The sequence below is a fragment of the Rahnella sp. ATs2 genome (assembly GCF_051851855.1).
GTDB classification, from domain to species: Bacteria; Pseudomonadota; Gammaproteobacteria; order Enterobacterales; family Enterobacteriaceae; genus Rahnella; species Rahnella variigena.
In genome coordinates this window covers 114,203-171,873 of sequence record NZ_JBLYPL010000002.1, presented here as the reverse complement: position 1 = coordinate 171,873, position 57,671 = coordinate 114,203, and the positions used below count along the sequence as shown (strand labels likewise).

The window sequence follows — 57,671 nt, the reverse complement described above, 5'->3', positions numbered from 1 at the left end:
CTTTGTGTTGCCGGCAGACCTGCATATAACTTAACTCCCGGGCGACCAATAATGAGTACCTCATTATGTGATTCTATAGAGCGTGTTTTTTTATCTTCTGACAGAAGCGCCTGAGGTGTCAGCAGCCGTTGATATCCACCTTCACAATGGTAATCTTCTTTGCCTTCTCCCCGGAATATCGCCCGACTCAGGGCTGAAGCATCGATAATTCTTCCCGCTGCATAGTCATTTTCACGCCCGATATGATTAGGAAACCAGACGTCAGTCGGATGCGTCCCAAGAATATTTTGCACCGGGACATCCAGAATTAAGGCTGTGGTGCAATACATCCCGGTATAGCGTTTAATTTTGTTTAAGGGGTTAATATCTTTTAAGTCAACCAACGAGGTGCTGATAATATCCCAACTGCTTAAAATAGACTCTGCGCGGTGCTGGCAAAAAGGACTTTCTTCACCCTCAAAGGCATCAACCAGCACATAATTTTCCGGCAGAGAACGCCAGCTGCTGAGTATTTTTTCCTTCCCACCGGATAACTTATTAATATCCTGTTTTTTAATAAATTCAATTCCTGATTTTTTACGGGAAAACATAATGATCTCACGAATAAATAGAGCATGGTCACTGAAATATAACATGTGATTTTCGTGTATTTTCTTAATTAGTCATTAAGAAATCCATGGTTGAAAAATGTTTATATGAGAGATTCAGCGATCCACAATTTCTGTGTGCAGGCCTTACTGGCAGATTCTGATCAGGCGATGTACAGCCATAAGCAGCTCAGTAAAAAGGTTGTGATCAACCACTGACAGCCAGATGTCATAAAATGACGACAATGGAGGTTATTGTTGTCTCTTTTTGGCGACATTTAATTTTATGATATTTAAAGGATATTTTTTTATTTCTCAATTGTGTTGTTTTTTGGCGACGCAAAGGTTGTTTATTCATCAACTTAACCGTGCTTTTGCCAGTGCCTGAAAATGATTTAACTATAAATATCCTTTAAATACAGGTATATGATAATTTTTATTAAATATTGGCACGGAACGTGCTAGATTAGCGCAGTTGCTCATTCACCTGATTATGATTGGCTCACGCGAAAGCGTTGATATGCTCATAATGTCCGAATGACGCCAAAGAAACGGTGCCTATCGTTCACCCGACCGATAATCGTTGCGCAAGCACGTTATCAAACATCGAACGACACGTTGAGTGAGGCACCACCTCTTCCAGTTTGCTGAACATCCGTCTGGATGTTCAGCAATACCAACCCTTCATACTTCTCATACTTCTCATACTTCACCCATTTAAACACTTTTCGTATCTTCTCAGACACTGGCTGTTTAAACCGTTGTCCGCTAGCATGACTTTATCTGTGATAAATGAGATGAATGCGTTGAAAAGAGGACGTTTATTCCCCGGTTCGCTACGTCAGCTGGTACTGATGGCTTTTCTGCTGGTGCTGCTGCCCTTGCTGGTGCTGGCCTATCAGGCGTACGACAGCCTTGATCAACTGAGTCGTCAGGCGGCGCGAATCAACCGGACTACGCTCAGTGACGCCCGCCGCAGCGAATCGATGTCCAGTATTGCGCTGGAAATGGAGCGCAGTTATCGACAGTATTGCGTTCTCGACGATCCGACGCTTTCCCGCCTTTATCAGAATCAGCACAAACAATATTCCCAGCTGCTGGATGCGCATGCCTCAGTGCTGCCGGATTTACGTTATTATCAGACACTCCGCACCTTGCTGACGCAGCTTACACAGCCGACCTGCCAGAATAACTCCCCGGATAAAGATGCTTCTGCGCGTCTTGAGAATTTCTCGCGCACTAATGCCGAAATGGTACAGGCGACGCGGGAAGTCGTATTCTCACGCGGACAACAACTTCAGCGCGCGATTGCCGAACGCGGTCAGTTCTTTGGCTGGCAGGCGCTGGTGCTTTTCCTGCTCAGTGGCGCGCTGGTGCTGTTGTTCACCCGCATGATAATCGGGCCGGTAAAAGGCGTCGAACGGATGATTAACCGGCTGGGGGAAGGGCGTAATCTGGGCGATGTGACGCGTTTTAAAGGGCCACGCGAAATCCGTTCTCTGGTGCAGCGCATCGTCTGGCTGAGCGAGCGCCTGGCATGGCTGGAATCGCAGCGTCACGAATTCCTGCGCCATATTTCCCACGAACTTAAAACCCCGCTCGCCAGCATGCGTGAAGGGACTGAACTGCTGGCGGATGAAGTCGCCGGTCCGCTGACGTCAGATCAAAAAGAAGTGGTGGCTATCCTCAACAACAGCAGCCGCCATTTGCAGACGCTTATCGAACAACTGCTTGATTACAATCGCCAACTGGCTGATGTGCCGACGCTCAGTGTGGCCGTTGATCTGAAATCGCTGGTTGATGATGTCGTGACGGCTAACAGCCTGCCGGCACGCGCCAAGAAGATCCGCAGTGAGGTCAAGATTGATGCGCCGACCTGTCTGGCTGAGCCGACGTTATTGCGGCGCGTGGTGGATAATCTCTATTCCAATGCGGTGCACTACGGGGCTGAATCCGGTACTATTTGGGTCCGCAGCCGGGAATTACACGGACGGGTTATTATCGAGGTGGCAAACACCGGAACCCCGATCCCGCAGGCCGAGCGCGCGATGATATTTGAACCTTTTTACCAGGGTAGCCAGCAACGAAAAGGGGCTGTGAAAGGCAGCGGTCTGGGGTTGAGTATCGCCCAGGACTGTATTCGCCGCATGCATGGAGAGCTGCAACTGGTTGCCGTTGAAGATGCGGACGTTTGTTTCCGTATTGAATTACCCCTGACGGCTGAGAAGAAATAATAATGATGCTATTTGCTGACTGGTGCGTCTGATGAGCGCATTGTCTTTTATCACCCATATCACTACCCGTCTGGTGCGCACCTTACTGCGCAGCCGGGCGTTTTTACTCAGTGCGCCACTGGCGCTGGCGGGCTGTGTCCCGCATTCTGCCGACAACCGTTATTTCCAGCAGGTGTCTGATCAGGTCGTCCCTGACAGCAAAGTGATCGACTTTCGTATCGCTCCTTGTGAAACCCTCTGGACACTCGATGACAATGACGCCGTAACGAACTCACTGTACTGGTTACGGGCGATGGACTGTGCCGATCGTATGAGTGATGCGCAGGCGCGCTATCAGGCGCAGCAGATACAAGCGACGAACTGGGATCAGGTATTTAAACAAAGTATTCTGCTCTCCGGTGCGGATCCCGATCAGCAGCAGCGCCGTGCGTTACTGGCAAAAGTCAGCGCGTATCGTGGCCAGATGCCGGGACAAATTCGCCCGCTGGTACAGTTATGGCGAGAACGTCAGAATTTACAGGTCGTGCTGGGCGATGAAAAAGCCCGTAATGCCCGCCAGCTGGCAGTGAATGAAGAAAAACTTCAGGCGATGACTGAACAGCAGCAGGTTCTGGAACATAATCTCGCCGATACCCGCCGTAAGCTGGAAAACCTGACGGACATTGAGCGACAGCTCTCTTCGCGCAAACAGATCCAGGGCGATTTGCCGGATAATGAGGCGACTGCGCCTGCTAAGGCGGCTTCGGATAATCCGGTAAAACCGGCCGAGACTTACACGCCACCGGCTAAGGATTCGAACGTAAAATGACGTTACGTAAAGCAGCCAGTTTATTGCTGGTCGATGACGATCCGAGCTTACTGAAGCTTTTGGGAATGCGTCTGACCAGTGAAGGTTTTCGTGTCACCACCGCCGAAAGCGGAGCAGAAGCGCTGCGTGTGCTGCACCGTGAACGTATCGATCTGGTGCTGAGTGATTTGCGTATGGATGAAATGGATGGCATGGCGCTGTTCGCTGAAATCCAGAAATTCCAGCCCGGAATGCCGGTGATTATTCTGACCGCTCACGGTTCCATTCCTGATGCGGTGGCCGCGACCCAACAGGGTGTGTTTAGTTTTCTCACCAAGCCGGTCGATCGCGATGCGCTGTATAAGGCCATCGATGAAGCGCTGGCACAGTCCAGCCCGTCGGCCGATGAGAGCTGGCGCGAATCGATTGTTACCCGCAGCCCGATCATGCTGCGGTTGCTTGAACAGGCCAATATGGTCGCGCAGTCTGACGTCAGCGTGCTGATTAACGGGCAGAGCGGCACCGGTAAAGAAGTGCTGGCGCAGGCCATTCACGGGGCGAGCCCGCGTGGCAAGAAAGCCTTTATTGCTATTAACTGCGGTGCGTTGCCGGAACAGTTACTGGAATCCGAATTATTTGGTCATGCTAAAGGCGCGTTTACCGGCGCGGTAAGCAGCCGTGAAGGGTTGTTCCAGGCGGCGACCGGCGGCACGTTGTTCCTCGATGAAATCGGCGATATGCCGTTGTCGTTGCAGGTGAAATTGCTGCGCGTGTTACAGGAGCGCAAAGTGCGTCCGCTGGGCAGCAATCAGGATGTGGATGTTGATGTGCGTATTATTTCTGCGACACACCGTGATTTGCCGAAAGCGATGGAGAAGGGCGAGTTCCGCGAAGATCTGTTCTATCGTCTTAACGTTGTCGGCCTGAAACTGCCGACCCTGAGCGAACGCTCTGAAGATATTCCGCTGCTGGCTAATCATCTGCTGCGCGTGGCGGCGCAGCGGCATAAACCTTTCGTTCGCAGCTTTTCAACCGATGCCCTTAAACGTCTGATGGCCGCCAGCTGGCCGGGCAATGTGCGCCAGTTAGTGAACGTGATCGAGCAATGCGTGGCGCTGACGTCTGCACCGGTGATCAGCGAAGCCCTGGTTCAGCAGGCGCTGGAAGGTGAAAACACCGCGCTGCCGACATTTGCCGATGCGCGTAATCAGTTCGAATTGAATTATCTGCGTAAATTGCTGCAAATTACCAAAGGCAACGTCACGCAGGCGGCACGTATCGCCGGGCGTAACCGCACTGAGTTTTACAAGTTGCTGTCACGCCATGAGCTGGAAGCGACCGATTTTAAAGAGTAACGGGAATTTACTTTCAGAGGCTGGAGGTACATTCCTGCGGCTGAACTATGATACCTTTAGCGCCTTCGCATGCCTCTGGCATCCGAAACCAGATTGTGAACCATGCTGCCGCTCAGGAAGGCGGAGAGCAAACGAATGATTATAAGGGTCCGCCATGAAAAAGATTGATGCGATTATCAAGCCATTCAAACTCGACGATGTCCGTGAAGCACTGGCAGAAGTTGGGATTACCGGGATGACCGTGACCGAAGTGAAAGGCTTTGGCCGTCAGAAAGGTCACACAGAACTGTACCGTGGTGCGGAATACATGGTCGATTTCCTGCCAAAAGTAAAAATCGAAATCGTAGTGGCGGATGACATCGTGGATACCTGCGTGGAAACCATTATGACCACTGCGCAGACAGGTAAAATCGGCGACGGTAAAATCTTCGTGTTCGATGTGGCGCGCGTAGTGCGTATCCGTACCGGCGAGCAGGACGAAGAAGCGATTTAATGTTTCATCAGGGCGGGTAATGTCATGTTACCGGCCCTGAGTATTGCCTCTGTTATTCTCCCTTTCCCTCCGATCTTGTTATACCAATCGTTTTTTACCCAATCACTTCTCAACTCATTGTTTATCCGGTTTTTAGCCGTTATTTCTGCTCATCAGCACCCAAAGTTCCTCTCCGCCGGTAATCACAAAAAATGCTATTTGTTAGTTTTATGTGAAGTTTGTGGGGTTTTTATTGTGACTTCATTGAAAAAGTGCGAGTAAAATCACGTTTGTTGTTATACCAGTTCGATAAACCTGTCAGATACGTTGTAATCACCGACTAAAACAATTCAGGGTGAAAGTATCTGGCTGCCGGAACTGGTGTGGATTGATCTCCGTTGATCGTGGTTTTCACACCCATTCAAAAGGCTTTGCAATGTCACAACCAGAAAAACCCATACGCATTTCCCGTCGCGTATTTTTAGGGGGCGCACTGGCGGCGCTTTCCGTTCCGCTGATGAACAAGCTTCTGCTCAGCCCGGTTTATGCCGCGCCGGTAGCGGGTTTGTCGCAGGCAAAACAGGATTTCACCCAACTCTCACTGTATCTGACCGGTCATGACCAGCTGGATCCGGCCCTTTCTGAACGTTATTACCAGACTATGTTGCAGCTGTACCCGGACTTCACCGCGCAGGTTCAGGCGTTGCAGGCGTTTATTACGGCCAGTCACATTGATGCCGCTGACCTGCAAAAAGCGCTCGATGTACAGCAGCCCGCGCTGGCGAAATTGCCGCGCAGCATCCTTCAGGCCTGGTATCTGGGCGTAGTCGGCGATGGTAAGCAGGCGGTTTGTCTGGCGTATGAAAACGCGCTGATGAATGTCGCGGTACGCGACCACCTCAATCCACCGAGCTATGCCTACGGCGCTTACGGTACCTGGGCAAAACAGCCTGTCTGAAAATAACGTTCAAAAAGGGTTAAGCAATGAGTGAACAACTTTCCGCTGACGTCGTCGTCATCGGCTCGGGGATCTGCGGCTCGCTGGTCGCACAGCGTCTGGCAAAACAGGGTATCTCCGTCATTATTCTCGAATCCGGCCCGCGTATTGATCGCGGTACGCTGACCGAAAACTTCCGTAATTCACCGCGCAAAAAAGACTTTATGTCGCCGTATCCGTACTCGGACTGGTCGCCGCATCCGGTGTATAAACCGGAAGATAATGATTATCTGCAACAGCAGGGGCCGTACCCGTTCCCGGCGGAATATATCCGCATTATGGGCGGCACCACCTGGCACTGGGCGGCGCAGGCGTGGCGCGTTTTGCCCAACGATATGAAAATCAAAACGCTGTACGGCGTCGGGCGTGACTGGCCGTTATCGTACGACGAGCTGGAACCGTTTTATTACGAAGCCGAAGTGAAAATGGGCGTGTCCGGCGCACCCAATAACGGTTCACCGCGTAACCAGCCGTTCCCGATGGAACCGGTCGCTGAATCCTGGCTGCAACAGCGTTTTCGCGAGCGTCTGGCGCCGGGCGGTTATGACGTGATCGTGAACACCACCGCACGTAACAGCCGTAACTACGACGGACGTCCGGCCTGTTGTGGCAACAACAACTGCATGCCGATCTGCCCGATTGACGCGCAATATCACGGCGGTATCGCTGCGCAGGCCGCCGAAGCGGCGGGTGCAAAATTGATCACCAGCGCGGTGGTGTATCGCCTCGAGCATGACGAAAAGGGGCGTATTGTCGCCGCACATTATTACGATCCCGATAAAGGTGAGCATAAAGTTACGGCGAAAAACTTCGTTCTGGCTGCCAACGGCATCGAAAGCCCGAAACTGCTGCTGATTTCCGCCAGCGATAAATACCCGGACGGACTGGCAAACAGTTCCGGCACTGTCGGGCGTCACCTGATGGATCACCCAAGTAACTCGCTGACGTTTGAAACTGAAGAACCTCTGTGGGCGGGGCGCGGCCCAATGAGTCCGGCGTCCATCAACAGCCTGCGCGACGGTGATTTCCGCAAAGATTACGCCTCGTTCCGTATCGATATCGCCAACTCTTCACAAGTGCAGTCAGTGACGCAGGATTTGCTGGCGGAAGGCGTTTACGGCATCAGCCTGGATAACGAAATCCGTCGCCGTGCGTCGCACCAGACCAGCCTGAAAAACGTGATGGAACAGCTGCCAAACTACGATAACCGCATCATTCTCAGCGACAAAAAAGACAAACTGGGTATCCCGAAACCGGCAGCGATTTATCACATGGACGATTACGTGCATCGGGGTATGGCGCGAGCCGTGAAGGAATATACCGAGATCGCCAGACTGATGGGCGGCACCAATTTGCGTTTCAGTAAGCCGGGCGTTTACGGCAACAACCAGCACATTACCGGCACGATGAGCATGGGGCATGACCCGAAAGACTCCGTGGTGGATGCGTTCGGACGCACTCATGATCACGAAAATCTGTTCATCACCAGTACCGGCGTGATGCCGACGTCGGCCACGGTCAACTCCACGCTGACCGCCGTCGCACTGGCGTTACGTACAGCTGATCATCTTGCCAAAACTGCGCTATAGGCTGACTGAAATGACTCTGAATCGTTTATCTCAAAAACGTCTGACGGGCGCATTGCTGGCCTTTGGCCTGAGCCTGATGGCAGGCACGGCTTACGCCGCGCTATCGCCGGAACAGGATGCGCTGATTAAGAAAGGTGAATATGTCGCGATAGCCGGTGACTGCGTGGCCTGCCATTCCACCGAAGGTGGCAAACCGTTTGCCGGTGGCCTCGGGCTGGCAACGCCGCTGGGCACTATTTACTCGAGCAACATCACGCCATCTAAAAAAGGCGGTATCGGCAATTACACGCTGGAGCAGTTTGAACACGCGGTGCGTGACGGTGTGCGCAGCGACGGCGCGAATCTGTATCCGGCGATGCCATACACTTCTTATGCCAAAATCAGCGATGACGACATGAAAGCGCTGTACGCTTATTTTATGCAGGGCGTGCAACCGGTGGATACCCCGTCAACGCCGACCGCACTGCCGTTCCCGTTCAACGTGCGTTTGTCGATGGCTGGCTGGAATCTGCTGTTCCTCGAGAAAGGCGCGTTTAAAGCCGATCCGTCGAAAAGCGATCAGGTTAACCGTGGCGCGTATCTTGGCGAAGCGCTGGCGCACTGCGGCACCTGCCATACGCCGCGTAATGCGCTGATGGCGGAGCAGGGCGATAAAGCGCTGGGCGGCAGCAGTCTGGGCACCTGGTTTGCTCCGAACATTACGTCGGACGCGGTCAGCGGAACAGGCAACTGGAGCACCGATGAAATCGCCGCTTACCTGAAAACCGGTCATGCGCCGGGCAAGGCGCAGGCGGCAGGGCCGATGGCAGAAGCGATCGACCACAGCCTCAGCCATCTGAGCGACAGTGATTTGCAGGCGATTGCCGTGTGGCTGAAACAAACCACGCCGGTCAGTCAGCAAGGGCAGGCGAGGGCTGCGGACCAGTTCGGCTCACCGGCGAATTATGTCGATACTTTGCGTGGCGTTCCGCGTCCTGCTGATGCTGACAAGATGACCGGCTGGCAGGTGTATGACGGCTATTGCGCCAGTTGCCATCAGCCGGACGGTCGTGGCAGCAAGGACGGCGGCTTACCGTCGCTCATCAACAACACTGCGCTGGGGCATCTGAACAGCGACAATCTGGTGATGGCGATTTTGCATGGCGTGCAGCGCGGCGCGGAAAGTAAAGATGTGGCGATGCCGGCGTTTGATCATTTGCTGTCAGATACGCAGGTGGCCACGCTGAGTAATCAGTTATTGCAGCAATTTGGTAACGATCAGGCGAGTGTGACGCCACAGCGGGTGAAAGAACTGCGCGCTGGCGGTAAACCTTCGCCGTTGCTGGAGCTGGCGCATTGGGGAATGGGCATTGCAGGACTGCTCGTTATCCTGCTGATTGCACTGCTGTTTATTCGTCGTCGCCGTCGTCATTAATCCCTGCTGACGCAGCAATAAAAAAGGCTGACATTATGTGTCAGCCTTTTTCTTTTCAGGGCAGGAATTAAATGACTTTATGCGGACCGAAGCATTCGTAGTGAATATTCGCTTCGCTGATGTTCATCGCCAGCAACTGTTTGGCCGCGAACTGCATAAAGCCGACGGGACCGCACAGGTAGAAATGCATGGCTGGATCATTCAGCTGTTCGCTGACTTTGCTCAGATCCATCAGACCCTGATACTGAAAGTCCTCTCCCGGTAAATCATTTGCCTGTGGCTGGTTATACCAGACATGGCTTTCCAGCTGCGGCAGGTTTTTCTGCGCGCTTTTCACTTCACCGGCAAATGCATGAACCGCGCCGTTTTCCGCCGCGTGCAGCCATTGTACCGGCGCATGATGTCCGCGTTCTGCCAGCGTATTGAGCATACCTAACATCGGCGTCTGGCCGACACCGGCAGAAATCAGCGCGACCGGCGTGGTATCGCTGATATCCATAAAGAAATCGCCGTGCGGGGCTGCAAGATGAATGATGTCGCCCGGCTGCGCAAAGTGATGCAGGAAGTTGGATACCGCGCCCTGGCCTTCGCGTTTTACGGCAATGCGGTAGGTTTTACCGTTCGGTGCCTGGGTCAGGGAATACTGACGGATTTCCTGATTTTCCAGCGACGCATCGCGGATATATACCGCCAGATATTGTCCCGGCTGGAAATCCACCACCGGCAATCCATCGACAGGTTCCAGCAGGAAAGAGGTGATCAGTTCACTTTGCGCTTGTTTTTCGGCGATGCGGAATTCACGCGTACCGCGCCAGCCACCGGTTTTTTCTGCGCTGTCCTGATAAATCTCTGCTTCACGGTTGATAAACACATTCGCCAGCACGCCGTAGGCTTTGCCCCACGCATCCAGCACTTCCTGACCCGGGCTTAACATTTCATCCAGCGTTGCCAGCAGGTGTTCACCGACAATGTTGTATTGATCCGGCTGAATGGTGAAGCTGGTGTGCTTTTGCGCGATGCGCTCCACCGCAGGTAATAATGCCGCCAGATTTTCGATATTGGCGGCGTAAGCACAGATGGCATCAAACAGCGCCTGACGCTGATCTCCGTTGCGCTGATTGCTCATATTGAAGATGTCTTTGAGCTCGGGATTGTGCTCGAACATGCGGTCGTAGAAGTGCGCGGTCAGTTTCGGACCGGTCGCTGCAAGCAAAGGAATAGTGGATTTAACGGTAGCGATAGTGGCTGAATCAAGCATAGTGAACTCCGTGTCTTTGTCGATTTCATTAAACATGCATTTTAAATGCATCTTATATAAACCCACAATTTCTGTAAACACCCCTAAAGGGGTAAGGGCTTTTTAAGGAAAGGAGTGCGGTGGGGGCTGAGTCACAAAGCTGAAATTTGTACATGTTCAGATGAATATTTATCCCTTGATTACGGGCAGATGTTCGCAGATCAAAGCCTTGCTGTATCTGGAGCCAATCGTTTGCCTAAAAACCTCAAACTGACCCTATCCGAAGGGCGCTTAAACATTTACACTGTTGCGCAGAACCCGGAAGGGGCTTTTATTTTTAGTTTGTTGAGTCAGGAGATGCGGATGTTAAAGCGTGAAATGAACATTGCCGATTATGATGCTGAGCTGTGGGCAGCAATGGAAAAAGAAGTTGTTCGTCAGGAAGAACATATCGAGCTGATTGCGTCAGAAAACTATACCAGCCCGCGTGTTATGCAGGCTCAGGGTTCGCAGCTGACCAACAAATATGCCGAAGGCTACCCGGGCAAACGTTACTACGGTGGTTGTGAGTACGTTGACATCGTTGAACAACTGGCTATCGACCGTGCAAAAGAATTGTTCGGTGCAGATTTCGCTAACGTTCAGCCACACTCCGGCTCACAGGCAAACTTCGCGGTTTACACCGCACTGCTGCAACCGGGCGACACCATTCTGGGGATGAACCTCGGCCATGGCGGTCACCTGACGCACGGTTCACCGGTTAACCTGTCCGGTAAACTGTACAACGTCGTACCTTACGGCATCGACGAAAGCGGCGACATCGATTATGACGACGTAAAACGTCAGGCCGAAGCGCACAAACCAAAAATGATCATCGGCGGCTTCTCCGCGTTCTCCGGTATCGTTGACTGGGCAAAAATGCGTGAAATCGCCGACAGCGTTGGCGCTTACTTCTTCGTCGACATGGCACACGTTGCCGGTCTGATTGCTGCGGGCGTTTATCCGAACCCGGTTCCGCACGCGCACATCGTGACCACCACCACGCACAAAACGCTGGCTGGCCCACGCGGCGGTCTGATTCTGGCGAAAGGCGGTGACGAAGAGTTCTATAAAAAACTGAACTCCGCTGTCTTCCCTGGTGGCCAGGGCGGCCCGCTGATGCACGTGATTGCCGGTAAAGCGGTAGCACTGAAAGAAGCGATGGAACCTGAGTTCAAAACCTACCAGCAGCAAGTGGCTAAAAATGCTCAGGCAATGGTCGCTGTGGTTCTGGAACGTGGCTACAAAGTGGTTTCCGGCGGTACGCACAATCACCTGTTCCTGATGGATCTGGTTGATAAAAACCTGACCGGTAAAGAAGCCGATGCCGCACTGGGTCGCGCTAACATTACTGTGAACAAAAACAGCGTGCCTAACGATCCGAAAAGCCCGTTCGTGACTTCCGGCGTGCGTATCGGTACTCCGGCTATCACCCGTCGCGGCTTTAAAGAAGCTGAAGCGCGTGAACTGGCTGGCTGGATCTGCGACGTGCTGGACAACGTGAACGACGAAGGCACTATCGAACGCGTTAAACAGAAAGTTCTCGACATCTGTGCACGCTTCCCGGTTTACGCGTAATATTTGCGAAGCCGTAAAGCTGCTAAAACCCGCTCCGGCGGGTTTTTTTATGGGCATCTATCAGAATTTGTGAGCTGGCAGACATTACTGGAGTATGAAAGCGTCTGCGGATTGCTAGCGATTGTGAGCTTTGTCAAAGTATTGGCCTCACACCGGAGGATTTATGGAATTGCGTTCCACGCGCTGGCTTGCACTCAGTTATTTCACCTATTTTTTCAGTTACGGTATTTTTCTTCCCTTCTGGGGCTTATGGCTTAAAGGTGAAGGTATTTCCTCCGAAAGCATTGGCCTGTTGCTCGGCGCCGGTTTAGTCGCCCGTTTTCTTGGCACGTTAATCATTTCGCCCTCCATCAAAGATCCTTCACATCTCATCACCGGTTTACGCATCCTCGCGTTACTCACGCTGGCGTTTGCCGTCGGGTTCTGGTTCGGCAATGGCTGGGCGTGGCTGATGATCAACATTGCCGGTTTCAGCCTGTTCTTTGGTCCGCTGGTTCCACTGACCGATGCGCTGGCCGGTACGCTGCAACGCCAGATCAATATGGATTACGGCAAAGTACGCGTCTGGGGCTCGATTGCCTTTGTGATTGGCTCGGCGGTCACCGGTAAACTGGTGGAGGTCTACGGACACAACGCGATCCTCTATACGCTGACCGCAGGCGTGGCAGCCATGTTGCTTGGCATGTTACTGCGCCCAAGCGTAAAACCGGTGGGAGAACCGCGAACCAGCGGTGCGCCGGCCATTTCGTGGAAAGCATTACTCGGCGAAAAACCGGTCTGGCGGTTCCTGTTATGCGTAACGTTATTACAGGGCGCACACGCCGCATACTACGGTTTCAGCGCGATTTACTGGCAGGACATCGGGTATTCTTCGACCACCATCGGCTATTTATGGTCGCTTGGCGTGGTCGCTGAAGTGCTGGTCTTCACTTTCAGTAAACAGCTGTTCAGCCGCTGGTCGGCGCGCGATATGTTGCTGCTATCCGCCGTGTGTGGCGTGGTGCGCTGGGGCATGATGGGCGCATTTACCGCATTGCCGTGGCTGATTGTGATTCAGATTTTGCACTGCGGTACCTTCACGGTTTGCCATCTGGCGGGGATGCGGTTTATCGCGGCGCGTCCGCGAGATCAGGTTATCCGCCTGCAATCGGTGTATTCCGCGCTGGCAATGGGCGGCGGTGTGGCGGTGATGACCATGGTGTCCGGCTTCCTGTTCGAGCATCTGCACGCGGGATTGTTCTGGGTGATGGCGCTGCTGGTGGTGCCGGCGATTTTCCTGCGTCCGCAGGTCACGCCGTCAGCGCCGGAGGTGTCAGCCAGCTAGGGGGCTTCGAGCAGTGAGCGGATACGTTTTCGCTGCTCTTTTGCCAGCGGCAACTGCGTGTGGATCACCAGCGGATCGGCATCGGTGCTGCGGGTGGCGTAAGGGGTGACAATCATCGCCACGCCGCTCGGGGCACCAAATTTATAGAAATCCGCCAGCGTCTGATATTTAATGTTCAGCGGCAGCAGCGTCGCTTCGCGGATTTGCTGTTCGACCGCTTCTTCCAGTTCAGGATTATCATGCGTCAGCAGCAGAATTTGTTTCTCCTGCAAGGCGTTACCCTGCATCAGCCACGCGCCGAAGGTGATCGCTACTAATCCGATTTCATCCTCTGAAAGCGTAATCAGATATTCGTGCTCAAACCCCGCCAACGCCTCACGGGTGGTGCGCACCAGTCGCGGATACATGCGGTTTACTTCTTCCTGCATCAGATTGTCGATGCCAATGCCGAAATGACAGCGTTCAATCGCCGGACCCAGATGGGCGAAAAGCTGGCCGACCAGCCCTTCGTAGCTGCTGAATTTCATCCCGGCGATGTCCTGAAAACGCGCCACCATATTTTCAATTTCTAACAGCAGGCGCTGATCTTCCGTCGAACCGGAACTCTGATAACTGTGGTTTTTCAGCATTCGTAACATCAGGGTGAAAAACTCACATTCGCAGTCATCGAGCAGGCCGTTACTGAGTTCCTGTAACTGGATAAACAGTTCACGGGCGGCAGTATATTCGGGCTTTTCGCGCAGCCAGCGCCGCTGTTGTTCGGTAAAGCGTAAACCGGTCTGATCATTGTTCTGCCACAGACAGTATTGAAGACAAATCAGCATCAGCTGACGGTCATGACCGCTCAGCGGTTTGGGTAATAACGTGCCGCAGTCTTCGAGCATCATGCCCAGAATATCGGTGCGCAGTGCCGCCTTCGGGCAGGTCTGGCCTTCGAAGGCGATGTGCAGCCAGGGGATAAAATGGCGGGAAACGAAGTCCGGTGAAATGCGTAATGTGCGGCGTAATCCCTGAAATAAACACAGCCGCTGGGCGAGCGTATCACCCTGAATGCGGCATTCTTTTTCGCTGTATTGCAGTACATCAAGCTGATGGATGCGCTGAATTTCGCAGGTCACTTCTGCCAGATCTTCCCAGGTCGTGGTTAATCCGACGCCGTTGATTTCACTGATGATCTCCAGCTGAACTGCCGTCAGCGGCGCGTACAGCATCAGCAACACATGGCAGCGGCGTTGCGTAGCGGAAAGCGCTGGGGAGGGCTGTTTGTCTGGATTCATATCACCTGCCGGAAAGGTATCGCCTGAAATTATTAGTCAAGCATAGCAAAGCGAAAGCCCGCATTATGGCGCGGGTATTGGGTTTTACTCCGGCTTACAACTCAGATCACAGATATTTTTGACGACCGCTTAAATGCACAGCAAAATAGTGTTACTTAGTAACAATATATGGCGCTGATATGGAAATGACGTTACCCCAGGCCCGGAACCGGCCTTTCTCCCGTTACGGCAAATGGCTGGGTGTTGCGCTGTTATGCCTGCCCGCCACGGTCATGGCGCACCCGCACAGTTTCATTGATATGCAGACGACGCTGGTGGCGAATGACACCTCGTTGACCGGGCTGAAAATGGTATGGACTATGGACGAAATTACATCCGCAGATTTGCTGTACGACGCGCAGAACGCCAAACCCGGTTCAGATATCTGGAAAAAACTGGCGGCGGAAGTGATGGCGCGGGTGCTCAGTCAGCATTACTTCACTGACTTTTATCGCGAAGGTAAACCGGTTAAATATCTCGATTTGCCCAGCGAATATCAGCTGTCGCGTAAAGGCGATCAGGCGGTGCTGGAATTCGTGTTGCCGCTGGCGAAGCCTCAGGCACTGGCCGGTAAACCGATGGAATTCTCTACCTTCGATCCTTCGTATTTTGTCGATATGACCTATAAGGATAAAACCGCGCTGCATCTGCCGCCTGAGCTGGAAAAACGTTGCACGCTGGCGCTGTTTACGCCCAAGCCTGATGCCTCGCTGCAAAACTACGCGCTGTCTCTCGATAAGGCTGATGCCCCGCCGGAAGATATGGATCTTGGTCAGCAATTTGCTCAGAAGGTCACGCTGGAATGTCATTAATCTCCACCCCAACGAAAACACTGTCATGGCGCGATCTGTGGCCGCTGGCGATATTTCTGTTGTTGCTGGCAGGCGGCATTTTTCTTCTCATCCATTACTGGCCGAGGATTTTGCTGAGCAGCATTATCTGGCAGCGGGAATTGCATCAGGAACTGGCCGGGCTGTTGCGGCAGGTGAAAGAAAATCCGATGCAGTCGGGCATGACGCTGGCCGGTTTCAGCCTGATTTATGGCGTGATCCACGCCATCGGGCCGGGGCACGGTAAAATTGTCATCACCACGTATCTGGCAACCCATCCTTCGCGACTGAAAAGCAGCCTGAAACTGACGTTTGCCTCGGCGATAGTGCAGGGACTGGTGGCGATATTGCTGGTCAGCGTAGTGCTCGGCGTGCTGCAACTTTCCTCGCGTCAGCTGCATCAGAGCAGTTTCTGGATGGAGCGGGGCAGCTTCATTCTGGTGATGTTGCTTGGGTTATTGCTGTGCTGGCGAGCGCTGAAACAGGTGTGGCAGACGATAAAAAGTTTGCGTCCCGCACCGGCAATGAAAATCCACAGCCTGTCGCCGATGGGCAGTGAAACACATGTCCACGATGAACATTGCGGCTGCGGACATCAGCATGTACCGAGTGATCAGCAACTTCAGGCGGGCGGCGATTTGCGCACACAGATAGCAATAGTGCTGGCGATGGGATTACGCCCGTGCTCCGGTGCGATCATGGTGTTACTGTTTTCCAAAGTGATTGGCGTGTACAGCTGGGGCGTGATTTCAGCCATTACGATGGCCATCGGCACCTCGCTGACCGTCTCGCTGATTGGCGTACTGGTGTTTTACAGCCGTGCGCTGGCGGTGAAACTGAGCGCAACCCGTACGCCTGCGGCCTGGCAGCGGATCACCTGGTCGCTGCTGGCGCTGACCGGTGGGATGGTATTGCTGGTGGCAGGAATATTGCTCTACAGCACCGGCGGCGGAGACGTTTCGCCAATCACCGGCGGGCCTTTCCGGGGATAAGTTCCGGGGCGTAACCTTCATGGGATAAACAGCAGATATAAAAAAACGGACGCCCGAAAGGACGTCCGTTTTTCTTTGTATTTCTTTCTATCAATAACCGGCGAAATTAACGCTTCAGCGCTTCGCTCAGTTCATCACGCATGGTCATCAGAATACCTTTAACGACGCGTGGGTTGCCTGCAACGATGTTGCCAGACGAGAAGTGGTTATGGCCGCCAACGAAGTCAGTCACAACGCCGCCAGATTCACGAACCAGCAGTTCGCCACCGGCGAAATCCCAAGGTTTCAGGGCGATTTCGAAGAAACCGTCAACGCGGCCAGCTGCCACGTAAGCCAGATCCAGCGCAGCAGAACCGGTGCGACGGAAGTCTGCACATTCGGTGAACAGTTTGCCAACCACATTCATGTAGCTGGTCGCGTGTTGTTTTGCTTTGAACGGGAAGCCGGTCGCCAGAATGGTGCCGTCGAGATCTTTCGCGTTAGTACCGCGCAGACGATAACCGTTCAGCTGTGCGCCCTGACCACGGGTTGCGGTGAACAGTTCGTTACGCATTGGGTCGTAAACTACCGCGACTTCAGTGCGGCCTTTGATGCGCACGGCGATAGAAACAGCGAAATGTGGGAAGCGTTTAACGAAGTTGGTGGTGCCATCCAGCGGGTCGATAATCCATTGTACGTCTTTGTCTTCGCCTTCCAGCTCGCCACACTCTTCACTGATGATGGTGTGTTTTGGATAGGATTTGCGAATAACATCGATAATCATGTGTTCTGCATCGCGGTCTACGTTGGTAACAAAATCGTTGGTACCTTTTTGTGTAGATTCTACAGAGTCTGGCGTTTCGTAATGTTTGGCAATCAGGTTACCGGCCTTGCGCGCAGCGCGCACGGCGATGGTGAGCATCGGATGCATGGATATCTTCCAACTAGGATGTTAAAGAACGGGAATACGGGAAACGGCGCGCAGTATAGCAGGGGTTCTGAAAATTAACTACCGTTGTGTTAGGCTGTTGTGATTTTCCGTCTGGCTAAGAGTTCCTATGCTGCCCAATATCCGCATTGTATTAGTAGAAACGTCTCACACTGGCAATATGGGCTCTACCGCCCGTGCCATGAAAACCATGGGTTTATCAAGTCTTTATCTGGTGAATCCGCTGGTAAAACCTGACTCTCAGGCTATCTCTTTGTCGGCCGGTGCCAGTGATGTCATCGGTAATGCGACGATTGTTGATACGCTTGATGAAGCGCTGGCCGGTTGTAGTCTGGTGATCGGCACCAGTGCGCGTTCCCGCACACTGCCGTGGCCGATGCTTGAACCGCGTGAATGCGGTGAGCACAGTGCAAAAGCGGCACAAACCGCGCCGGTTGCGCTGGTGTTTGGCCGCGAACGCGTCGGGCTGACTAATGAAGAACTGCAAAAATGTAACTACCACGTGTGTATTCCGGCGAACCCTGAATACAGTTCGCTGAATCTGGCAATGGCCGTGCAGATTATTGCCTATGAAGTGCGCGTTGCGCATCTGGCGTTGCTGGAAGCGGCAAAACCGCAAATCGAATACGAAGAAACGCCGTATCCGCTGGTGGATGACCTCGAACGTTTCTATCAGCATCTGGAAAAAACCTTGCTGGAAACCGGCTTTATTCGTCAGGCACATCCGGGTCAGGTGATGAGCAAGTTACGCCGTCTGTTTACCCGAGCGCGACCTGAATCTCAGGAATTAAACATCCTGCGCGGCATCCTGACGTCGATTGAAAAGACAAATAGCAACAAAGAATAAGCGAAGGGATTTGTTTATAAAAACAGTATTCAGTTTTTTTATCAAAAGGTTATGCGTTGTTCGTGAATGACAAAATTAGTGCGGAATGGCCGGGTTTGTAATACTTGAGTAAAACAGTAGGTTAAATAGTTGACTGTTTTACTCGGGAATGGCAGACTCGTTTGCATGTTCCGCACTATTGAATTTTTAAGTCATTTTAAACAGGTAACCATGCTATGAGACTGACATCCAAAGGCCGTTATGCCGTGACCGCTATGCTCGACGTTGCACTGCATTCACAGGAAGGACCAGTACCACTGGCTGACATTTCTGAGCGTCAGGGTATTTCCCTTTCTTACCTGGAGCAGCTTTTCTCGCGCTTACGCAAAAATGGTCTGGTTGCCAGTGTTCGCGGTCCGGGCGGTGGTTATCTGTTAGGCAAAGATTCTGGCGATATCGCGGTTGGCGCAGTGATTACTGCCGTTGACGAATCTGTCGATGCGACGCGTTGTCAGGGTAAAGAAGGCTGCCAGAATGGCGAACGTTGCCTGACTCACACGTTGTGGCGTGATCTCAGCGAGCGCATCAGCGGCTTCCTGAACAACATTACACTGGCAGAGCTGGTCAACAACCAGGAAATCCTGGAAGTGGCCGACCGTCAGAACGGTGAAATTCGTCGTCAGCCGAATGGCCGCCAGATGGAAACTATCAACGTCAATCTTCGAGCCTAATCCCCGTCATCCTTCGCGCCGCCCCGGCGTTTGCTGCTGTCGCAAACCCCGGTCACATACTATTGTATGCTCCCGGGGATTTGCTCTGTTGCCGCCTTGATGCGACACGAATGATTTAGGGGATGCATGTGAATTTTTACGTTACTAAAAGCCCGCGGAAATGCAGATTTCCGCGGGCTTTTGCTTTTCAGGCGTCAATTCTTACCGATTAGTGCCCGCAAAGTGTCATTTCCCTTTTAAGAATCTGTGAACCCGTTTTAAACTGGTTGTCGTTTTTTTAATTCTTTCGTTCGAAGCCGAACGCGCAGTCCGGAGCTTACCTGCCATGAAATTACCTATTTATCTCGATTATTCTGCCACCACGCCTGCAGATCCGCGTGTGGCGAAGATGATGATGCAGTGTTTAACACTCGACGGTACTTTCGGTAATCCGGCCTCCCGTTCTCACCGTTTTGGCTGGCAGGCCGAAGAGGCGGTGGATGTGGCGCGCAACCAGATTGCCGAGCTGATCAATGCCGACCCGCGTGAAATTGTCTTCACCTCTGGCGCGACAGAATCGGACAATTTGGCGATTAAAGGTGCGGCCCACGCGCAGCGTGAGAAAGGCAGACACATCATCACCAGCCAGACGGAGCACAAAGCGGTGCTGGATACCTGTGCCCAGCTGGAAACTGAAGGCTTCGATGTCACCTATTTGGCGCCTCAGGCTGACGGTTTTATCCCTCCTGCTATGATTGAAGCGGCGCTGCGCCCGGACACCATTTTGGTATCCATCATGCAGGTAAATAATGAAATCGGCGTGGTGCAGGATATTGCGACAATCGGTGAGCTGTGCCGCAGTCATGGCATTCTTTTCCATGTAGATGCAACCCAGAGCGTGGGCAAGATTGCGATTGATGTCAGTGAGCTGAAAGTGGATCTGATGTCATTTTCCGCGCATAAAATCTACGGTCCGAAAGGGATTGGGGCGCTGTATGTCAGCCGTAAACCCAAAGTGCGGATAGACGCGCAAATCCACGGCGGCGGTCATGAGCGCGGTATGCGTTCAGGTACCTTGCCGGTGCATCAGATTGTCGGAATGGGCGAAGCGTATCGTATCGCCAAAGAAGAAATGACCGCCGAAGTGGCGCGTCTGAGCGCATTGCGCGATCGCTTGTGGAAAGGCATTCAGCAGCTTGATCAGGTGTTTCTCAACGGAACGCCGAAACATGCCGCGCCAAACATTCTTAACGTCAGTTTTGCTGATGTTGAAGGGGAATCCCTGATTATGGCGCTGAAAGATTTGGCGGTGTCGTCCGGTTCCGCTTGTACGTCTGCCAGCCTTGAACCTTCCTACGTTTTGCGAGCCATAGGATTAAGCGAAGAGCTGGCACATGGCTCAATCCGTTTTTCCCTCGGGCGCTGGACAACGGAAGAAGAAATTGATTATGCGATTGCGCTGGTGGTGAAATCAGTCCGCCGCCTGCGTGAATTGCCCCCTGTTTATACGAAATGAAGTGCCACCCGCTGAACGGGTGATTTGCCTGTCATTGATAATGAATATTCATTGAAGATAAAAACAATCAGGAGTCCTGTTATGAGTTCCGAAGTAACGACCAATGAAGCGATGTCCGTCTTCCTTTCCTCTGAGCCAGCTGATGCACGCTGGGGCGAAAAGGCAACACTGAGCACGGATTCCGCCGGTATGACCATTCACCTGAAAGACGGCGAGGCGCTGACGGCTATTTCCCGCGCTGCCCGCCGCATCGACGGTCAGGGCGTTAAAAACGTCAAACTGGCGGGTGAAGGCTGGGATCTCGAAAACAGCTGGGCATTCTGGCAGGGCTTCCGTGGTCCGAAAGGCGCACGCAATGTTGAATGGGCTGAACTGTCTGAAGATGACGCGAACACGCTGAAACAACGCCTGAAAATTATCGACTGGGTGCGTAACACCATCAATACCCCGGCAGAAGATTTGTCTCCTGAACAACTGGCGACCCGTGCCGTTGATCTGATGTGTGAATTTGGCAACGAAAAAGTCAGCTACCGCATTACCAAAGGCGACGATCTGCGTCAGCAAAGCTATATGGGGATCCACACCGTTGGCCGTGGTTCTGACCGTCCGCCGGTACTGCTGGCACTGGATTACAACCCGAGCGGCGACGCGGATGCCCCGGTTTATGCCTGTCTGGTCGGCAAAGGTATCACCTTCGATACCGGTGGTTACAGCCTGAAACCAAGCGCTTCCATGGATTCCATGAAGGCTGATATGGGCGGCGCAGCCACCCTGACTGGCGCTCTGGCGCTGGCGGCGGCTAACGGCCTGAACAAGCGCGTGAAACTGTACCTGTGCTGCGCGGATAACATGGTCAGCGGCAACGCGCTGAAACTCGGCGATATCATCCGTTACCGTAACGGTAAAACCGTAGAAGTGATGAACACTGACGCCGAAGGCCGTCTGGTGCTGGCCGATGGCCTGATCGACGCGTCTGCGCAAAATCCTGAACTGATCATTGATGCGGCAACACTGACAGGCGCGGCAAAAACGGCACTGGGCAACGATTACCACGCGCTGTTCAGCTTTGACGATGCACTGGCAGGTGAACTGCTGGAAAGCGCGAAAGCTGAACACGAACCGTTCTGGCGCCTGCCACTGGAAGAGTTCCACCGTTCACATCTGCCGTCTAACTTTGCAGAGCTGAACAACATTGCCGGTCCTGCGCACACTGCTGGCGCGAGCACGGCGGCGGCGTTCCTGTCTCATTTCGTCACTGAATATAAGAAAGGCTGGCTGCACATCGACTGTTCTGCGACGTATCGCAAAAGCGCAGCGGATCAGTGGTCTGCCGGTGCAACTGGTCTGGGTGTGCGTACCGTGGCTAACCTGTTGTTAGCTAAAGCGAAGTAAGTTTCAGAAAGCAATGCATGCATGATGCACAACGGGGCGCTTAACGGCGCCCCGTTTTATACTACTACCGGAGTCAAGAATCATGAGTGTCCCACACGATCATCTTCCTGCTGGCGCAGCGGCGACTGACGGTGAAAACGAGCTGGAGCGTCTGCTTCGCCTTTCTGTCACCGCACCGGCATGGCGTCCGGCGTTTTATCAAACTTTGCTGGAATCCACCGTTTTTGTGCTGGGTGATGCAGGGCAGGATGACGCTGAAAAGCAGGGCAGTGTGGCGATCACCGCAGGCAGTGAACTGAATATTTTGCACTGGGAAAAGCAGGATGGCAGTTCGATCATTCCTTTCTTTTCTTCGGTAGACGTCCTGGAAAAAGCCAGTGCCGGTGAAAGCCCGGATGAGCAGGCGTTTGTCGCGCTGCCTGCCCGTGTGTTGTTTGAAATGACACAAGGGGAAGAATTGTTTCTGAATCCCAAGTCAGAATACGGCAAAGAATTCACGCCAAATGAAGTCACGCTGTTGCTGAGCAATGGCGGACTGAATGCGCCGTCGGAGCTGGTGCTGGATAAAGAAAGCCAGCTGCTGATTGGTCAGCCGGACGAATATCCTTCCGCTATGATCGACGCGCTGACCACACTGTTCACGCAGAAAAAGCCGGTGCGCCGCGCCTTTATGGCGCTGATCCATGATAAAGCCGTGGACGATCAGCCAAACCTGTTAATTGGTGTTGAGGCTGACGGTGATGAGCAGGAAATCGATGCGCTGATCCGCGAGGCGGGGAATGTGGCGAGCGAAACGTCACCCGATGATCGTCCGGTGGATTTCTGTATTGTTTCCGAAAAGGAACGCGGTATCAGCCATTATCTGATCAGCCACACGCAGCCGTTCTACCAGCGCAAGTGGGGAAGCTGGTTGCGTAACATTATTCCGTCGTCCGGTCAGGCATAAAATCAGGGGATAAAGCAGGGCAGAACGCTGTTTTGCCCTTGTTTTGTTTAAGGGAAATAGGCGGTTTAGGTTCGATAGTGAATCAATCACACATTTTTTTAATTAAATGTTGTGATTCGGGTAGGCAATCTTAACTTCGCTCCCTATAATCACCGCCATTTTACGGCAGGTATAACATTAAATTAACCGGCCCTACCTATAAAAGTCAGACTGAGGTTTTTTCATGACTATCGAACGTACTTTCTCCATCATCAAGCCAAACTCCGTAGCTAACAACGACATCGGTGCTATCTACGCACGTTTCGAACGCGCTGGTTTCACTATCATCGCGTCAAAAATGCTGAAACTGACTAAAGAACAAGCTGAAGGCTTCTACGCAGAACACAAAGGCCGTCCTTTCTTCGACGGTCTGGTTGAGTTCATGACTTCTGGCCCGATCATGGTTCAGGTTCTGGAAGGCGAAAATGCAGTTCAGCGTAACCGTGACATCATGGGCGCAACTAACCCGGACAACGCTCTGGCAGGCACCCTGCGTGCAGACTTCGCTGACAGCTTCACGGCTAACGCGGTTCACGGTTCTGACGCTGTAGAATCTGCACAACGCGAAATCGCTTATTTCTTCACCGAAAGCGAAATCTGCCCGCGTTAAGATTTTTGGGTAAGCTCTGCTGGAAGATGTGCCGCAAATTCGCAAGAATTTTGTAACAGGTACCTACCAAACATGGCAACCGTGCCCTAAAATTTGTACAATGTTGCGCCCCGAATGAGCCAGCCTCTTCGGGGCGCAATTTATTTGCAGGCCATCTGTTTGCACTATATGTAAAAGATATATGTATAAAGATACATTCGGCTCTGCACTTCCAATACGCCATAACGTGTAACAACGAGGCCATTTTTTCATGTCAGAATTCAACACGCCCGAGCAAACCTTGTCTGAGACTACCCAAGCTTCCGCAGAAGCCGTCGCCGTTGTCGCGCCTGCTGCCGCAAAAATTAACCTTCTTGACCTTAACCGCAAACAAATGCGTGAGTTCTTCATCAACATGGGCGAAAAACCGTTCCGTGCTGATCAGGTCATGAAGTGGATGTACCACTACTGCAGCGATGATTTCGAGCAAATGACCGATATCAACAAAGTGCTGCGTGAAAAGCTGGCCCGCGTTGCCGAAATTCGTGCACCGGAAGTCGCTTCAGAACAACGTTCCACTGACGGCACCATCAAATGGGCCATTCAGGTAGGCGGACAACTGGTTGAAACCGTTTATATCCCGGACGGCGACCGTGCGACGCTTTGCGTTTCTTCTCAGGTAGGCTGTGCGCTGGAATGTACTTTCTGTTCTACGGCACAACAGGGCTTTAACCGTAACCTGCGCGTGTCCGAAATTATCGGTCAGGTGTGGCGTGCGGCAAAAATTATCGGTGCCGCGAAAGTGGCCGGTACGCGTCCTATCACCAACGTGGTGATGATGGGCATGGGCGAACCTCTGCTGAACCTGAATAACGTGGTTCCGGCGATGGAAATCATGCTCGACGATTTCGGTTTTGGTCTGTCAAAACGTCGCGTAACGCTTTCCACATCAGGCGTCGTGCCTGCGCTGGATAAACTGGGCGATATGATTGACGTCGCACTGGCGATTTCCCTGCACGCGCCGAACGACACCATTCGTGACGAAATCGTGCCGATTAACCGCAAATACAATATCGATACTTTCCTGGCAGCGGTTGAGCGCTATATTGGCAAATCTAACGCCAATCAGGGGCGCGTCACCATCGAGTACGTTATGCTGGATCACATCAATGATGGCACCGAGCATGCGCACGAACTGGCAGAACGTCTGAAAAACACGCCATGCAAGATTAACCTGATCCCATGGAACCCGTTCCCGGGCGCGCCGTATGGCCGCAGCTCGAACAGCCGTATCGATCGTTTCTCTAAAGTGCTGATGGATTATGGCTTTACAGTTATCGTGCGCAAAACACGTGGCGATGACATTGATGCCGCGTGTGGTCAGCTGGCCGGTGATGTTATCGACCGTACCAAACGTACATTGAAGAAAAAAATGGCAGGCGAGCAACAGATTTCCGTAAAAGCCGTCTGATCCCAATGGGCTTCGCCACGGTGTTCCGTCGAAGCCCGCTGTTTTATTGTCGCTGGCAGGGTAAAGGGAATTAAGCATGACAATGAAGGGCTGTGTGAAAATGTTGATAGCTGCAGGCATGTCGGTGGCTTTGCTGGCAGGCTGTTCCAGTTCACCTAAGGGGTCGCAACCGGCCAGTGGCGCAGCACAAACGCGCCTCGAGTTGGGTATGGCTTACCTGAATCAGGGGAACATGGACGCGGCAAAACAGAATTTGCAGAAAGCCGTTGACGGTGCGCCGCAGGATTATCGGACGCAGCTGGGGATGGCGCTTTACGAGCAAAAAAACGGCAATCAGAAAGCCGCAGAAAGCCGCTACCAGCAGGCGCTGAAGCTGGCGCCGCAAAATGGGACGGTGTTAAATAATTACGGTGCGTTTTTGTGTAGTTTAGGGCAGTATGTACCGGCACAACAGCAGTTTAGCGCCGCAGCTAATGCGCCTGATTACGGTCAGGTTGCTGACAGTCTGGAAAATGCAGGCTACTGTTTTCTGAAGGCCAATCAGAATGAGGAAGCGCGAGTGTTACTGAGCCGGGCATTGAAAGTTGATCCCGATAAAGGCGCACCCTTGCTGACTGAGGCAACCAAAGAATTTGGGGAAGGGAACCGCGCTCAGGCGAAACTTTTACTGGATGTATATCAACATGTTCTGCCAGCCACCGCTGAGAGTCTCATGTTGCAAATTCGATTCGCTGCGTTAGCGGGCAACCCGGATAGCGTTCAACGCTACGGTAAGCAACTTGCGCGTAGTTATCCACAATCTAAACAGTACCAGCAGTTCTTAGCCAATGAATACTGAAGCCCCTCAAGAAAATAATGCAAAACTGACAACAGGCGAACGTCTGCGTCAGGCTCGTGAACAGTTAGGTCTTAGTCATCAGGCCGTTGCAGAACGCCTGTGTCTGAAAGTCTCGACTATTCGCCAAATTGAAGAAGAAACGACGCCGGCCGATCTTGCGCCGACTTTCCTGCGTGGTTATCTCCGTTCTTATGCCAAGCTGGTTCATGTACCTGAAGAAGAATTATTAGGTCTGATCGGTAAACAAGCGCCGATCAAAGTGCCTAAAGTGGCGTCAATGCAAGGGTTCTCTCTCGGTAAGTCTCGCAAAAAACGCGATGGCTGGCTGATGGGCTTTACCTGGCTGGTGGTGTTTGTCGTGGTTGGTCTGACGGGTGCGTGGTGGTGGCAAAATCATCAGGCGCAGCAACAGGAAATCGCAACCATGGCCGATCAGTCATCGGCACAGCTGAATCAGGATAACGGCCAGGGGCAGACCATTCCTCTGGGCGATAACGCAAATTCTGCACCGACCACAGACGATACGGCTTCTGAGCCAGCGACTGCTGCAAATGCACCGCAAGCACAGAACAGCATTCCGTTGAACACAGCACCGGCGGCGACCGCCAACAGTGCGCCAGCGACGACGACTGCGCCAGCTGAACAGGCACCTGCTGCCGTTTCTACCAGCCAGCCAGCAGCCACCGCTGAAAACGGTCTGCCAACCGGTGATGCACAAACTGCTGCGGCAGCGGGTGCGGATCCACAAGCGGTCACTTTTACCTTTAAAGCTGACTGCTGGTTCCAGATTGATGACGCATCAGGCAAAACCCTGTTCAGCGGCATGAAGAAAGGCGGTGAAACCTTCAGCGTGAAGGGCACTGCGCCGTATAAACTGAAAATCGGTGCGCCGGGTGCAGTAGATATCCAGTTCCAGGGCAAACCGGTTGATTTAAGTCGTTTTGTAAAATCAAGCCGTGTTGCGCGCCTGACCTTAGCTGCCGAGTAATCGGCAGTTTGTCAGACGATTGCAACGATGGAGAGTGAAGTAATGCATAACCAGTCACCCATTACCCGTCGCAAATCAACCCGGATTTATGTCGGCAAGGTGCCTGTAGGTGACGGAGCACCGATTGCAGTGCAATCGATGACCAACACCCGCACCACAGATGTCGCGGCGACTGTCGCACAGATCAAATCACTTGAACGCGTGGGTGTCGATATTGTTCGCGTTTCTGTGCCTACGATGGATGCAGCAGAAGCATTCAAACTTATCAAACAGCAGGTTAATGTCCCGCTGGTCGCTGATATTCATTTCGATTACCGCATCGCCCTGCAGGTTGCAGAATATGGTGTAGATTGCCTGCGTATTAACCCGGGTAACATTGGTAACGAATCCCGCATCCGCTCCGTGGTGGATTGCGCGCGCGACAAAAATATTCCTATCCGTATCGGTGTGAACGGCGGCTCTCTGGAAAAAGACATCCAGGAAAAGTACGGCGAACCCACGCCGCAGGCTTTGCTGGAATCTGCGATGCGTCATGTCGATATTCTCGACCGTCTCAACTTTGACCAGTTTAAAGTCAGCGTTAAAGCGTCTGACGTATTCCTGGCCGTTGAGTCATACCGTTTGCTGGCCAAACAGATTGTTCAGCCGTTGCATCTGGGGATTACCGAAGCGGGTGGCCTGCGTGCAGGTTCCGTTAAATCGGCGATTGGCTTAGGGCTGCTGCTGTCTGAAGGCATCGGCGACACGCTACGTATTTCATTGGCGGCTGATCCGGTTGAAGAAGTTAAGGTCGGCTTCGATATCCTCAAATCACTGCGTATCCGTTCCCGTGGTATCAACTTTATTGCCTGCCCGACCTGTTCGCGTCAGGAGTTTGATGTCATCGGCACCGTGAATGCGCTGGAACAACGTCTGGAAGATATCATCACGCCAATGGACGTTTCGATTATCGGCTGTGTGGTTAACGGTCCGGGCGAAGCGCTGGTTTCCACTATGGGCGTGACCGGCGGTCATAACAAAAGCGGTTTCTACGAAGACGGTGTTCGTCAGAGAGAGCGCTTTGACAACAACGACATGATCGACCAGTTAGAAGCTAAAATTCGCGCCAAAGCAGCGCTGATGGATGAGAGTAAACGTATCGTTATCAATCATCTTGAAAAGTAACATCGGTTGCGGGTGTCAGCGTACATCTGCATTATATTGAACCCGACTGGGGTAATGGCGTCTGTGCGTTGAACCACAGCCCATAAAGCCCCTATAATCGGGTTCATTTTTTATAAAACGATAGAGAACTGACGTGGCAAAGAATATCCAGGCCATTCGCGGCATGAACGACTACCTGCCAGAAGACACTGCACTGTGGCAACGCATTGAAGGTTCGTTGAAACAGGTGCTTGGCAGCTACGGCTACAATGAAATCCGTATGCCGATTGTAGAGCAGACCCCATTGTTTAAACGCGCTATCGGCGAAGTGACCGATGTCGTGGAAAAAGAAATGTATACCTTTGAAGACCGCAACGGTGAAAGCCTGACGCTGCGTCCGGAAGGTACGGCGGGCTGCGTGCGCGCCGGTATTGAACATGGTCTGCTGTACAATCAGGAACAGCGTCTGTGGTACATCGGTCCGATGTTCCGCTACGAGCGCCCGCAAAAAGGCCGCTATCGTCAGTTTAATCAGCTGGGTGTGGAAGTTTTTGGTCTGCAAGGCCCGGACGTTGATGCAGAATTAATTCTGCTGACAGCCCGCTGGTGGCGTGCGCTGGGGATTTCTGAACATGTCGCACTGGAACTGAACTCTATCGGTTCACTGGAAGCACGCGCCAACTATCGTGACGCGCTGGTGGCTTTCCTTGAACAGCATAAAGACAAGCTGGACGAAGATTGCAAACGTCGCATGTACAGCAACCCGCTGCGCGTTCTGGACTCTAAAAATCCGGATATTCAGGCGTTATTAAACGATGCACCGGAACTCGGTGATTATCTTGATGAAGAATCAAGAGAACACTTTACAGGTCTGTGTGAACTTTTAGAGCAGTCTGGTATCCCATATACGGTTAATCAGCGACTTGTGCGCGGTCTGGATTATTACAACCGCACCGTGTTCGAATGGGTAACTCACAGCTTAGGCTCGCAAGGTACCGTTTGTGCCGGTGGTCGTTACGACGGTCTGGTCGAACAACTGGGCGGTCGTGCAACGCCTGCCGTCGGTTTTGCGATGGGACTGGAGCGTCTGGTATTACTGGTTCAGGCCGTAAACCCGGACTTCAAAGCACCGGCAACTGTTGACGCTTACGTGATTTCTTCCGGTGCCGGAACGCAAAGCGCGGCCATGCAACTGGCTGAAAAATTGCGGGATGCGCTGCCTGAGCTGAAAGTAATGACTAACTACGGTGGTGGTAACTTCAAAAAGCAATTCGCCCGTGCAGATAAATGGGGTGCGCGCGTTGCCCTGGTATTAGGCGAAGATGAAGTTGCTAATCAGCAGGTTGTAGTAAAAGACCTGCAAAGTGGAACACAAGAAACGCTGGCGCAGAGCGAAATCGCCTCGCGTCTGGCTTCGATGTTGGGTTAAGGAGAAGGACACTGTGGAAGTCTATACCACTGAGAATGAACAGGTTGATGCTGTACGTCGCTTCTTTGCCGAAAATGGTAAAGCGCTGGCCATCGGCGTTGTTCTGGGTATTGCAGCCCTGGGCGGCTGGCGTTTCTGGCAGAGTCACCAGGACTCAGCCCTGACGGAAGCTTCTGCGTCTTTCCAGAAAGCGAATCAGTCGATGACGGGTAATAATGCACAGGGCGTGGCCAGTCTCGAGAAGTTTGCTCAGAGCAATGACAATAATTACGGGGTGTTTGCTGCCCTGCAACTGGCTGATCATTTCGTTGAGACCAAAGATTTCGCGAATGCTGAAAAGCAGTTAGTCCAGGCACAAGGTCAGGCTAAAGAAGATAATTTACGTTCGCTGGTGAATTTACGTCTGGCTCGTATCCAGATGCAGCAAGGCAAATTTGATGATGCACTCAAAACGTTAGATGGCGTGAAGGGTGAAGGCTGGGCGGCTATGCAGCAAGGCATCCGTGGTGATGTTTTGCTTGCGAAAGGCGATGCAAAAGGCGCACGTGAAGCCTACAGCAAAGGACTCGATTCTAAACCCTCTCAAACGCTGCAAACTATGCTGCGTATGAAATTGAACAACTTAGCCAGCTAAGGGGAACCCCGATGCAATTGCGTAAAACACTCTTGGTAGGATGGGTTTCAGTTGCCCTGCTGAGTGGCTGTTCATTGTTTAACAGCGAAGAAGACGTGGTAAAAATGTCTCCGCTGCCAAAAGTTGAGAATCAATTTACTCCGACTAAAGTCTGGAGCAAATCCGTAGGCGACGGTGTAGGCGATTTCTACTCCAACCTGCGTCCGGCCTGGCAGGACAGCACTATTTATGCTGCTGATCGTTTTGGCGTGGTTAAAGCACTCGACGCTGACAGCGGTAAAGAAAAATGGAGCGTGAATCTGTCTCAAAAGACCGGCTTCCTCTCCCGTAATATTTCAGCACAACTTTCTGGCGGCCTGACGGTTTCCGGTAGCCATGTGTATGTCGGCAGCGAGAAAGCCGTGGTGTATGCATTGAACACCACTGACGGCACAGTGGCATGGCAGACTAAAGTTGCGGGTGAAGCGCTTTCCCGTCCTGTCGTCAGCGATGGTCTGGTGCTGGTGCATACCGGCAACGGTATGTTGCAGGGGCTGAGTGAGTCCGATGGTACTATCCAGTGGACAGCTAACCTCGATATGCCAACACTTTCCCTGCGTGGCGAATCGGCTCCGGCCGTGGCGTTTGGTGCGGCTATCGTCGGTGGTGACAACGGTCGTGTCAGCGCAGTGCTGATGAAGGAAGGTCAGCTGATCTGGCAACAACGTATCTCTCAGACTACCGGTACAACTGAAATTGACCGTCTGAGCGATGTGGATACCACACCGGTTATCGTTGATGGCACTGTGTATGCACTGGCCTATAACGGCAGCCTGGTGGCGATGGATCTTCGTTCTGGTCAGATCATGTGGAAACGTGATGTGGGTTCAGTCAACGACATCATCGTTGATGGCGGCCGTATCTATATGGTTGACCAGGATGACCGCGTGATGGCGCTTGATACCCAGGGCGGTGTCAGCGTGTGGCGTCAGAGTGAATTATTGCACCGTAACCTAACAGCCCCGGTGTTGTATAATGGTTACATTGTGGTCGGTGATTCCGAAGGTTATCTGCACTGGATTAACACCACAGACGGTCGTTTTGTGGCTCAGCAGAAAGTTGACAGTGATGGCTTCCTGAGCGGACCGATTGTGGCCAGTGACAAGCTGGTCGTGCAGGCGAAAGGTGGCGAAGTTTACTCCTTCACCCGCTAATATCGCGACCTGCGTCAGGCTCTGAGATCGGTTGATCCCGGGCTTTAAAACGGCTCCTGAATTGCTCAGGGGCCGTTTCGTATTCTGAAATCTGCGTAACGGATATAAACCGATTACGCTGTAACAATTTGAATTATAGTGGTTTGTATTGAAATTCTGCAGGCCCGCTATTTGCGTTTTGCACCATATTAAAAAAACTGAGGCTTCAAAATGATACCTGTCGTTGCGCTTGTAGGGCGCCCGAATGTGGGTAAATCCACTTTATTTAACCGCTTAACTAAAACGCGTGACGCGTTGGTTGCGGATTTCCCGGGGCTTACGCGTGACCGCAAGTATGGTCGTGCCGAAATTGAGGGTAATGAATTCATCATCGTGGATACCGGCGGTATCGACGGTACCGAAGACGGCGTTGAAACCCGCATGGCCGGGCAGTCTCTGCTCGCTATCGAAGAAGCGGATATCGTGCTGTTCATGGTCGATGCACGTGCGGGCCTGATGCCTGCCGATCAGGGCATTGCCCAGCATTTGCGCAGCCGTGAAAAAGCCACTTTCCTGGTCGCCAACAAAACTGATGGTCTGGATCCGGACAGCGCCACCGGCGATTTCTACTCGCTGGGCCTTGGCGAAGTGTATGCTATCGCCGCTTCCCACGGTCGTGGTGTTACGCAACTTATCGAACACGTTCTGATCCCGTTCGTGGGCGAAAAGCCGGAAGAAGTCGAACTCACCGAAGAAGAGGCGAATGCCGCTTACTGGGCTGAGCAGGAAGGCACCGGCGATGAAATCCCTGAAGACGTGGAAGACGATTTCGACCCGCAGTCTCTGCCAATCAAACTGGCTATCGTGGGGCGCCCGAACGTAGGTAAGTCCACATTGACTAACCGTATTCTGGGCGAAGAACGCGTCGTGGTTTACGACATGCCGGGCACGACCCGTGACAGTATTTATATCCCGATGGTGCGTGACGAGCGTGAATACGTTCTGATTGATACCGCCGGTGTGCGTAAGCGCGGCAAAGTGACTGAAACCGTTGAGAAATTCTCGGTAATCAAAACCTTGCAGGCGATTGAAGACGCCAACGTGGTGATGCTGGTCATCGATGCCCGCGAAGGTATTTCCGATCAGGATCTCTCGCTGTTAGGCTTCATCCTCAATAGCGGGCGCTCACTGGTGATTGTCGTCAACAAGTGGGACGGCATGAACGAAGAAGCGCGTGCGCAGGTGAAAGACCAGCTGGAACTGCGCCTTGGTTTCGTCGATTTCGCGCGTATCCACTTCATTTCTGCCCTGCACGGCAGCGGTGTAGGCAACCTGTTTGAATCCGTGAACGAAGCGTATACCTGCGCGACCACGCGTGTAAGCACTTCCTTACTGACCCGCATCATGCAGATGGCCGCTGAAGATCACCAGCCACCACTGGTTAACGGTCGTCGCGTTAAGCTGAAATATGCTCACGCCGGGGGTTATAACCCACCAATCGTGGTTATCCACGGTAACCAGGTGAAAGATCTGGCTGATTCCTACAAACGCTATCTGATGAACTATTTCCGCCGTTCACTGAAAGTGATGGGTACGCCAATCCGCATTCAGTTCAAGGAAGGTGAGAACCCGTATGAAGGCAAGAAAAACTCGCTTTCTCCTCACCAGCAGCGCAAGCGCCGACGTCTGATGCAGCACCTGAAAAACAAATCCTAAACGAATGGGGTGCATGAAAATGTACCCCATTTTTTTGTCTTCATTTTCCCGCAAGGAGCTGGCTGGATGTTCTGGCAGACCTGGAGTTTTGCGTTTGGCGTTACGGTTCCCAATTTATTGATCTTGCTGCTGGGCGTGTTTTTACGCCGCACTGGCCTGATGGATGACAGTTTTAACGAGAAAGCCAGCCGTCTGGTATTCAATATCGCCTTACCTTGCCTGCTTTTTTTCAGCGTGGCACAAGGGCATGATTCCTCGGGTTCTAACTTGCCGCTCGCCATTTATGGCGGACTTGGTACCGTCGTGACTTTTTTGCTGCTGGAACTGGTGGCGATTAAGTTGGTAAAAGACCCGCGTGAGCGCGGCATTTTTGTGCAGGGCGGGTTTCGAGCGAATACCGGTATTGCCGGGCTGGCTTATGCGTCGCTGGCGTTTGGCAGCGAGGGTATTGCGCTGGGGTCGATGTATCTGGCGGTCACAGTGATCCTCTTCAACGTGCTGTCCGTGATTACGCTGACCCGCAGCCTGAAAGGCGGGCAGGGCAAACGTATCGGCCTTAAACCCATTCTGCATGGCATCGTCACTAATCCGCTTATTATTGGTCTGGTACTCGGGCTGGCGTTTCAGTACAGCCATTTACCGATGCCGGCGACGATTGCCAGCACCGGTGATTTTATTTCAGGTATGGCTTTGCCGCTGGCGATGTTGTGTGCCGGAGCAAGCCTCGACTGGAAAGCGATGTTTCGCAGCTCAAACGTGGCGGCCTGGTCTTCAGCCTCACGCGTCATATTTGTTCCCGCGCTGATGACTTTCGGTGCATGGCTGTTTGGCTTTCGCGGCGCGGCGCTCGGCGTTATATTTCTCTTTTCCTGTACACCCACTGCGGCGGGCAGCTATGTCATGACCCGTGCGATGGGCGGTAATGCTACGCTGGCGGCCAATATTATTGCCGTCACGACGCTGGGATCATTTTTCACGACGGCTCTGGGTCTGTATTTACTGCGGACGCTGGGCGTCATTTAGAGAGGAAGTACGATGGATGCGCTCTGTCCGGTTTGTGGCCAGCCGATGAGCTGGGTAAGCGGTCACTTTCATTGTGATGCGTGCCATACCGATTATCAGCAAACGGCATTATGCCCGGATTGTCAGCAACCGTTGCAGGAACTGAAAGCCTGCGGCGCGGTGGATTATTTCTGCCAAAACGGGCACGGAATGATTTCTAAAAAACGGGTAACGTTTACCTATTCACCCTGTTGACCCTATTCGCAAGAGTGATCGTCGGGCGGAGCCTGTTTCCATAAATCCACCAGTTCTTCGGGAGTCTCGGTTTCGGGAATAATCACCACCAGACTGGCGGAATGCTCTGCCGACGCGTAATAAATCTCGAGACGGAAATAACGCTGGTCACCCCGACCGGCGTTTTCTTTTTCCTGAGCATAAGGCAGAGCTTTGTTGATGAGCTGGCAAATTTCCCGCCGTTTGTCATCACTCATGCCTGAAAGCTCAACCCGTCGCGGTCCGCTGAGTTTGGGGATAAAAGCGACCCCTCCCTCACGGTAGATTTCAATTACCGTATTACTTTCCAGCGAATCTAAAGGTTTCATTTACATCACTCCAACCTGCTCCCAGGCTTCACGAACGGCTTGCGCGACAGAATCGTCAAAGCGTTTGCCTGCGTTTTTGACAGTGAGCTGAGCGAAGGCGACAAAGTCAGCATCTTTCGACAGGGATTTATCGCAGACCGTGTCATACCAGACGTAACCCGCACGTTCCCAGGCGTTACCTCCCAGTTTAGTGGCCGCCAGATAAAATGCGCGGTTAGGGATCCCCGAATTGATATGTACACCGCCGTTATCGTCGCGGGTGTTTACATAGCCTTTCATGTCGGCAGGCTGCGGATCTTTGCCGAGTAACGGATCGTCATAGGCCGTACCGGGGTGTGACATCGAACGCAGGCCGGTTCCATGAATGCCTTTTGCCAGCAAGCCCTCACCAATGATCCAGTCCGCTTTATCGGCGGTTTGCCTGAGATGGAACTGCTTCACCAGCGAGCCAAACACGTCTGACAGGGATTCATTGAGCGCCCCCGATTGTCCGTTATAGTTCAGACCGCCTTCAGATTCCGTCACACCGTGTGAAAGTTCGTGTCCCACAACATCAATGGCGATAGTGAAGCGGTTGAAGATTTCACCGTCGCCGTCACCAAACACCATCTGCTGACCGTTCCAGAAAGCATTCTGATAGCCTTTGTCGTAGTGAACCGTACCGAGCAACGCCAGCCCTTTGCCATCTAGCGAATTGCGTTGGTACGCCTGCCAGAAGAAATCATAGGTCACACCAAGATAGTCATAGGCTTCATCAACAGATACATCGCCGTTACTGGCCTGACCTTCTTTACGAACCGATTCACCGGGCAGTTGCGTGGTGTTTTTGGCATCGTAAATATCACGCTCAACCTGACCCGCTTTGGCAGTCACAATCTTCTGCGGTTTTGCATAAGGCTGAGCCATTAACGTATTGACGTGGACCAGAGTCTGTTTCGCGCAACGGCGCTGAGGTTCTGAACCGTGCTCAATAATGCGGTTGAGCATGTATGGTGGGATAACGCTGTTGTAACGCTTCGCTGAACTGTGATTCATCGTGAATCTCCTTATCAAGAGTCACCCGAAGGTGAAGGCAAGGTGTTCTGACCGACTGATACTGAAAGACGGCTAATGATTAGTCGTCAATGGTCAGTATAGGACTGTCGGGCGATTCGTCTGTTAAAGATGAGATTTATCTGTCCGGCTGCGGGTCATACAACGTGTGCGGATGACAGGTCACGGCGCGTCCGCTGGCTTTTCTGACTGACTCGCGCACCACCAGTTTTCCCTGTAAAAGCTGGGTGGTATGGGGCGCATCGGGGCGCAACATACGTCGTTGCAACAGGGAAATAGCTTCAGCGCCCAGTTCATCGCGTGGCACATGCACCGCCGTCAGCGGTACGTCATGAATTTCAGCAAGATTGAATCCGTCGGTGCTGATCACACTGATATCGTCGGGTACAGAGAAACCTCGCTTTGCCAGCGCGGCGACTACGCCGGAAGCCATAAAATCCCCCCCGGCCAGGATCGCCGTTGGCATCGGCTGGCCGGGCGGTAAACCATCGAGGTATTCCAGTAACGTCTGTTCGCTTTCCTGCGCCCCGAAACCTGAGGTATTCAGCAAATGCTGGCTGTCACTGAAGGTCAGATGATGGCGGGCAAACGCCTGTCTGATGCCGGTCAGGCGCAGTTCCATCGTATGACGACGCAGGCATTGTACGGTCACGATGTGGTTATGCCCCTGAGAAAACAGGTAGTCGCAGGCGAAATCGCCCATCGTCTGATGGTCCGGGCTGACGCTGTCATGACGCATGTGCCGGTCATGGCAATTGACCAGCACGCACGGCTTGCCCATTTCGGCCGCCAGCTGATGAATATGCGGGTCGTCTATACCGACCAGCAATATGGCTTCGGTCTGAGGATCGGTCATTTTGGCGATGAACAGCGCGGCGTCGGCGTTTTCCTCCTCCAGCGCGCAGTAGCGGACACGCACTTCATGATGGGCGGTGGCAGCCAGAATGCCCTGGATCACCTTGTAGTAAAAAATATCGCTGCGCACATCAAAAGCGCGGGCGGGGGCGAAAATCAAAATGTTGTTGAGCATCAGCCTGCCGGTGGAAAGACCATTGAGCACGCCCTGAGATTTGGCACACTCAAGCACGCTGTCGCGCGCCTTGCTGCTGGTGTTATTTTTTCCGGCTAAAACACGTGAAACGGTACTGATTGACAGCCCTGTCTGGTCGGCAATTTGCTGGATATTTAACTTTCCTTTCAAACTGTGATCTCCTTCAAAATCGTCCATGCAAAATTTTTCATATCAGAAGATGTGCTGCCTGTGAGCTTTTATCCTCCCTGGCTTCTTCCTGCAGTTATAGCGTGAAAGCTTTTGCAAAAAATCACGTTTCACTCACAAATCCAGCTGCCTACTCTGCAGAAGTACCTCACATAACACATCATCTGCGGCCAGGCCGACGGGTGGGAGAGCGGACATGACAATTCAAATAAATACCGGGACGGCTGCGGTTGCACAACGCAGGAAAATAAAAGCCTTACGCTGGTGGATGCTGGCGCTGTTTCTCCTTGGCGTGACGGTGAACTATGTCACGCGAAATTCTCTGGGTCTGCTGGCGGCTGAACTGAAAACCAGCCTGAACATGACCACTGAACAATACTCTTACATCGTTGCGGCATTTCAGGCGGCATACACCATCTTCCAGCCTTTATGCGGCTGGCTGATTGACGTGATCGGCCTGAAGCTGGGCTTTCTGATTTGTGCCTCAATCTGGGCGGTAGTTTGCATGATGCACGCGGGTGCCGGCAGCTGGATCCAGCTTGCCGTTCTGCGCTTCTTTATGGGCAGCGCCGAGGCGGCGGCCACACCGGCCAACGCCAAAGCGATTTCTGACTGGTTTCCGCGTAAGGAACGTCCGGTTGCTGCAGGCTGGGCGGGGGTAGGCTTCTCGATTGGTGCCATGCTGGCACCGCCAATTATTCTGGTTGCACATGTGTCATTTGGCTGGCGCGGAGCGTTTCTGTTCTGCGGTGTGCTGTCAATGCTATGGGTTCTGTTGTGGTGGAAGTTCTACCATTCACCGGAAACGCATCCGAACTTAAGCAAAGATGAACTGGCGCTGATCCGTTCCGATAACGAACCGCAACAAACGCGACTGCCGTTTATCAAATCACTGAAAATCGTCTGTAAAAACAAGAAATTCTACGGTATCGCCATTCCGGCATTTCTGGCGGAACCCGCATGGGCTGTATTCAGTTTCTGGGTGCCAGTGTATCTCGCCAACGAACGCGGGATGGACTTAAAACACATCGTGATGTTTGCCTGGCTGCCGTTCCTGGCCGCCGATCTGGGCAGTATTGCCAGCGGCTATCTCACCACGCTGTACCGCAAAGTTTTTGGCTGCACACGCATCAACTCCATTGTCGCCAGTTCTGTTACCGGCGCATTCATGATGCTGTCGCTGGCGCTGGTCGCCGTCACGCAAAGCCCTTACGCCGCCATTGCCCTGATCTCCATCGGCGGATTTGGTCATCAGGTGATTTCCTGCATGTTAAGCGCGGTGGTGGTGGAGACATTCGATAAAAGTCAGGTAGCGACGGTCAACGGTATGCGCGGTTCTTCCGCATGGATCGCCAGCTTCCTGTTTTCACTGTTGATCGGCGCAGTTGCCGACAAAATGGGTTTCAATCCGCTGTTTATCGCGATGGGTTTCTTTGATTTGATCGGCGCAGTCTTCCTGATTGCCCTGATCGCTGAACGCCGCAATCCGGCAAAAAGGGAGAGTGTATGAAGACGTTAAAACACTGGGAGCTTGCCGGGCAGGATGACGCAGGCGTGGATTTGCGCATTGATGGCAAACATCTGTTTTCTCTGCGTGTGCTGGAACAAGGTTTAGTCCGCGTATTCATTCAGCGCAACGGCGAACTGGCGCTGGATCGTACCTGGAGCATCGCACCCCAAAATAGTACCGCACACGAAGATAGTACCGCGCCCCTGAACGATGTGCCCTGGGAAGGGCGTGACCGTCTGAGCAACGAAGGCTTTTCATTGCCGGGCTATCATCTGGAACAAAGTGATGACCGCCTGACAGTGACCACTGACGCGCTACGTGTCACTGTTCATCAGCCTTTGTGGCTGGAATGGGAATACAAGAACGAGGCGGGTGTCTGGCAACCTCTGGTGAAAGATCGTAAAACCGGCGCGTATATGCTCGGCGTGAAAAACGACGCGTCGGCGCACTATCAGCTGCGTGAGGCGCAGGATGGCGTGTACGGACTGGGAGAGAAAGCCGGCGATCTCAACCGCAGCGGTCGTCGTTTCGAAATGCGTAATCTGGATGCCATGGGCTATAACGCTGCCAGCACTGATCCGCTGTACAAACATATTCCGTTTACAATGACGCGCCGCAATGAAGTAAGTTTTGGTGTGTTCTACGACAATCTCAGCAATGTCTGGCTTGATCTCGGCAATGAACTGGATAATTACCATCTGCCCTATCGTCGTTTCAGTGCTGAAGCGGGTGATCTGGATTACTACCTGTTCATCGGGCCGACGTCACTGGACGTCACCAAAAAACTGGTCCGCCTGACCGGTAAAACCACTTTCGGGCCGAAATGGAGTCTCGGTTACAGCGGTTCGACCATGTATTACACCGATGCGCCGGACGCCCAGCAGCAACTGATGAAATTCATTACGTTGTGTCAGCAACATGAAATTCCCTGCGATTCATTCCAGCTTTCATCGGGTTACACCTCGATCGGCAACAAGCGTTACGTGTTCAACTGGAACTACGACAAAGTGCCGGAACCGGAAGTGATGTCGAAGGCATTTCTTGACGCCGGTATTCGTCTCGCAGCTAACATCAAACCGTGTCTGTTGCAGGATCACCCGCAGTACGGGCAGGTGGCGGAACAGGGGTTGTTTATCCGCGACAGCGAAAACAATGTGCCGGAACGTTCTGTTTTCTGGGACGACGAAGGGTCGCACCTCGATTTCACCCATCCTTCCGCTGTGCGCTGGTGGCAGAAAGGCGTGACGCAACAGTTGCTGGAAAAAGGCATCGGTTCGACGTGGAATGATAATAACGAATACGAAGTCTGGGACAGCGATGCGCGTTGCCACGGTTTCGGCAAGTCTATCGCCATCAAACATATCCGTCCGGTGATGCCGCTGCTGATGATGCGCGCGTCGTTTGAAGCGCAGCAACGTTTTGCGCCGGAAACCCGCCCTTATCTGATTTCACGTTCCGGTTGTGCCGGGATGCAGCGTTATGTGCAAACGTGGAGCGGTGATAACCGCACTAACTGGCAGACGCTGCGCTACAACACGCGCATGGGTATCGGCATGAGTTTATCCGGTTTGTATAACGTCGGGCACGATGTTGGCGGATTCTCAGGGGATAAGCCGGATGCTGAACTGTTTGTCCGTTGGGTGCAAAACGGCGTGATGCATCCGCGTTTCACCATTCATTCCTGGAATGACGATCACACCGTTAATGAGCCGTGGATGTATCCGCAGGTGACGCCGCTTATTCGCGACGCTATTCGTCTGCGATACCGTCTGCTGCCGTATTTCTACACCTTGTTATGGCAGGCGCATGCGGACGATGAGCCGATGCTGCGCCCGACATTCCTCGATCACGAGCACGACAAAAACACCTTCGCGGAAACCGACGATTTCCTGATGGGACGTGATTTACTTGTCGCCAGCGTGGTGGATGAAGGGCTGCGTGAACGGAATGTTTACCTGCCGGATAACGGCATTGGCTGGTGCGATTTCTATACCGGCGAATGGTTTGCGGGTGGCCAGACCATCACCCTCGACGCACCGCTGGACAGGTTGCCGCTGCTGGTTCGCGCAGGCGCTGCACTGCCGCAATCATGCCGTCTCGCACATGTTGATGCCAGCAAAGATGCACTGCGTGAATTGCATGTGTATCCGGCTCCGGGTCAGGCGACCTCATCCGGCATGTTGTTTGAGGACGACGGCGAAAGCCATCGCTGGGAGCAGAATCATGCGCTGTGGCTCAACTGGGATATTTGCAGTGACGAGCAGCGAATCAATATCACGCTGACGCAGCGCGGCGATTTCAAACCTGCCTGGAAAACGCTGGATATCGTGTTGCCGGAAGGTGAAACGCGCGAAGTGTTGGTCAATGGTGTGAAGACAAAGAGCTATAATCTGTAAGCTTTTCAATCTCCTCTCCCCGTAAAGGGGCCGATGGTTTTTTAGCTCCTCCCCCTGCGAAGGGGGAGGCGGGGAGGGGGTTTCAAACCCAACGCTTATTTAACCGCACGTTTCCGCGCTTTCTTCTCTACAACGATCGATTTCACTTCACTTTCAATCCAGCCATCGGCCAGACGTGTTTTCAGTGTCTCGCCCGGAGCGGTCTGCGTGGTTTTCTTCAGCAATGCGCCTTGTGGCGTCGTCGTCACGCTATAGCCACGGGCAAGGGTCGCCAGCGGACTGACGCCTTCCAGTTGTGTACAGGCGGTACCAAAACGCTGACGGCTTTCGGTCAGCTGCGATGACATCGCCTGTTGCAGCCGGTACTGAAGCTGCTGAACCCGTTGCTGAGCACGGTGAATGCGCGGCTGTGGCTGCTGTTGCGTCAGGCGTTGCTGCAAACGATCGGTGCGGCGCAGCATCTGGCGTAGCTGGTTTTGCATGGCTTCATCAAGACGACGCCGCAGTTTAAACAAGGCGGTTTGCTGACGCGCCAGACGTAAATGTGGATGCTGTTGTTGCAGACGGTGATTCAGACGCGTGAAGCGCTGCGTCAGTTGAGCGAGATAATAATCCATCGCCATTTCGAGGCGCTGCTGCTGTGACTGGATCTGGCGCAGCAGTTCCAGCTGATTACGGCTGATCAACTCGGCGGCAGCAGACGGCGTCGGTGCGCGTAAATCCGCGACAAAATCGGCAATCGTCACATCGGTTTCGTGACCGACGGCGCTGACAATCGGAATGCGGCTGGCAAAAATTGCCCGTGCCACACGCTCATCGTTAAAACTCCACAAATCTTCCAGCGAACCACCGCCGCGTCCGACAATCAGCACATCCACTTCTTCGCGGGCGTTAGCTAACTGAATGGCACGTACAATCTGGCCCGGCGCATCCACGCCCTGAACGGACGTCGGATAGATAATGACGGGCAACGACGGGTCACGACGCTTTAAGACATTCAGGACGTCATGCAGCGCAGCGCCGCTGGCGGAAGTAATCACACCCACGCATTTAGCGGGCGAGGGCAGCGGTTGTTTAAACTGCGCATCAAACAGACCTTCGGCGGCCAGTTGCTGTTTCAGTAAATCGAATTTCTGCTGTAACAGACCGTCGCCCGCTTCCTGCATGCTTTCTGCAATCAGCTGATAATCGCCACGTGGTTCGTACAACGTAATCGTAGCGCGAACTAAAACCTGCTGGCCGTTTTGCGGACGGAACGTCGTGCGGCGGTTGGAATTGCGGAACATCGCGCATTTCACCTGCGCACGGTCATCTTTGAGCGTGAAATACCAGTGGCCGGAGGAAGGCTGAGAGAAGTTTGAAATCTCACCGGAGAGCCAGACCTGACCCATTTCGTTTTCCAGCAACTGTCGGACCGTCTGATTGAGGCGGCTTACGGTAAAAATAGGAGGCGAAGAAGGTAGCGACATGTGATCCAGATCAAATTCAAAAACAGAGACTTAATCGAACGATACTACATGCCCGCAAAAGGTAATCAAGAAGTTTTTGAAATAGTTCTGGTCGAAATGCCTACTCACCTGTATACTCCCGCTGCAATATTTTATCTTTTCCGCATCCACCTTGGTGAGATATTGCCCATGCTACGTATCGCAAAAGAAGCACTAACGTTCGACGACGTTCTCCTTGTTCCAGCCCACTCCACAGTTCTGCCCAATACTGCCGACCTCGGTACTCAACTGACCGCTAAAATCCGTCTGAATATCCCTATGCTGTCCGCAGCCATGGATACCGTGACTGAAGCGAATCTGGCGATTGCTCTGGCGCAGGAAGGCGGCCTCGGATTTATCCACAAGAACATGTCTATTGAGCGTCAGGCGGAAGAAGTCCGTCGCGTGAAGAAGCATGAAAGCGGCGTTGTTGCTGACCCTAAAACAGTCACACCATCGACCACTTTGCGTCAGGTTAAAGAACTCACCGAAATTAACGGTTTTGCCGGTTATCCGGTCGTGACTGAAGAAAACGAACTGGTCGGTATTATTACCGGTCGTGACGTGCGCTTCGTGACCGATCTGGAACAGCCTGTGACTGCGGTCATGACGCCGAAAGAGCGTCTGGTCACCGTCAAAGAAGGCGAAGCCCGCGAAGTCGTGCTGCAAAAAATGCACGAAAAACGTGTAGAGAAAGCGCTGGTTGTTGACGCGCAATTCCATCTGCTCGGTATGATCACCGTAAAAGACTTCCAGAAAGCTGAGCGTAAACCAAATGCCTGTAAAGATGAGCAGGGCAGCCTGCGCGTCGGTGCAGCGGTTGGTGCAGGCGCGGGCAATGAAGAACGTATCGATGCGCTGGTTGCTGCCGGTGTTGACGTCCTGCTGATTGACTCCTCTCACGGCCATTCCGAAGGTGTTCTGGAACGTATCCGCGCCACCCGCGCTAAATACCCGGATCTGCAAATCATTGGCGGTAACGTTGCCACTGGCGCAGGTGCTCTGGCACTGGCGAAAGCCGGTGTGAGCGCAGTGAAAGTCGGTATCGGTCCTGGCTCCATCTGTACCACCCGTATCGTGACCGGCGTTGGTGTTCCACAAATCACCGCTGTTTCTGACGCGGTTGAAGCGCTGGAAGGCACCGGTATTCCGGTTATCGCTGACGGCGGTATCCGCTTCTCCGGTGACATCGCAAAAGCCATCGCTGCTGGCGCAAGCTGCGTGATGGTTGGCGGGATGCTGGCTGGTACAGAAGAATCTCCAGGCGAAATCGAGCTGTATCAGGGGCGTTCGTACAAATCTTACCGCGGCATGGGTTCTCTGGGCGCGATGTCCAAAGGCTCTTCTGACCGTTACTTCCAGACTGATAACGCCGCTGACAAACTGGTACCGGAAGGTATTGAAGGTCGCGTCGCATATAAAGGCCGTCTGAAAGAAATCATCCACCAGCAAATGGGCGGTCTGCGCTCCTGTATGGGGCTGACCGGTTGTGCTACCATCGACGACCTGCGCACCAAGGCTGAGTTTGTCCGCATCAGCGGTGCAGGGATCCAGGAAAGCCACGTACATGACGTGACGATTACCAAAGAGTCACCGAACTACCGCATGGGTTCTTAATCCCATAGTCGCTGCTGCGCGTCGGCGTTGGAAGCTGGCTCAAAATGCTCATTTACGTCATGTAAACTGCGCTTTTTCGCCAGCTTCCGCCTTGCCTCACCTTAGCTCGCGAGCGCCTGGATCGAGTCACTACAAATTAATACCCAGCCCGTTATTTCCGGGCTGATTAATATTCCGTTTTAACGCTTTTATTGCTTTCTGGAAAACGCCCCCTCATGAGCGAAAATATTCACAAGCACCGTATCCTGATCCTCGATTTCGGCTCCCAGTACACCCAACTTGTTGCGCGCCGCGTGCGTGAACTGGGTGTCTATTGCGAACTCTGGGCCTGGGACGTAACCGAAGCCCAAATCCGCGAATTCAATCCGAACGGGATCATCCTGTCCGGCGGCCCGGAAAGTACCACCGAGCATGACAGCCCGCGCGCCCCTGATTACGTTTTCGAAGCCGGTGTACCGGTTCTGGGCGTCTGCTACGGCATGCAAACCATGGCGATGCAGTTAGGCGGCCATGTTGAAGGCTCAAACGAGCGCGAATTTGGTTATGCGCAGGTTGAAGTTCAGACTGAAAGCGCGCTGATCCGCGACATTCAGGACGCCCTGAGCGAGAACAACAAACCGCTGCTCGACGTCTGGATGAGCCACGGCGATAAAGTGACGGCTATCCCATCTGATTTCGTGACTGTTGCCAGCACTGAAACTTGCCCGTTTGCCATTATGGCCAACGAAGAAAAACGCTTCTACGGTGTGCAGTTCCACCCGGAAGTGACGCATACTCGTCAGGGGTTGCGTATGCTCGAGCGTTTCGTGATGGATATCTGCGAGTGCGAAGCCCTGTGGACGCCAGCGAAAATCATCGAAGATGCCGTAGAACGTCTGCGTGTGCAGATTGGCGACGACCACGTGATCCTCGGCCTCTCTGGTGGCGTTGACTCCTCCGTCACCGCCATGCTGCTGCACCGTGCAATCGGAGAGCGTCTGACCTGCGTATTCGTGGACAACGGCTTGCTGCGTCTGAATGAAGCAGATCAGGTTCTGGAAATGTTTGGCGACCGTTTCGGTCTGAATATCGTTCACGTTGCCGCCGAAGAGCGTTTCCTGTCAGCACTGGCTGGCGTTGATGAGCCAGAGGCCAAACGTAAAATCATCGGCCGCGTCTTCGTAGAAGTGTTTGACGAAGAAGCCTGCAAGCAGGATGAAGTGAAATGGCTGGCGCAGGGCACAATCTATCCTGACGTGATCGAATCTGCGGCGTCTGCCACCGGTAAAGCGCACGTGATCAAATCGCACCATAATGTGGGCGGTCTGCCGAAAGAAATGAAACTGGGTCTGGTTGAGCCGCTGAAAGAGCTGTTCAAAGACGAAGTGCGTAAAATCGGCCTGGAACTCGGTCTGCCGTATGACATGCTTTACCGTCACCCGTTCCCGGGGCCAGGTTTAGGCGTTCGCGTGCTGGGCGAAGTGAAGAAAGAGTACTGCGATCTGTTGCGTCGCGCCGATGCGATCTTCATCGAAGAACTGCATAAAGCCGATCTGTACAACAAAGTCAGCCAGGCCTTTACCGTCTTCCTGCCAGTCCGCTCCGTTGGCGTGATGGGCGATGGCCGTAAATACGACTGGGTAGTTTCCCTGCGCGCAGTAGAAACTATCGACTTCATGACCGCGCACTGGGCGCACCTGCCGTATGATTTCCTCGGCCGCTGCTCCAACCGCATCATCAACGAAGTCAACGGCATTTCCCGCGTGGTGTATGACATCTCTGGTAAACCACCGGCAACAATTGAGTGGGAATGATTCGGCAATATATCCTTAGCCGATAACTAGCTCTTAAAGCCCGCTGCTGTTGCAGGGGGCTTTTTTTTATATCTGTTTTAATTGTTGTCATAGCCAATGACTTTGTTAGCTTTTCGCTTTAGGCACTATTGCCGATAGTGAAATAAAGATCCCTGAAATTGCTGAAAAAATGAGTGGAAAAATAAATGCATCAGAATTTCTCAGAGGATTATTTATATCCAGTAAAATAACAATAAAGAAAAGACTATTGGCAAAAGTGGCTGATGAAAATATTTCCCCTACTTTATATTGGAGGTTCTCCAGTGAAAATGCCGGTGTTTTTATCGAAAATGCATCCCATGTCAGATGAACAAAAATATAACTCACGCAGAGATAACAATAGAAGTGCGCAAGCTGATCTGAATTGACGGGAAGGTACCAGTGTAATTCTCGCAACTCACTTTCTCCATATGCTCTTTAGATACAGGAGTGGCAACAACACCGCACCGATGGCCGCCATTGAAAGCAACAGTCTGTCCGTGACGATAAGTTCCGGTAGTGCAAGAGAAATACCGCCAGTGAATGCATATCCTGCACCTGCGCCGCCGAGTATGGCTTTGAAAAATGTCGTGATGTCGAATTCCATTTTTAATCTCCCTGATAACGAAAGGCAGATTACTCAAGTTTTAAAACACCTGCAAATTAAAACGGAATTTGTGATAGTTATATTTTCATAGTTACGAGGCCTGTTCCAAAAAACATAACGCCAGAATGCTGGGGAGATACCCTTGCATTAATAAATGTTCAGGTAACATAAAACGTTATTTCAGATGCGCCGTGAACCCATTTATCCCCGGTGTAATGTCCGGCTGCAGTGTCAGTACCGGAATATCACATCACCGCCATTTTGCTGACGGCATCCAGCGCGGATTTCCATTCATCAGTGGCTGCGTGAGTTTATTGCTGATTCAGTATGAAAAAAGGCAGCCAACTGGCTGCCCTGATTGTGATGCGGTGACGAAAATTACTCGTTAAACAACTTGGTGTCGTTCGCCAGACTATCGACCACTGTTTTCAAATCGTTCGCGGTGACTTTTTGTGTATCGTTAGAAACTTGTTTTCCGAAGCCCTTACGGACGACTTTAATTACCGGTTTGCCGGTTGCTGAGTCGATCAACTCGCCTTCGAAATACACTTCGGTATCACGTGTGCGGTGGCCGGTCGCGGTTTCAGTACCGGCAATGACCAGGGCAACCGGGATCACTTCATAGAATTGCAGACCTTCAGCCGAAGTATTCACACCAGTGATTGCACCTTTGAAGATCAAGGTACGCGGCCCCGCGTGATCTGTCAGAGGCAAACGCTCAGCGAGCGCAGGTTTCATGCGGCTGTTAGCATAATCCAGAACACCCTGCAGGGTTTCCTTGCTGATTTGTTCAGTTGGCTGAGGCTCTGGATAGAACTTAATCGGTTCGTATTTGATGTAGGAGTAGTTGGCTTTTTTGAACGAAGGGTCAATCCAGCGAAGAACCGGACTGCCACCTGCGGTTTTAACTTCCTTAAGGCCGGAATAGTCCCCCAGGAAGCCTGAGAATTTATCCGCTTGTGTGACGTGGTTGGTACAACCGGCTAAAAACAGCACGCCGGCGACTGCAGCAACCTGCATCAGTTTTATTCTTTTCATTCGTACCCTCGAAATATTTTAAGGAAGACCAAGTATGTATAGCACTGCTGCGGAATTTAACCTCTTAACTAAAAAGAAAAATTGATATCCGTCAGGATCGCGAAAAAACGGTTATGTGAGGTAATCATTTCTTCTTTAATTATTTTTTTGATGAATGAAATAGATAGTATTCGCCCTTTGGACTTTCCCCTGTAGCCATGATGTTCCAGCCTTTTGACAGGTAAAAATCGACTGATTTTTTACTCTTTACTAAACATTTCAGAGAGCCCTGACGGGTAAACGTCTCTTGCGCCGCGCGAAGCAACGCCGAACCTGCGCCGGTTCCCTGATATTTGGGATCGACAAACAGGTTATGCAGGAAATCCTCCTGAGTGAAAATCGAGGCGAAGCCCAGCAAATGTCCGTCACGTTCGGCGACCAGTATCTTTTCGCCGATAACAGCACGATCAAAATCTTCCAGCTGAAAATCATCCTCCAGCCATGTCCAGGTGTGCTTTCGTGAGGCCAGATACAACGTGCGTAAAAACGGGCGGTCTGCTTCTTCATAAGGCCGGATTTTGAGGGGTGATGGCAAAGAAAGCTCCTGAGAATTTTTTATCATCAAAGTCTGTGGTTTAGGTTTGTTTTCCGATACTGCCAGTGAAGTGCGGCGAGTTCAATTACGTTGACTTAACGATTTTATATCGCATTTCCTGATTGATATTCTGACCCTCGCCACCAATAATGCTTCCTTGACTCGGGGTGCCCGCTGTAAAGCAGGGCTGAGATTTTACCCGTATTACCTGATCTGGATTATGCCAGCGTAGGGAAGTCAGGTATCTCTCCTGATACCGCCTTCTTTAGCGCCGGTAGGGAGACTTATGAATACCCGACCTACCTTGTTGCCCGGCTCTTTAGCCGCCACTTCTCTGAAACAACTCCGCCTTTCTGCGCCGCTGGTCCACTGCCTGACCAACGATGTCGTACAATCTTTTACTGCCAATGTTCTGCTAGCGCTGGGGGCGTCCCCTGCGATGGTGGTTGATCCCGCCGAAGCCGCGCAGTTCAGTGCCATTGCTGATGCTTTGCTGGTGAATGTCGGCACGCTGACCCGTCTTCATGCCGATGCGATGCTGGCAGCTGTTCACGCGGCTCATCAGGCCGGAAAGCCCTGGGTACTGGATCCGGTCGCTGTCGGTGGCCTGAGCTGGCGCACCGAATTTTGCCTTGAACTCATCACGCTTAAACCTGCTGCCATTCGTGGTAATGCGTCCGAAATTCTTGCGCTCAGCGGACTCAGCGCGTCCGGCCGTGGCGTTGACAGTGGTGATGACTCCCTGTCAGCTTTACCTGCCGCACAACAGCTGGCGCGTAACACCGGCGCGATTGTCGCTGTCACCGGTGAAACGGATTATGTCACTGACGGCGAACGCAGCCGGTCCGTAGCAGGCGGGCATCCGATGATGACCCGCATTGTTGGCACCGGATGCGCCCTGTCAGCCGTGGTGGCGGCCTTTGTGGCTTTACCGGGCGACCGGCTGGATAACGTTGCCGCTGCCTGTCGCGTGATGTCATGTGCCGGTGAACGTGCTTGTGCAGCCGTAAACGGACCGGGCAGTTTCACGCCTCAGTTCCTCGATAATCTTTATTTGATAGATGAGCAGTGGCTGAACGGGGAGGGGATGCAATGAAACGGATTAATGCACTGACGATTGCCGGCACAGATCCGAGCGGTGGAGCGGGGATCCAGGCAGATTTGAAAGCCTTCTCGGCGCTGGGTGCGTACGGTACCAGCGTGATCACCGCGCTGGTGGCGCAGAATACCCGCGGCGTGCAGTCAGTTTATAACATCGAGCCGGAGTTTGTTTCGGCGCAGCTGGATTCCGTACTGAGCGACGTGCGTATCGACAGTGCGAAAATCGGCATGCTGGCAAACAGTCAGATAGTGGACGTGGTTGCGGAGCGGCTCAGACATTATCAGCCGCCCTTTGTGGTACTGGATACCGTTATGCTGGCGAAAAGTGGCGATCCGCTGCTACTGCCGGAAGCCGTGGATGCCGTGCGCCGTTTGCTGATCCCGCAGGTATCCATTATTACGCCAAATCTGCCGGAAGCCGCCGCGTTGCTGGAGTGTGCGACAGCGACTAATGAAACCGAAATGCGGGAGCAGGGAGAAGCACTACTGGCGATGGGATGTGGCGCGGTGCTGATGAAAGGCGGTCATCTGAGTGATGAGGAAAGTCCTGACTGGCTGTTTATGGCCGGTTCACGCGAGCGGTTTACCGCGCCGCGTGTGGACACCCGTCACACGCATGGCACGGGATGTACGTTATCTGCGGCGCTTGCAGCATTGCGAACGCGTCATAACAACTGGGCCGATACCGTACGCGAAGCCAAAGAATATTTGCAGCAGGCCCTGATGCAGGCCGATTCCCTGGAGGTTGGTCACGGCATCGGCCCGGTCCATCATTTCTACCGCTGGTGGTGACAGCCGATTAAGCGCGGCGCTGGGTTTCACTCAGCGCCTGTTCAGCCTGATGAAATTTAATCAGAGCCTGTTGCAGATGCACGGCGTCAAATGGGTTCAGCGGATAGAATTTCTCCTCTTTACGCGGACGCAGCATGATGCGGATTTTGTTCGCTGAAACCCTTTCAAACAGATAGCTGGCGATATCCTCGTTTTCTTCGTCCTTCCATGACAGCAGCAATGCGGCGTGCTCACCGGTGCGGCGGCCAATAAATTGTTCGTGCGACCACAAGCCTTCAAATTCGCCATCTTTTTGTAGTTTTTTACCGCTGAACCACGATGATTCTGCCAGAGTCCACAAAGCCTGTGGCGAGATTTCCTGATGTAACTGACGCCACAGCGGGCGGTTGTTGTCCATCTGCCAGCAGGCCATGCCGAGATAATCATTCAGCTCGCGCCAGTCGCTTTCCAGCCTTTCCCGTAATTCAGGATCCTGCACATGGATAAATTGTTGCAGGCCAGTCGCCTGTTCGCCCAGTTTGTTATAGGCAATGACGGTCATTGTGCGGGGCTTGCGGCGGAAGGTCACCCACAACAATAATTTAGGGATGCGGAAGGTAATCGCCTGGACGGTGAGTTTGTAACGGTTGCCACGGGATAGCACCAGGCCATTCGACGTACCGCGCTTGTCCTGATAATTTCTGACGACCACAACGCTGTTCTGGCCCATCCAGCCCATCACATAATGTTCTTTTTCACTTTCAGCCACATCCAGATCTTGCACGATTTGCGTGATTTTTTCGTTATCGAGTTGAGAGAGGGAAAGTGACTGATCGGCGCTGTAATAGCTTTTATTCAGGGAGACGGCAGCTGGCATAAGAGTATCCACGGTGTTGGTGTGGTTTACAGCTTACACTAAGTTGTCATACAGATTTTAGGGCTAACCCGCAAAATTGGCACTCCGTCGTAAACTGTCTGTGTCACAGAGGCGGTTATTAATGAGGGCAAGGACGAAATTTTACGAGGCGTCTCGACAAAAATAACATGGACTATTGTTAATTGCAGAGTGCGGATTATTATTTCGGCATTATTTTGATGCGCGGGAATAAGCAGGATATATGACGTTACATGAAAAGGTAATTTGCGAAACATTATCGACGATGAATGCGGCTTTCGTTCAGTTAAATGTCCCGCTTATTATAAGGCGTATTCGCCGGAGTGATATTATCTGGCAGCAGCGTCGTGCGAGACGAAATTTACTGCAACCTGAGAAAAACCTGCTTAACTGGCAATGGTTATTTAAGCAGTATAGAAAAAATAAACCACGTGAATCTGGTTTAGAACAGACGGCATATGTGTTCTGTCTCAACAATTCTCAGCAGGAGCGGGCTGCGTTCTTGCTAAAGTCATGCCGGCCTGTGACCGGACCTCTGGAGTTAAACTCGCTGGAGAATTTCTATCGCAAGACAAAAGGGCATCCTCTCTTAGGAAAAATGCTACGTTACAGTTTAAGCATGATGGTTATCTATGCCGACAGTCTTAATGAAAATGAAATATTGAAAAAAGAGAGTGCTAAATTCATTATTAAGGATATTGTTAACAAAGCTGTTATGAGCTTTTATATCTATGAAGCGCCAATGACTCAGGTGGCTGGAAAGATGGAATGCGAGTCTACGTACTATTTGTTGAATGAATATGTGAAAGCTAATTTTGTTAATCGACATTGTTAGTAATTGATTTAATCATTTTTAATAATACTGGATATATAAACGATATAATTTACTTATCAGGAGTTGCACATGGAATTGGACATGGAAAAAATGCGTCATTTGACCCCACGACAGGTGAAGATGGTGGAGAAAATTGTCGGATTTCTGAGATATTGCGATGAGATACGTCCAGAGGGAGACGCAGACGATCTCGACGTCTTTGGTCCGCCGGAAGCTTACTATCATCCATCTAACAACTTCAGTAAATTACCCTGAAGTGACTTCATGTCTCCCCGCGTTGGTGTCGATTTCATAATGCGGGGATAAATCGGTTACTCGGCATCAAACCAGTCGCTGTTTTGCTCGGCAATCGGTGTGATGGTTGAAATCATTTCCTGCAGATGGATACGGATGGCTTTTTCAGCGGCATCCGGGTCACGGGCTTTGAGCCCTTCAAAGATGGCGTAGTGCTGCGCAATGAGACTTTCCGGAGGCGACACCCTACTCAGCGTTAAAAAGCGCACGCGATCCATCGTCGCTTTAATGTGTTCGACCGTTTCCCACGCCAGTTTGCAATCTATGATCTGCGCAATTGTGCGGTGGAATTCATCATCGAGAAGTAAAAATTCCTGCGTCTGCTGACTTTTTGCTGCCAGAGTTTGGCGTTCCAGATTGTGTTCGAGCAGCGCCAGATCTTTATCTGTCGCGACCATTGCCGCACGGCGCACTACGGCAGTTTCGACGGCTTCACGAATGAAACGGCCGTCCGCTACACGTTTAGATGAAATTTTCATCACATAGGTACCGCGCTGCGGCAAAACCTGAACCAGTCCGGCTTCGGCCAGTTTGATAAAGGCTTCGCGAACCGGCTGGCGGGACACATTGAAACGGGTCGATATTTCTTTTTCCGACAGAAATGCTCCCGGTGCGATGGCACAGGTGACAATGTCCTGACGCAAGGTGCGGTAAATCTGCTGATTAACCGGCACATTACTGAGAAATTCAAAGGAGTCTGTCATGGGCAAATGTTGTCTTTATAGTCGGGAAGCTATAATACTAACATGAGTTTTATCAGGATTTTGAGATTGTTAGCGCAAGAATTACTGTGAATTGATATGTTCACGACAATACAGTTTTTTGTAGGCGGCGGGTGTGATGCCCAGCAGTTTGCGAAATACCCGGCGGAAATAGGCCACATCATTAAAGCCGGTCAGACGAGCAACGTCCGCCACATTACCGGTATTGGCCAGTAAAAGCTTTTCAGCTGCCGTCACCCGTTGCTTATGCAGCGCATCGGTCAGCGTCATCTGGAACGTCAGACGGAAAACCCGCCCGAGATAATCTGCGTTGCAGTGCAGGCGTTCAGCCAGCTCCGTCGCACCCAGCGGCAAATGAAATTGTGTTGTGATCAGCTGTCGGGCTTTATACGCCAGCGCAACGCCGGGACCATCAGGCTCGACGTTTTCCGGCCAGGCGCGGCAAACTTCCTGTAAAAGTAATAGCAAGAACAACTCAAGGGAATTTCCGCCGCGTTCCTGTTCATATAAAAATAATCTGAATAGCGTCAGAATAGTCTCCCGGTCTTTGACTTTACAGTGTTGTGGAATATCCAGCTGTATAGAGGGATTATTTTGCTGTGATTGGATAATTGCCACGTCTTTCACGAAATCAAAATGCAACCAGTAAAATTTTAGGTCAGGATCGAATGTGGTTAGCCCTTTATGTTCACGTCCGGGGAATAATAATAAACTTTCGCCTTCATGCACGTCAAAACGTGTATTTTCCTCCTGCAATGACAAGGTGCCACGGACCACATAAATTAACTCATGCGAACTGAGTCTCCGGGTCGGATGTGTGCCAATTCCTCTTGAAATGAACAGGCCGCCATTTTGAACTTTCACGGGGTAATTTACTGGAAAAGCAAGGCATTCAGTCATTTAACAGGCTTCCGGCGGGATGTTTAAGCCTGACACTAGCACAGGGATGGGCGACTGCCAGTGACGTGGCGGGAGGTTTTGATCTGCTTCACAGATTGAAACTGCAAGTCGGAATTGTCCCGTTTAACTACTTTATCCTCCTCTTGTTGACGTGATGCCTCTGTGCCAGATTGACCGCGTACCTTATTTATTCTTCGGAATGATGTGAATAATCAGCCTTATTTATCCTGTTCCTGTTGCTTATTAATAACGATATAAAAGCGAGGAAAAAACATGTCAACGGATTACATTAATACCGGCGAATCTCCGGTAACGGGTGAGGGCGGAATAATTTCAGCCAACGCTAAGCTTTCTGTGAGTGAGAAAATAGGTTATGGGCTGGGAGATGCTGGCGGCACGATAATAACCTGTCTGATCACAAGTTTTCTGACATTTTTTTATACCGATGTTTTCGGCCTGACGCCTGCGATTGTCGGCACGCTGTTTATTTCCCTGCGTGTGATTGACGCGATTTCTGATCCACTGATGGGCATTCTGGCTGACCGCACGGAAAGCCGCTGGGGACGTTTCCGGCCGTGGCAATTGTGGATTGCGTTGCCGATTGGCGTCGTGGGTTTTCTGACGTTTACCGTGCCCGGTCTGAGTGGCGACGCCAAAATTGCCTACGCTTTTTTCACGTATTTTCTGCTGTCCGTGTCTTACACGGCGATCAATGTGCCGTACTGTGCCCTGATTAACACCATGACCACCGATCATCGTGAGGTCATTTCCTGCCAGTCATGGCGTTTTGTGCTCTGCGGTGTGGCGGGATTCATGGTGTCTGTCGGGTTGCCCTGGCTGGTACAGGTGCTGGGCAAGGGGAATGCTGCAGCCGGATATCAGCAGGGTGTCGGTCTGTTGTGCGCCGTTGCGGTGGTGATGTTTCTGTGGTGCTTTTTCACTGTGCGTGAGCGCCTGCCGCTGGCGCTGCTCGGGCAGTTCAGCGTTAAAGAACATATCCGTGGCATGTTGAAAAACGACCAGTTGCTGCTGGTATTGCTGATGTCTTTCCTGCTAATCAACGTGTTTAACCTGCGCGGTGGCGGCTACATGTATTTCATCACTTACGTGCTGAAAGGCGGCGCGGGCTATGCCTCGATGTTCTTCGGCATGGTGACGCTGGCGTCAATTCTCGGCGCGGTGATCGTCAATCAGCTGACCAAATTTATCGACAGCGTCCGGTTGTACATGATCACCAATCTGGTGCTGGCAGTATTTTCTCTGTTGCTGTGGTTTGTGCCCGTTGGTGAGCAGTATCAGACGCTGTGGCTGGGCATCATCTTTATTCATTGCGTGATCCTCGGTTTCACGCTGCCGCTGCACTTTTCCCTGATGGCCTTCGCCGATGATTACGGACACTGGAAAAACGGTATCCGCTCTTCCGGGATGAATTTTGCGTTCAACCTTTTCTTCATCAAATTAGCCTGGGCATCAAGCGCCGGGATCATCAGCCTGGTGTTCATTTATGTCTCTTATCAGGCAGGTGCGGAACACCAGACTGCGGCGTCGCTGAGCGGGATCACTCTGCTGGAAACCCTGTTGCCTGCGGCGATGCATCTTCTGCTGGCGATCACTCTGATGTTCTGCAAGCTCGATAACACATTGCTGACGCGGATGTCGCATGAACTGGCCGCGAAAATTTAATCGTTATTTTTCTATTCAGGAGGTTGTATGTCGTTTTCTCCGGTTGAGTCTTTAGAAGTGCCGCTCGATAAGGTCAATATTTCTGACGCGTTCTGGCTGGAATATCAGCGGCTGGTCAAAGACGTCGTCGTGCCATATCAGTGGAAGGCCCTTAATGATGAGGTCGCCGATGCAGAACCGAGTCATGCCATTGAGAACTTCCGCATCGCTGCCGGGCAAAGTGAGGGCGAGTTTTACGGGATGGTTTTCCAGGACAGCGATGTGGCGAAGTGGCTGGAAGCTGTCGGCTATTTACTGGCAAAAACGCCGGATCCTGCGCTGGAAGAAACGGCAGACCAGGTGATCGAACTGGTGGGCGCGGTGCAGCAACCGGACGGCTATCTGAACACGTATTTCACCGTGAAAGAGCCGCAACAGCGGTGGAGGAATCTCGCCGAATATCACGAGCTTTACTGTGCCGGACATCTGATCGAAGCCGGCGTGGCTTACACTCAGGCAACCGGAAAAACGCGCTTGCTGGAGATCGTCTGTAAACTTGCCGATCACATTGCGGATGTTTTCGGGCCGGGAGATAAAAAGCTGCACGGCTATCCCGGTCATCCGGAAATCGAACTGGCGCTGATGCGTTTATATGAAGCTACCGGTGAAACTCGTTATCTCGAACTGACCCGCTATTTTGTTGAGCAGCGCGGTACAGAGCCGCATTTTTACGATATTGAATATGAAAAACGCGGCAAAACATCGCACTGGAATACTTACGGTCCGGCGTGGATGGTCAAAGATAAAGCTTACAGTCAGGCCCATCAGCCGGTTGCGTTACAGAAGACGGCTATCGGACACGCAGTGCGCTTTGTGTATTTGTACGCCGGCGTCGCTCATCTGGCGCGGTTGAGTCAGGATCAGGAAAAGCGCGAGGTCTGCCAGCGGTTGTGGGAAAACATGACTCAGCGGCAAATGTATATCACCGGTTCAATCGGCTCACAAAGCAGCGGCGAAGCGTTTTCTTCCGATTACGATTTGCCGAATGACACGGCGTACACCGAAACCTGTGCGTCGATCGGGCTGATGATGTTTGCCAACCGTATGTTGCAGATGGATCCTGACAGCCGCTATGCCGATGTGATGGAACGCGCTCTCTACAATACCGTACTGGCCGGAATGGCGCTCGACGGCAAACATTTCTTCTACGTGAATCCGCTGGAAGTGCATCCGAAAAGTATTCCGTTCAATCATATCTATGATCACGTAAAACCAGTGCGTCAGCGCTGGTTCGGTTGTGCCTGCTGCCCGCCAAACATCGCACGACTGCTGGCTTCACTCGGCCATTACATTTATACCCAGCGCCCGGACGGCGTGGACATCAACCTGTATATCGGCAGTGACGTGCAGGCGATGGTCGGCGGTAAACCGTTACGGCTGAAGCAGTCCGGTGGTTATCCGTGGACAGAGCATGTTCAGATTGAAATAGACACCGATCAGCCGCTTGAAGCCACGCTGGCGCTGCGTTTACCCGACTGGTGCGCCAGTCCGCAGGTGACGCTTAATGGTAAACCGCTGACGCTTTTTGCGCTTACGCGCAGCGGATATTTACGTCTGACGCAGGACTGGCAGAAAGGCGATCGCATTGAAATGACATTACCGATGCCGGTAACGCGTGTGAAGGGGAACGCCCTGTTGCGGCACGTCGCAGGAAAAGTGGCGATCCAGCGCGGCCCGCTGGTGTATTGCCTTGAACAGGCCGACAACGGCAGTGAACTGCATAATTTACGCCTGCCGCAGGATGCACAATTTCGCCTGATCTCCGGCAGCGGACTGCTCGCCGGTAAAACGTTATTGCAGACGCAAGGTGAGCGCCGGTTATCAGTTCAGGCCGGTCAGCAGCCGTTATATAGCTTCAATCCTCCGGAAGAAGAAACGACGATGCAAAGCATGACATTTGTGCCTTATTTTAGCTGGGCGAACAGGGGAGAAGGGGAGATGCGTGTGTGGGTTGATGAGGCCTGATTTGAGTTGATTTGAGTAGAGTTAAATTGAAGAAAACCCGGCATGATAACCGGGTTTTTTCATGATGCTCAGAACATGATGTTTAGAAAATCAGTTGTGAGACAGGGTCGTGGCCGGAGTCTGTTTGGGGGGTTTTATCACGAAGAACACCAGAATTGCGCCCAGTGCGGCGACGCCCCCGGCCAGAATAAAGGCGCTGTCGAAGCGACCGGTGTTTTGTACGATGAAGCCGGTCACGACCGGACCGATGATGCCCGATACGCTGCCGACCAGATGGATAAATCCGCTGGTGCCGCCGACGCGGGATTTATGTACCACATCCTGAATAATCGCCCAGTAAATAGCGCCGGTGGTGTACAGGAAGAAAATAGATACCGACATCAGAATAACTGCCGGAACCACGCTGGTGACTACGCCAGCCAGTGCGACACAAATCGCTGCGGCTAACAGACTGACGACTAA

At 52.4% G+C, this 57,671-nt stretch carries 52 protein-coding genes and 1 riboswitch (2 of these 53 running past the window's edge); of the genes, 37 read left to right on the top strand and 15 right to left on the bottom strand.

Annotated features, from left to right (window positions below; genetic code table 11):
- Positions 1–590, bottom strand: the 5' portion of a protein-coding gene (locus ACJY2G_RS02480) for a hypothetical protein (protein WP_430324179.1). Its footprint begins 133 nt before the window's first position; the window shows 590 of its 723 coding nt (coding positions 1–590); its start codon is at positions 588–590; its stop codon lies off the left edge, out of view.
- Positions 591–1,384: 794 nt separating this feature from the next.
- On the opposite strand from ACJY2G_RS02480, the gene ACJY2G_RS02475 reads away from it, so the two are divergent.
- The 7 genes from ACJY2G_RS02475 (at position 1,385) to ACJY2G_RS02445 (ending at position 9,435) form a co-directional block, all read left to right on the top strand.
- Positions 1,385–2,821 carry a sensor histidine kinase gene (locus ACJY2G_RS02475; RefSeq protein ID WP_120161711.1) on the top strand — a complete coding sequence of 479 codons (1,437 nt, stop codon included), beginning with the start codon at positions 1,385–1,387 and terminating at the stop codon, positions 2,819–2,821.
- A 31-nt stretch (positions 2,822–2,852) separates the two neighbouring features.
- Positions 2,853–3,629: a two-component system QseEF-associated lipoprotein QseG gene (gene qseG, locus ACJY2G_RS02470; protein ID WP_430320321.1), complete on the top strand. Its 777-nt coding sequence runs from the start codon at positions 2,853–2,855 to the stop codon at positions 3,627–3,629.
- A complete protein-coding gene (gene glrR, locus ACJY2G_RS02465) occupies positions 3,626–4,963 on the top strand; it encodes a two-component system response regulator GlrR (RefSeq protein WP_120161518.1) in 1,338 nt (445 codons plus the stop codon). Before qseG ends, glrR begins: the two co-directional genes overlap by 4 nt.
- A 154-nt stretch (positions 4,964–5,117) precedes the next feature.
- Entirely contained in the window at positions 5,118–5,456 is a 339-nt protein-coding gene (gene glnB, locus ACJY2G_RS02460) for a nitrogen regulatory protein P-II (protein ID WP_013574351.1), read from the top strand.
- Between the two features lie 415 nt (positions 5,457–5,871).
- Entirely contained in the window at positions 5,872–6,393 is a 522-nt protein-coding gene (locus ACJY2G_RS02455) for a sorbitol dehydrogenase family protein (protein WP_430320322.1), read from the top strand.
- 26 nt (positions 6,394–6,419) lie between these two features.
- Positions 6,420–8,021 carry a GMC family oxidoreductase gene (locus tag ACJY2G_RS02450; RefSeq protein WP_120161520.1) on the top strand — a complete coding sequence of 534 codons (1,602 nt, stop codon included), beginning with the start codon at positions 6,420–6,422 and terminating at the stop codon, positions 8,019–8,021.
- Between the two features lie 10 nt (positions 8,022–8,031).
- Positions 8,032–9,435: a c-type cytochrome gene (locus ACJY2G_RS02445; protein WP_430320323.1), complete on the top strand. Its 1,404-nt coding sequence runs from the start codon at positions 8,032–8,034 to the stop codon at positions 9,433–9,435.
- Positions 9,436–9,502: 67 nt separating this feature from the next.
- Here ACJY2G_RS02445 and hmpA read toward each other — a convergent pair whose 3' ends face one another.
- Positions 9,503–10,774 carry an NO-inducible flavohemoprotein gene (gene hmpA / locus ACJY2G_RS02440; protein WP_430320324.1) on the bottom strand — a complete coding sequence of 424 codons (1,272 nt, stop codon included), beginning with the start codon at positions 10,772–10,774 and terminating at the stop codon, positions 9,503–9,505.
- A gap of 261 nt (positions 10,775–11,035) precedes the next feature.
- Between hmpA and glyA the strand changes: the two genes are divergently transcribed.
- A complete protein-coding gene (glyA, locus tag ACJY2G_RS02435) occupies positions 11,036–12,289 on the top strand; it encodes a serine hydroxymethyltransferase (RefSeq protein WP_113875968.1) in 1,254 nt (417 codons plus the stop codon).
- A 163-nt stretch (positions 12,290–12,452) separates the two neighbouring features.
- Positions 12,453–13,613 carry a 3-phenylpropionate MFS transporter gene (locus tag ACJY2G_RS02430; protein ID WP_120161524.1) on the top strand — a complete coding sequence of 387 codons (1,161 nt, stop codon included), beginning with the start codon at positions 12,453–12,455 and terminating at the stop codon, positions 13,611–13,613.
- Here the strand turns inward: ACJY2G_RS02430 and csiE are convergent.
- On the bottom strand, positions 13,610–14,890 hold the full coding sequence (gene csiE / locus ACJY2G_RS02425) for a stationary phase inducible protein CsiE (protein ID WP_120161526.1): 1,281 nt from the start codon (positions 14,888–14,890) through the stop codon (positions 13,610–13,612). The genes ACJY2G_RS02430 and csiE overlap by 4 nt on opposite strands.
- Positions 14,891–15,162: 272 nt before the next feature.
- On the opposite strand from csiE, the gene ACJY2G_RS02420 reads away from it, so the two are divergent.
- A complete protein-coding gene (locus ACJY2G_RS02420) occupies positions 15,163–15,741 on the top strand; it encodes a DUF1007 family protein (RefSeq protein WP_232829882.1) in 579 nt (192 codons plus the stop codon).
- Positions 15,732–16,751: a nickel/cobalt transporter gene (locus tag ACJY2G_RS02415; RefSeq protein WP_430320325.1), complete on the top strand. Its 1,020-nt coding sequence runs from the start codon at positions 15,732–15,734 to the stop codon at positions 16,749–16,751. Before ACJY2G_RS02420 ends, ACJY2G_RS02415 begins: the two co-directional genes overlap by 10 nt.
- Before the next feature lie 106 nt (positions 16,752–16,857).
- Here ACJY2G_RS02415 and suhB read toward each other — a convergent pair whose 3' ends face one another.
- Complete coding sequence (gene suhB, locus ACJY2G_RS02410; RefSeq protein ID WP_112288934.1) at positions 16,858–17,661, bottom strand: inositol-1-monophosphatase; 804 nt, start codon at positions 17,659–17,661, stop codon at positions 16,858–16,860.
- A 127-nt stretch (positions 17,662–17,788) separates the two neighbouring features.
- On the opposite strand from suhB, the gene trmJ reads away from it, so the two are divergent.
- The 16 genes from trmJ (at position 17,789) to ACJY2G_RS02330 (ending at position 34,345) form a co-directional block, all read left to right on the top strand.
- Positions 17,789–18,526, top strand: a complete 738-nt coding sequence (trmJ, locus tag ACJY2G_RS02405; protein WP_112288933.1) for a tRNA (cytosine(32)/uridine(32)-2'-O)-methyltransferase TrmJ — start codon at positions 17,789–17,791, stop codon at positions 18,524–18,526.
- Between the two features lie 215 nt (positions 18,527–18,741).
- Entirely contained in the window at positions 18,742–19,236 is a 495-nt protein-coding gene (iscR, locus tag ACJY2G_RS02400; protein WP_101076364.1) for a Fe-S cluster assembly transcriptional regulator IscR, read from the top strand.
- 325 nt (positions 19,237–19,561) lie between these two features.
- Positions 19,562–20,731, top strand: coding sequence for an IscS subfamily cysteine desulfurase (locus tag ACJY2G_RS02395; RefSeq protein ID WP_430320326.1), 1,170 nt, complete (start codon positions 19,562–19,564; stop codon positions 20,729–20,731).
- An 81-nt stretch (positions 20,732–20,812) separates the two neighbouring features.
- Complete coding sequence (gene pepB, locus ACJY2G_RS02390; protein WP_167459651.1) at positions 20,813–22,123, top strand: aminopeptidase PepB; 1,311 nt, start codon at positions 20,813–20,815, stop codon at positions 22,121–22,123.
- A gap of 82 nt (positions 22,124–22,205) precedes the next feature.
- The gene (sseB, locus tag ACJY2G_RS02385) at positions 22,206–23,069 is read left to right on the top strand and encodes an enhanced serine sensitivity protein SseB (protein ID WP_120161536.1); all 864 of its coding nucleotides are present in this window, start codon (positions 22,206–22,208) and stop codon (positions 23,067–23,069) included.
- 223 nt (positions 23,070–23,292) lie between these two features.
- Positions 23,293–23,718 carry a nucleoside-diphosphate kinase gene (gene ndk / locus ACJY2G_RS02380; RefSeq protein WP_013574367.1) on the top strand — a complete coding sequence of 142 codons (426 nt, stop codon included), beginning with the start codon at positions 23,293–23,295 and terminating at the stop codon, positions 23,716–23,718.
- A 250-nt stretch (positions 23,719–23,968) separates the two neighbouring features.
- Positions 23,969–25,168 carry a bifunctional tRNA (adenosine(37)-C2)-methyltransferase TrmG/ribosomal RNA large subunit methyltransferase RlmN gene (locus ACJY2G_RS02375; protein ID WP_255563945.1) on the top strand — a complete coding sequence of 400 codons (1,200 nt, stop codon included), beginning with the start codon at positions 23,969–23,971 and terminating at the stop codon, positions 25,166–25,168.
- A 100-nt stretch (positions 25,169–25,268) separates the two neighbouring features.
- Positions 25,269–26,006, top strand: coding sequence for a type IV pilus biogenesis/stability protein PilW (pilW, locus tag ACJY2G_RS02370; protein ID WP_430320327.1), 738 nt, complete (start codon positions 25,269–25,271; stop codon positions 26,004–26,006).
- The gene (gene rodZ, locus ACJY2G_RS02365) at positions 25,996–26,994 is read left to right on the top strand and encodes a cytoskeleton protein RodZ (RefSeq protein WP_120161540.1); all 999 of its coding nucleotides are present in this window, start codon (positions 25,996–25,998) and stop codon (positions 26,992–26,994) included. The genes pilW and rodZ overlap by 11 nt, the downstream gene beginning before the upstream one ends.
- Positions 26,995–27,036: 42 nt before the next feature.
- Positions 27,037–28,158, top strand: coding sequence for a flavodoxin-dependent (E)-4-hydroxy-3-methylbut-2-enyl-diphosphate synthase (gene ispG, locus ACJY2G_RS02360; protein WP_120161541.1), 1,122 nt, complete (start codon positions 27,037–27,039; stop codon positions 28,156–28,158).
- Between the two features lie 133 nt (positions 28,159–28,291).
- Positions 28,292–29,566, top strand: a complete 1,275-nt coding sequence (gene hisS / locus ACJY2G_RS02355) for a histidine--tRNA ligase (protein ID WP_120161543.1) — start codon at positions 28,292–28,294, stop codon at positions 29,564–29,566.
- Between the two features lie 13 nt (positions 29,567–29,579).
- Positions 29,580–30,200, top strand: a complete 621-nt coding sequence (locus ACJY2G_RS02350; RefSeq protein ID WP_120161545.1) for a YfgM family protein — start codon at positions 29,580–29,582, stop codon at positions 30,198–30,200.
- A gap of 11 nt (positions 30,201–30,211) precedes the next feature.
- On the top strand, positions 30,212–31,393 hold the full coding sequence (gene bamB / locus ACJY2G_RS02345) for an outer membrane protein assembly factor BamB (RefSeq protein ID WP_120161547.1): 1,182 nt from the start codon (positions 30,212–30,214) through the stop codon (positions 31,391–31,393).
- Positions 31,394–31,603: 210 nt separating this feature from the next.
- Entirely contained in the window at positions 31,604–33,088 is a 1,485-nt protein-coding gene (der, locus tag ACJY2G_RS02340; RefSeq protein WP_430320328.1) for a ribosome biogenesis GTPase Der, read from the top strand.
- Positions 33,089–33,154: 66 nt separating this feature from the next.
- On the top strand, positions 33,155–34,111 hold the full coding sequence (locus ACJY2G_RS02335) for an AEC family transporter (protein ID WP_120161548.1): 957 nt from the start codon (positions 33,155–33,157) through the stop codon (positions 34,109–34,111).
- Between the two features lie 12 nt (positions 34,112–34,123).
- On the top strand, positions 34,124–34,345 hold the full coding sequence (locus ACJY2G_RS02330; protein WP_112288922.1) for a zinc ribbon domain-containing protein: 222 nt from the start codon (positions 34,124–34,126) through the stop codon (positions 34,343–34,345).
- 2 nt (positions 34,346–34,347) lie between these two features.
- Here ACJY2G_RS02330 and ACJY2G_RS02325 read toward each other — a convergent pair whose 3' ends face one another.
- The 3 genes from ACJY2G_RS02325 to ACJY2G_RS02315 form a co-directional block, all read right to left on the bottom strand.
- Positions 34,348–34,692 carry a protealysin inhibitor emfourin gene (locus ACJY2G_RS02325; RefSeq protein WP_113875984.1) on the bottom strand — a complete coding sequence of 115 codons (345 nt, stop codon included), beginning with the start codon at positions 34,690–34,692 and terminating at the stop codon, positions 34,348–34,350.
- Complete coding sequence (locus ACJY2G_RS02320) at positions 34,693–35,727, bottom strand: M4 family metallopeptidase (RefSeq protein ID WP_430320330.1); 1,035 nt, start codon at positions 35,725–35,727, stop codon at positions 34,693–34,695.
- Between the two features lie 136 nt (positions 35,728–35,863).
- A complete protein-coding gene (locus tag ACJY2G_RS02315) occupies positions 35,864–36,946 on the bottom strand; it encodes a LacI family DNA-binding transcriptional regulator (protein WP_120161713.1) in 1,083 nt (360 codons plus the stop codon).
- Positions 36,947–37,160: 214 nt separating this feature from the next.
- Here ACJY2G_RS02315 and ACJY2G_RS02310 point away from each other — a divergent pair, with 214 nt between their 5' ends.
- Positions 37,161–38,474, top strand: a complete 1,314-nt coding sequence (locus tag ACJY2G_RS02310; RefSeq protein WP_439291151.1) for an MFS transporter — start codon at positions 37,161–37,163, stop codon at positions 38,472–38,474.
- Positions 38,471–40,870, top strand: a complete 2,400-nt coding sequence (locus ACJY2G_RS02305; protein WP_430320331.1) for a TIM-barrel domain-containing protein — start codon at positions 38,471–38,473, stop codon at positions 40,868–40,870. Before ACJY2G_RS02310 ends, ACJY2G_RS02305 begins: the two co-directional genes overlap by 4 nt.
- A gap of 95 nt (positions 40,871–40,965) precedes the next feature.
- On the opposite strand, the gene xseA is transcribed toward ACJY2G_RS02305, so the two are convergent.
- Positions 40,966–42,339, bottom strand: coding sequence for an exodeoxyribonuclease VII large subunit (gene xseA, locus ACJY2G_RS02300; RefSeq protein ID WP_430320332.1), 1,374 nt, complete (start codon positions 42,337–42,339; stop codon positions 40,966–40,968).
- A 168-nt stretch (positions 42,340–42,507) separates the two neighbouring features.
- Between xseA and guaB the strand changes: the two genes are divergently transcribed.
- Together guaB and guaA are read left to right on the top strand one after the other, a co-directional pair.
- Entirely contained in the window at positions 42,508–43,974 is a 1,467-nt protein-coding gene (guaB, locus tag ACJY2G_RS02295; RefSeq protein WP_015689478.1) for an IMP dehydrogenase, read from the top strand.
- A gap of 215 nt (positions 43,975–44,189) precedes the next feature.
- On the top strand, positions 44,190–45,767 hold the full coding sequence (gene guaA, locus ACJY2G_RS02290; RefSeq protein ID WP_120161557.1) for a glutamine-hydrolyzing GMP synthase: 1,578 nt from the start codon (positions 44,190–44,192) through the stop codon (positions 45,765–45,767).
- Between the two features lie 436 nt (positions 45,768–46,203).
- On the opposite strand, the gene ACJY2G_RS02285 is transcribed toward guaA, so the two are convergent.
- The 3 genes from ACJY2G_RS02285 to ACJY2G_RS02275 form a co-directional block, all read right to left on the bottom strand.
- Positions 46,204–46,392, bottom strand: coding sequence for a hypothetical protein (locus ACJY2G_RS02285; protein ID WP_430320333.1), 189 nt, complete (start codon positions 46,390–46,392; stop codon positions 46,204–46,206).
- Between the two features lie 378 nt (positions 46,393–46,770).
- Positions 46,771–47,430, bottom strand: a complete 660-nt coding sequence (locus ACJY2G_RS02280; protein ID WP_120161558.1) for a DUF3313 domain-containing protein — start codon at positions 47,428–47,430, stop codon at positions 46,771–46,773.
- Positions 47,431–47,569: 139 nt separating this feature from the next.
- Positions 47,570–48,031: an N-acetyltransferase family protein gene (locus tag ACJY2G_RS02275; RefSeq protein ID WP_430320334.1), complete on the bottom strand. Its 462-nt coding sequence runs from the start codon at positions 48,029–48,031 to the stop codon at positions 47,570–47,572.
- Between the two features lie 126 nt (positions 48,032–48,157).
- Positions 48,158–48,256: riboswitch (TPP riboswitch) on the top strand.
- Positions 48,257–48,290: 34 nt separating this feature from the next.
- Between ACJY2G_RS02275 and thiM the strand changes: the two genes are divergently transcribed.
- Both thiM and thiD read left to right on the top strand, forming a co-directional pair.
- The gene (gene thiM / locus ACJY2G_RS02270; protein WP_430320335.1) at positions 48,291–49,100 is read left to right on the top strand and encodes a hydroxyethylthiazole kinase; all 810 of its coding nucleotides are present in this window, start codon (positions 48,291–48,293) and stop codon (positions 49,098–49,100) included.
- Positions 49,097–49,897, top strand: coding sequence for a bifunctional hydroxymethylpyrimidine kinase/phosphomethylpyrimidine kinase (gene thiD / locus ACJY2G_RS02265; RefSeq protein WP_430320336.1), 801 nt, complete (start codon positions 49,097–49,099; stop codon positions 49,895–49,897). Before thiM ends, thiD begins: the two co-directional genes overlap by 4 nt.
- A 7-nt stretch (positions 49,898–49,904) precedes the next feature.
- Here thiD and ACJY2G_RS02260 read toward each other — a convergent pair whose 3' ends face one another.
- On the bottom strand, positions 49,905–50,753 hold the full coding sequence (locus ACJY2G_RS02260; RefSeq protein ID WP_430320337.1) for a hypothetical protein: 849 nt from the start codon (positions 50,751–50,753) through the stop codon (positions 49,905–49,907).
- A 241-nt stretch (positions 50,754–50,994) separates the two neighbouring features.
- Between ACJY2G_RS02260 and ACJY2G_RS02255 the strand changes: the two genes are divergently transcribed.
- Both ACJY2G_RS02255 and ACJY2G_RS02250 read left to right on the top strand, forming a co-directional pair.
- A complete protein-coding gene (locus ACJY2G_RS02255) occupies positions 50,995–51,606 on the top strand; it encodes a hypothetical protein (protein ID WP_430320338.1) in 612 nt (203 codons plus the stop codon).
- A gap of 69 nt (positions 51,607–51,675) precedes the next feature.
- Complete coding sequence (locus ACJY2G_RS02250) at positions 51,676–51,861, top strand: hypothetical protein (protein ID WP_113875996.1); 186 nt, start codon at positions 51,676–51,678, stop codon at positions 51,859–51,861.
- 56 nt (positions 51,862–51,917) lie between these two features.
- On the opposite strand, the gene ACJY2G_RS02245 is transcribed toward ACJY2G_RS02250, so the two are convergent.
- Positions 51,918–52,604 (bottom strand): GntR family transcriptional regulator, encoded by a 687-nt coding sequence (locus ACJY2G_RS02245; RefSeq protein WP_120161569.1) that lies wholly within the window; start codon positions 52,602–52,604, stop codon positions 51,918–51,920.
- Between the two features lie 81 nt (positions 52,605–52,685).
- Entirely contained in the window at positions 52,686–53,522 is an 837-nt protein-coding gene (locus ACJY2G_RS02240) for an AraC family transcriptional regulator (RefSeq protein ID WP_430320339.1), read from the bottom strand.
- A 273-nt stretch (positions 53,523–53,795) separates the two neighbouring features.
- Here ACJY2G_RS02240 and ACJY2G_RS02235 point away from each other — a divergent pair, with 273 nt between their 5' ends.
- Complete coding sequence (locus ACJY2G_RS02235; RefSeq protein ID WP_430320340.1) at positions 53,796–55,205, top strand: MFS transporter; 1,410 nt, start codon at positions 53,796–53,798, stop codon at positions 55,203–55,205.
- Between the two features lie 27 nt (positions 55,206–55,232).
- Positions 55,233–57,209, top strand: coding sequence for a glycoside hydrolase family 127 protein (locus ACJY2G_RS02230; protein WP_439291149.1), 1,977 nt, complete (start codon positions 55,233–55,235; stop codon positions 57,207–57,209).
- A 90-nt stretch (positions 57,210–57,299) separates the two neighbouring features.
- Here the strand turns inward: ACJY2G_RS02230 and ACJY2G_RS02225 are convergent, their stop codons facing one another.
- Positions 57,300–57,671: the final stretch of an MFS transporter gene (locus ACJY2G_RS02225; protein WP_430320342.1), read on the bottom strand. It continues 918 nt past the right edge of the window; only the last 372 of its 1,290 coding nucleotides appear in the window; its start codon lies off the right edge, out of view — the gene reads right to left on this strand; the stop codon is at positions 57,300–57,302.

Coding starts and splice junctions, on each gene's coding strand:
- thiM (WP_430320335.1), top strand. CDS start 48,291: ATGAATACCCGACCTACCTTGTTGCCCGGCTCTTTAGCCGCCACTTCT.
- glyA (WP_113875968.1), top strand. CDS start 11,036: ATGTTAAAGCGTGAAATGAACATTGCCGATTATGATGCTGAGCTGTGG.
- csiE (WP_120161526.1), bottom strand. CDS start 14,890: ATGAATCCAGACAAACAGCCCTCCCCAGCGCTTTCCGCTACGCAACGC.
- ACJY2G_RS02320 (WP_430320330.1), bottom strand. CDS start 35,727: ATGAATCACAGTTCAGCGAAGCGTTACAACAGCGTTATCCCACCATAC.
- pepB (WP_167459651.1), top strand. CDS start 20,813: ATGAGTTCCGAAGTAACGACCAATGAAGCGATGTCCGTCTTCCTTTCC.
- ACJY2G_RS02310 (WP_439291151.1), top strand. CDS start 37,161: ATGACAATTCAAATAAATACCGGGACGGCTGCGGTTGCACAACGCAGG.
- ACJY2G_RS02280 (WP_120161558.1), bottom strand. CDS start 47,430: ATGAAAAGAATAAAACTGATGCAGGTTGCTGCAGTCGCCGGCGTGCTG.
- ACJY2G_RS02430 (WP_120161524.1), top strand. CDS start 12,453: ATGGAATTGCGTTCCACGCGCTGGCTTGCACTCAGTTATTTCACCTAT.
- ACJY2G_RS02330 (WP_112288922.1), top strand. CDS start 34,124: ATGGATGCGCTCTGTCCGGTTTGTGGCCAGCCGATGAGCTGGGTAAGC.
- glrR (WP_120161518.1), top strand. CDS start 3,626: ATGACGTTACGTAAAGCAGCCAGTTTATTGCTGGTCGATGACGATCCG.
- ACJY2G_RS02275 (WP_430320334.1), bottom strand. CDS start 48,031: ATGATAAAAAATTCTCAGGAGCTTTCTTTGCCATCACCCCTCAAAATC.
- ACJY2G_RS02245 (WP_120161569.1), bottom strand. CDS start 52,604: ATGACAGACTCCTTTGAATTTCTCAGTAATGTGCCGGTTAATCAGCAG.
- ACJY2G_RS02230 (WP_439291149.1), top strand. CDS start 55,233: ATGTCGTTTTCTCCGGTTGAGTCTTTAGAAGTGCCGCTCGATAAGGTC.
- thiD (WP_430320336.1), top strand. CDS start 49,097: ATGAAACGGATTAATGCACTGACGATTGCCGGCACAGATCCGAGCGGT.
- trmJ (WP_112288933.1), top strand. CDS start 17,789: ATGCTGCCCAATATCCGCATTGTATTAGTAGAAACGTCTCACACTGGC.
- guaB (WP_015689478.1), top strand. CDS start 42,508: ATGCTACGTATCGCAAAAGAAGCACTAACGTTCGACGACGTTCTCCTT.
- ACJY2G_RS02240 (WP_430320339.1), bottom strand. CDS start 53,522: ATGACTGAATGCCTTGCTTTTCCAGTAAATTACCCCGTGAAAGTTCAA.
- ACJY2G_RS02475 (WP_120161711.1), top strand. CDS start 1,385: ATGAATGCGTTGAAAAGAGGACGTTTATTCCCCGGTTCGCTACGTCAG.
- ACJY2G_RS02375 (WP_255563945.1), top strand. CDS start 23,969: ATGTCAGAATTCAACACGCCCGAGCAAACCTTGTCTGAGACTACCCAA.
- guaA (WP_120161557.1), top strand. CDS start 44,190: ATGAGCGAAAATATTCACAAGCACCGTATCCTGATCCTCGATTTCGGC.
- ACJY2G_RS02255 (WP_430320338.1), top strand. CDS start 50,995: ATGACGTTACATGAAAAGGTAATTTGCGAAACATTATCGACGATGAAT.
- ACJY2G_RS02455 (WP_430320322.1), top strand. CDS start 5,872: ATGTCACAACCAGAAAAACCCATACGCATTTCCCGTCGCGTATTTTTA.
- sseB (WP_120161536.1), top strand. CDS start 22,206: ATGAGTGTCCCACACGATCATCTTCCTGCTGGCGCAGCGGCGACTGAC.
- glnB (WP_013574351.1), top strand. CDS start 5,118: ATGAAAAAGATTGATGCGATTATCAAGCCATTCAAACTCGACGATGTC.
- ACJY2G_RS02305 (WP_430320331.1), top strand. CDS start 38,471: ATGAAGACGTTAAAACACTGGGAGCTTGCCGGGCAGGATGACGCAGGC.
- ACJY2G_RS02235 (WP_430320340.1), top strand. CDS start 53,796: ATGTCAACGGATTACATTAATACCGGCGAATCTCCGGTAACGGGTGAG.
- ACJY2G_RS02450 (WP_120161520.1), top strand. CDS start 6,420: ATGAGTGAACAACTTTCCGCTGACGTCGTCGTCATCGGCTCGGGGATC.
- ACJY2G_RS02250 (WP_113875996.1), top strand. CDS start 51,676: ATGGAATTGGACATGGAAAAAATGCGTCATTTGACCCCACGACAGGTG.
- ACJY2G_RS02285 (WP_430320333.1), bottom strand. CDS start 46,392: ATGGAATTCGACATCACGACATTTTTCAAAGCCATACTCGGCGGCGCA.
- suhB (WP_112288934.1), bottom strand. CDS start 17,661: ATGCATCCGATGCTCACCATCGCCGTGCGCGCTGCGCGCAAGGCCGGT.
- ACJY2G_RS02335 (WP_120161548.1), top strand. CDS start 33,155: ATGTTCTGGCAGACCTGGAGTTTTGCGTTTGGCGTTACGGTTCCCAAT.
- rodZ (WP_120161540.1), top strand. CDS start 25,996: ATGAATACTGAAGCCCCTCAAGAAAATAATGCAAAACTGACAACAGGC.
- ACJY2G_RS02260 (WP_430320337.1), bottom strand. CDS start 50,753: ATGCCAGCTGCCGTCTCCCTGAATAAAAGCTATTACAGCGCCGATCAG.
- iscR (WP_101076364.1), top strand. CDS start 18,742: ATGAGACTGACATCCAAAGGCCGTTATGCCGTGACCGCTATGCTCGAC.
- xseA (WP_430320332.1), bottom strand. CDS start 42,339: ATGTCGCTACCTTCTTCGCCTCCTATTTTTACCGTAAGCCGCCTCAAT.
- ACJY2G_RS02325 (WP_113875984.1), bottom strand. CDS start 34,692: ATGAAACCTTTAGATTCGCTGGAAAGTAATACGGTAATTGAAATCTAC.
- qseG (WP_430320321.1), top strand. CDS start 2,853: ATGAGCGCATTGTCTTTTATCACCCATATCACTACCCGTCTGGTGCGC.
- pilW (WP_430320327.1), top strand. CDS start 25,269: ATGTTGATAGCTGCAGGCATGTCGGTGGCTTTGCTGGCAGGCTGTTCC.
- der (WP_430320328.1), top strand. CDS start 31,604: ATGATACCTGTCGTTGCGCTTGTAGGGCGCCCGAATGTGGGTAAATCC.
- ACJY2G_RS02420 (WP_232829882.1), top strand. CDS start 15,163: ATGGCGCACCCGCACAGTTTCATTGATATGCAGACGACGCTGGTGGCG.
- ACJY2G_RS02415 (WP_430320325.1), top strand. CDS start 15,732: ATGTCATTAATCTCCACCCCAACGAAAACACTGTCATGGCGCGATCTG.
- ACJY2G_RS02445 (WP_430320323.1), top strand. CDS start 8,032: ATGACTCTGAATCGTTTATCTCAAAAACGTCTGACGGGCGCATTGCTG.
- ispG (WP_120161541.1), top strand. CDS start 27,037: ATGCATAACCAGTCACCCATTACCCGTCGCAAATCAACCCGGATTTAT.
- ndk (WP_013574367.1), top strand. CDS start 23,293: ATGACTATCGAACGTACTTTCTCCATCATCAAGCCAAACTCCGTAGCT.
- bamB (WP_120161547.1), top strand. CDS start 30,212: ATGCAATTGCGTAAAACACTCTTGGTAGGATGGGTTTCAGTTGCCCTG.
- ACJY2G_RS02395 (WP_430320326.1), top strand. CDS start 19,562: ATGAAATTACCTATTTATCTCGATTATTCTGCCACCACGCCTGCAGAT.